The sequence below is a fragment of the Streptomyces sp. NPDC001904 genome, from assembly GCF_040297005.1.
In the GTDB taxonomy this organism is placed as follows: Bacteria; Actinomycetota; Actinomycetes; order Streptomycetales; family Streptomycetaceae; genus Streptomyces.
Genome location: NZ_JBEOYI010000023.1, coordinates 53,793 through 108,627, shown reverse-complemented (window position 1 = coordinate 108,627; position 54,835 = coordinate 53,793). Strand labels below are relative to the sequence as shown.

Here is a 54,835-nt window from a genome sequence, read left to right as displayed (position 1 = left end):
TGGGCGTGGTCGGGGCGGTTCAGCCGGGTCATGGCGACGGTGTCGAAGGCGGTGTGGCCGAACTGGGGGCGGTTGTCGATGTGCGGGGTGCGGCGCATCACGGTGGTGCGCAGCACGTCCCAGGCGTAGCGGCGGATGTCGGCGCTGGCCAGGGCCTGGTTCCAGGACAGCCACAGCTGGTCGTAGGTGTCGCGGACCGCGGCGCGGTGCTGCGGGTCGGGCAGGAAGACGCCGGCGTAGAAGTGGTAGTTGTCGTCGGTCAGTTCGCGGAACGCTGTGTGGTCCACCGGGGGCTGGAGCTGTGTGGTGGGGGTTCTCTCCTGATTCCAGGTGGTGGGGGTTTTCAGGCGGATCGCGGGGGCGGCCTGCATCCAGAGCCGGTAGAGCGGGACGGTCGGGATCGACAGTGCGGCGGCCAGTGACGCCAGTTGGTCCCAGCGCGGGTAGAGGCGGCCACTGAGTAACTCGCTGATCTTGGACTTGGCCATGTGCAGCTGGCTGCTGAGCACGCTCATCGTCAGCGTCGAGCGGAGGTAGGCCTCGCGGGTGGGCTTGAGCCAGGCGCGGTGGTCGCTGCTGCAGTCGTCGACGATGTCGCGCAGCGGGCGGCCGGGCCGGGCGGGCACGGTACTGGGGGGATCGTCCGCGCCACGGGGAGGGTGAGCGATCACGAGGTGACGTCCTCCCCCTGCTCGGCGGAGGCCTGTTCGGCCGCGGATGCCTGGCGCGCCGGGGTGCGCAGGCACTGCAGAAGCTGCTGCACGGTCACGGCGAGCGCCGGTGCCAACAGCACGGCGAGCGCGGCGGCCTGGCCCGCGATCACCAGCACGATGCTGGCGAGGCAGGCGGTCGCGGAGACGGCGGCGGTGACGATCCATATGCGGTGGTTCACGTGCTACTCCAGGGACATGGGAGTCGGCTGCCATAAGAGGCGGGTTGCTCTCTTGCGGGACTGCCGGCCCATCCGGACGCCGGCAGACTCCCGGCCGGGGCGAGGTGCCGGCCTCGTCCGTCCGGGAAGGTGAACCAGCATTACGCGTCGGGGAGTTGCTACGCCACGTGATCATGGATTCACGGAACAATGTTGCCGAAGCAACAGCCGCGCGCGTCCCAGGCCGTCACTAGGGCTGTCGGAGTCCGTCGCCCGTTGCCCGGAGCTGACTGCTCCACCCACGGCCCGTGATCACTCGCTTATCGAGCGGGTCAATAGTTCCCGGAATTCCTTGCAATCGAGCTCCGCACACCCGCCAATGGGAGGCGGACACCTTGGTGTCGGCCTTCCATCCGGAAGGGCCCGCTCCTCCCGTGCCGGGAACAACCAAGGGAGCGGGCGCACCGCTCCCGCCTGACTCACCACAGGAGCCAGGCGGGAGCACGCGATCTCCAACGAGACATCGCTGACCGTAGCGGACACCACTGACAGTTCACCCGCACTACGCCTTCACCGCCCCCGTGCGCCCCTCGCGCTCCCCCTATATCCGGGGTGGAAGCGGCCGCGCCGCAGTATTTTGTGGCCCGCAGCGGTCAGGCAGGCTGCATTAGGGTGACGTGATGTTCTCTGGCATAGGGCCCATCGAGTTCCTCCTCAGCGCCGTTGTGCTCGCCGCCGCGCTTGCCATTCTCTTCGTGCCGTCGATGATCGCCTACCGTCGCAGGATCGAGCGCCTGTGGCTGGTCATCGTGGTCAACGTGCTCGCCGGTTGGACGGGCGTGCTCTGGTTCGTGGCCCTGTGGATGGCATTGAGGATGCGGACCCGCACCGTGAGCGCGCCACCTGCCGCAGTGCCGACGCTCTGAGTGATCTCCGCAGCGGGTGAGACCGCCTCTACGACCTCCGGCGGTCCCCCGTCGCTGTCCACGTCGTGCACCGGCTGGGTCTGAGGGCGGTGCTTGAGCTTGCTGCGCTGCGTGACTCGGTCGGGACCGCTGAAGGATGTGCAGTGCTGGTGGCAGACGATGAGCGTGGCGAGCTCCCGCTCCCGGCCGCGCAACTCGTCGATCCTGGCGGTGTCCTGCTCGCTCCAGCCGCCGGGCATGTCGGCCGAGACTGTCCCGGCCTTGTCCTCCCAGCGCTGGGAGCACGAGGCCGGGACAGGTGGGGCGTCAGCGTACGTGGACGGCCCCGGTGTGGCCGTTGAGCGTGTAGTGGTGGCCGTGGGTGGCGGCTGTGCTGTGGCCGGCGTCCAGGGCGGCGATGCGCACTCCGTGCCGGGTGATCCAGGCCTGGTAGGTGCCGTTGGGCAGCTTGGTGACGTGGGCGATGGCGCCGCCACCGAGCTGCACGTCGCGGGTCTTGCCGGTCTGATTCGTGTGGTGCTTGCTCTGGTGCTGCGGCACGTTCTGCTCGCTGTGCCAGCCGCCGGGGTGCACCACGCCGACGAAGCCGTTGGCCTGGTTGAGCTCATAGGTGTAGCCGTGTACGCGCTGCGACTTGTGCGCGGAATCGAGCGCCGCGATCCGCACACCCTTGTGCGTGACCCAGGCCTGGTAGGTGCCGTTGGCCAGCTGGGTGACGTGCGCGGAACTGCCGTCGCTGAGCGGCAGGGTTTCGGTGTGGCCTGCCGGGGTGCCGTGCTGGGCGACGGCCGCGGGCGCGGTGGTCGTTGGAGCGGCTTCGGCGGTGGCGGCGACGGCGGTCACGGCGCCGAGGCCGAGAACGGCGGATGCCAGAGACGTGCGGAGCATACGAGAGGTCTGCATGCGCCGGCCCCTTTCCATGAGTCGAACGAGTCGAGCGGGGTGGCTGGGTCGAACGCGTCGTGTGGACCGCGTACTCATGAAGCTAGGAGCCGCACATCAAGACATTCCGTATGAAATATCACAGATCTGTGACAGCATTCCGGTAAATGCTGTTTCCATACGAAAGGCCTTATCGCTGCAGGTCTTCAGCCACGGTCACAGGTCCCGCGACGCACTCCGGTCAAGCACGCCAAGAGCGTGCATGAAGAGATCGGGGGCCGTTCGGCACCGTCACATCGAGATCGGCGCGCGACCGGAGATCTGATGGCCTCGGGCACCGGGGCCGATCGGTCTTGACCGAGCGCTTCGGCCTTTTGCCGTTAGTCAGCCGCCCAAGCCGCCAGCGCGCACAGCAGGCCCCACCCACCTGCGACCGCCGCGGCCTTCTTCCGCGCCGCAACGTCTGGCAGGAAGGCGCCGAACAGCGCAGCATCCGACAGGTCGGATGCAATACGGCAGGCGGCCGCCGTGCGGGATGCGCTGGGAGTTTTGGCCAGCAGCATGGCGGTGCCGATCGCGGTATCCCGCGCGCCCATCGCACGCACCAGCAGACCGGTAGGCGCGGATACCGAGCCGTCCGGCTCACTCAGGCCGCAGGGCTTGGCCAGCACAGCCGGCCGGACCACAGTGCTCAGCCCGTAGATGGCCGTAGCCGCTCCCATCAACCGAACCCATCCGACCGCCACAACGCCTCCCGCGACTCGACTCCGCAGAGCCTCCAGGTTCCCAACCTTGCTCGCACCACGCCCTCACGCACCTCGAGGCTCAACTGCCCGTCGGCGTGCGGCGCCCTCGGCCTACAGCAGCAGTTGAACCATGACGGCCAGGCGCCGGTCGGCCTCCTGCAAGGCGACCGGGCCCGGCTCGACCTGGGTGTGGGCGGGCGGGAGGCCGCTCACACCCAGGGAGTGGCGACCGGCACCAGAGTTGTCGGCGTGGCGCGGCGGTCACGGCTGTAATGCCCGCGTCAAAGATGGCACACCCGCCTAACCGGTCCGGCTAGGGATACAAGGGCGCTCGCGTCGAGGCCGGGGCTGGCCGGAGTGGCCGTGTACCTAGTCGCCCCTAGCGGCGGCGGTATCAAGTCACCAGGCCCTGGACAGGCGCACCACGCGGCCCTCATCGCCATCGAGCGGTGAGGGACGCTCCGCTACGCCACGAGCCGCGCTCGAGCGCGTGAGCGGTCACGCGGCCTCGGTGATCTCGCCCGGCCCGGCTGCCTCGACGTGGTGCACGGGCTGGACCTGCGGCAGATGCTTGAGCACCCTGCGCTGCTTGACCTGGGCCGCAGCCTCGAAAGCCATCCAGTGGGCGTGGCAGACGATGAACGTAGCGAGATCGCGCTCCTTGACGCGCAGCTCGTCGACGGTGACAGCGTGCTGCTCGCTCCAGCCGTCGGTGGCTGGCCGCTCGAAGGGCCGCCATCCGTCGATCCTCATGGCATCGTTGGGCTCGCGTGACCAGGCCAGCTTCTGCTGCAGCGCGTGAAGGTCGGTCTGGATCTTCAGGATTTCTCGCTGTGCGTCGATGAGGTCCGCGGGGAAGTCGAGTGCCTCGGTCATGGATGTGGTGTTAGTTCTGGGGTGCGACAGGACACTGTCAGTGGTGGCTGCCCTGCAGCTGGGGCCGCGTGGGAAAGTCAGCGGCCGCTCGTATTCATGGATGAGTGAGGGATCGCGTGCACGAGATGGTGCAGCACCGGCGGGTGGAGACGGTGGGCAAGGCGGGAGCTGTCGGGCCGAAGCCGCAGTGGCAGAACCTGTTCGTGGCCCCCGCTTATGATGACGGCTTCTTCGACGACCTCCCCGAGGAGGTGACCGTTGCCGTCCCGACGCCGGCTCGCCGTCGGCGCGCAGGCGCCGCGCCGCGTAGCGGCTTCCGGGGAGCCGTGTCCGGGACGGGCAGCGATCGTTTTACTGGGAAACCGCGTCCCTCGTGGTGATCACCGTCAGACCCGCTGCCACCCCCGCGCGGGTCTGACGTGCGTCACACCCCATTTCCTGGCCACAGGCCGGGGAGCACGGCCGACGGCCTAGCCTGAAGAACATGGCCCGCCGCGTCTGGGCACCACCCGCCCCCTACGACCTCTCCCGCACCTTGCGGGTGCTGCGCCGCGGCCGCGGCGATCCGACCTGCCGACAGGAACCGGACGGCACCTGGTGGCGCACCACCCGCACCCCGGCAGGCCTCGCCACCCTCAAGATCACCGCTGTTGGCACGGGACCGACAGCCCCGGACCACGTCGTAGGGGAGGCCTGGGGGCCGGGCTCCGAGTGGGTGCTCGACGCGCTTCCCCAGCTGCTCGGCACCGACGACGACCCAACGGCCTTCATCCCCCACCACGAGGTCGTGGCCGCAGCTCACCGGAAGTACGCGGGACTGCGGCTGGCGCGGACCGCGCTGGTGATGGAGTCGCTGATCCCCAGCGTGCTGGAGCAGCGGATCACGACCGGCAGTGCGCACGCTGCGTGGCGGCGTCTGCTGGCCCGCTACGGCGAGCCCGCGCCCGGTCCGGTGCCGGCGGGGATGCGGGTCGTTCCGGATGCGCGGGTGTGGCGGATGATCCCGTCCTGGGAGTGGCATCGCGCGCACGTCGACCGCTCGCGTGCGGCGGCGATCCTGCGGGCGTGCCAGCGCGCCGAGCGCCTGGAGGAGGCGGCCCGTATGGAGCTGCCGGAGGCAATGGCCCGGCTGCAGGCCATCGACGGGATCGGGCCGTGGACCGCGGCCGAGACCTTGCAGCGCACGCTCGGCGCCCCCGACGCCCTCACCATCGGTGACCTGCACCTGCCCGTGCAGATCACCTACGCGCTCACCGGCCGCAGGGACGGCACCGACGCGTCGATGCTGGAGCTGCTCGCCCCCTATGCCGGACAGCGCCACCGCGCCGCCCGGCTGATCCTGCTGGGCGGCCGGCTGCCCGACCGGCGGGCGCACCGCGCCCCGCACAGCCGGATCGCTCACCTGTAGAGCCCGGGGTGCGGCCGCTGCGGGCATCCGGTGGTCGCCTGCGTCGGGATGCCCGCTGTGCCGTCTGTCCCTACGCTGGAGAGGTCTCGGGGCTGACTGCGGAGGTTCGTCATGCCCCGTCCCGTATGGTCCGGCGCCATCTCGTTCGGGCTGGTCAACGTGCCCGTGAAGGTGGTGACGGCGACCGAGGACCACAGCATCCGCTTCCACCAGTACCACCTGGAAGACATGGGCCGGGTCCGCACCCGCAAGATCTGCGAGATCGAGGACAGGGAAGTCGCCGCCGACGAGATCGGCAAGGGCTACGAGATCTCCACGGACCAGATCGTGCCCGTCACGGACGAGGACCTCGCAGAGATGCCACTGCCCACCGCGAAGGCGATCGAGATCGTCGCGTTCGTGCCCCGCGAGACGATCGACCCGCTGCAGATCTCGGCCGGCTACTTCCTCGAAGTCGACGGCCAGGTCGCCACGAAACCGTATGTGCTGCTGCGCAAGGCCCTGGAGCGCAACCAGAAGGTCGCCATCGCCAAATTCGCCTGGCACGGCCGCGAGCGGCTCGGGCTGCTGCGCGCTCTCGAGGGCGTCATCGCCCTGCACGCACTGCGCTGGCCCGACGAGATCCGCTCCCCCGACGAACTCGCGCCGAAGACGGTTGAGATCACCGACAAGGAGATCGACGAGGCGGTCCTGCTCATCGACTCCATGACCCGCGACGACGCCATCGAGGACGCCGAGTGGGCCACCGACCGCTACACCAAAGCCCTGGAAGACGTCATCGCCGCCAAGGCCCACGGCGAGCAGCCCCCGCAGGCCCAAGAGCCAGCAGAACCGTCGGGCCAGGTCGTCGATCTGATGGCCGCCCTGGAGCAGTCGGTGGCCCAGGCGAAGAAGTCCCGCACGGACGGGAAACCGGCCGAAGTCCACGACCTGGCGAGCGCCAAGAAGAAGACCACCGCGGCCAGCAAGACGGGCAGCGCCAAGAAGACCACGAGCAAGAAGAGCACGGCGGCGAAGACGACTGCCAAGAAGACTGCGGCGAAGAAGACGGCCAAGACGAAGTCCGCCTAACGAGCTCGTGCACGATAAGCGTTGTCGCAAAATCCGCGCGGGTCAGCGATCTGGGCTGAGCGATGGAACGATCTGCTGACCCGGGACGATGCTTATCGTGCACGAGGTCGTTAGCCTCCGCCTCCAACGCAGCCGACTGCCGTAGGGCTGAGCTGTCCCATCAGTCAACGGCACACCCGGTCCCACGACCGACTGATCCAAACGAAACTGCCTAGGGGTTGAGGCGCTTGCGGACCTGCTCCATCGCTGCCCGTCCTTCAGGGCTCTAGTATGCCCGCATGAGCGCCTCATAGCTCGGATTGACGAGGGCCGCGATGCTGTCCCGCACCTCAAGGATCCAATTGGGCTGGGCCGACGCGGCCCAGGAACCACGCTCCTCGAGGCGACCACTGGCGGACACCTCGTACAGGCGGACCTGGACGACGGGGTCCGATTCGCCGATGACCGAAAGAACCCAATCGCCGGGCGAAAGGTCCACGCGGGCACCGAAGTTGGCGTACAAGCCGTCGAAGGCTCGCCTGTCACTCTCCGAGGGGTCGACTGACGACAGCAGCATGAGCCAGCTGTCCCGCGCTGGCCCGCCGAGCCCGGAGGGCATGTTGACCATCATGGATCGAACGGTAGCAGCGACGCTTTCGCGGAGCCATCTGCCAGCCTGAACTGCCTTGCACAGCCTGCCACTTCAGGCCGCTGAGGTCGCAATGCCGGCCACCGGTCCCGCTCAGCCACGCCGGCCGACACCGACCCCCGACGGCGCCCGCACCGTGTCCCAGCCTCGCACCGACCTGGCACTCTGCAGTTTCGTTTGGATCACCGGGCAGACCAGAGGAAGGTGCGGGCACACCCGGTCCAACGACCGGCCGATCCAAGCGGCAGGCCCTAGGGACCGATCGCCGGAGCACCTGCCCTGAGCGCTCGTCAGGTGCTCTGCGGCGGGTGGACGACGTCGTAGGTGCGGCCGAAGCGGTTCGCGGCCGCGGCGGACGCTCCTCCGTGCCGCTCCAGAAAGAAGGCCCGGGCGATGGACTTCATCTGCTCGCCATCGATGTACATGATCCACTTACTGGAGGGCGGGTCGAACCGGGCTGTCTCGACCGCTCGGGCCAGGCCAGGTGCGGGCTGTTCCCGCAGCTTCGCGCCGAGGGCTACGACCCGCTCCAGAACGTCCAGGTCCACTCTGCTCAGGGCGACCTTCTGCAGACCGGGCTCCGGCGGCTCGGAGATCACCGGCGCAGCCCGCTGGCGCGCGTACAGCAGGACGTCGGCGCCGTCGGCGGTGACCTGCACCGCCCAGCGGACCGGCCGGCCCGCTCGCGCGGACAGCTCCGCACGGTCCTCGCCGGACGCTTCGCGCAGCAGGCCCAGCCGGATCAACGGGCCCGCCGTGCGCTCGTCGAGGCCCTCAACCGTGCTCACCCAGCCGATCGGTAGGTGCTGCGCGTCCGCGATCCGCTGGAGCAGCGCCATGTTCACAACCGCACGACCCACCGTGACCTCCCCGCTCTGGTGCCGTGAGCGACGCTAACGCGCACACCCCAGCGTCCGGGCCCGATTGGCTGAACCCCGCTCGAATACGGCGGACGGAGGGGTGAGGTCCGTGTCGACTGCGCTCTGACCTGAGTCCAAGGTGGGCCGTCGGTGGCGCGAGCACGATGCGTCCTGGCCTGACCGCTACTGCGTGGCCGTGTCGTCCCGCTTGTAAAGCGTGGTGTCAGCGGACGGCGAAGCGGTGAAGGGGCGTGCCAGCGAGGGGATTTTCCCTTGTTGCTGGAGGTCTGTGATGCAGGCGTCGGCTACGGAGTGGCCGGTGGGGGGTGGTGCGATACCGAGGTCTGCGAGGCGTTGGAGGGTGTGGTGGTTGGAGCTGGGGACGGGGGTGTAGTGGTCTTCGGTGTGGAAGGGGCCTTGGGCGGTTCGCCTGCTGAGCAGGGGCAGGAGCGGGGCCAGTGCGTTGTCGTGATGTTGTGCGATGTCGTCGTGGAGAGCGGCGACCCACTTTTCGTAGGGCAGGACGTCGAGCGGGTAGCCGCGGTGGGCGAGGCGTTCGACGAGCTGTGACCAGCGGTAGGCGCCGGGGAGGGTGATGTTGTACGCCTCGCCCGAGCGGCGGGCGTTGAGGGCCAGTGCGCGTACGGCTGTGGTGGCGAAGTCGACGGGGGTGAGCATGAGGTTGTAGTCGAGGGCTGCGGTGCGGCCCATCTGGATGCAGCCGATGACGTCGCGGTAGAGGAAGGTGTCGGTGTCGCCGCCTGCGTGAACGGTGTGGCCGGTGACGGAGCCGAGGCGGTGGATGGTGACGGGCACCCCGGCTGCGGCGGCGCTCGTGGCGAGGTGCTCGGCGTGGAGCTTGGTGTGGGCGTAGCCGTTGAGGAGACGGTCGAGCGGGCCGGTGTCGGTCTGTTCGGTGATCCCCTGAGGGGTGTCGTGTCCGCGGGGCCAGTAGACGCTCATGGTCGAGATGTGGTGCAGCCAGGACAACTGCCCGGTCGCGGCCAGTTCGATGAGGGTGCGGGTGCCGTCGATGTTGGCGCCGCGCAGCACGGTTGCCGGGGCGACCTGGTCCACGAGGGCCGCAGTGTGGAAGATGTGGTCCACGTCGTGGGCGAGGGCCCGGAAGTCCTGCTCGTCGAGGCCCAGTCGGGGTGCGGCGAGGTCTCCCGGCAGGAATGCGACCCGGTCGGGTGTGAGGTCGTCGGGCAGGTGCCGGCGGGCCAGGTTGTCGCGGACGCGGGCTTCGGCGCTGTGCCGGTCGCCGGCGCGGACCAGGCAGGTGATGTGGGCGGTGGTGGAGCGCTGGAGTTCGGCGAGCAGGTGGACGCCGACGTATCCGGTCGCCCCGGTCAGGAGAATGCGGCGTGCGGGGCCGGCCGGTGGCGGGGTGTCACTGACCTGCAGTCCGGTCAGGTCGTACTGTTCGGCGGCCGGTTCCTCGGCAGTGAAGGAGCCGACGTCACCGCCCGCCCTGATCCACTGCTCCAGTTCGTGCAGGCGCCGTGGTGTGGAGGCCACGTACAGGGTGTGGCTGGGCAGGGGAAGGTCCAGCTGTTCGGCAAGGCGGGCTGCGGCGGTCACCGCGGTCAGGGAGTGTCCGCCGGCCAGGAAGAAGTCGTCGTCGGCTCCCAGGCCGGGCAGTCCGAGCACGTCGGCCAGGCAGGCGGCCACCGGGTCGTCTGCTGACGCCTCGTCGCAGGACGCGGGGTCCTGCCAGTGGTCGGGGGTGGCCAGGGCGTCGCGGTCGACCTTTCCGTTCGCCGTGCGTGGCAGCCGGTCGAGGAAGGTGATGTGGGAGGGGACCATGGCCGGGGGCAGCTTGGACGCGAGGTGCTCACGCAGGCCGGCGGTGTCCACTGCGCTGTCGGCACGTGCCACCACGTGCGCGACCAGGCGGCGGTCGTCCGCAGTGCGCTCCCATACGGTGACGGCGGCATCGACGACGTCGGGGTGTGTGAGCAGGGCTTTGCGGACTTCTTCGGGCTCGACCCGGTGTCCGCGGATCTTGACCTGGTCGTCCGCCCGCCCGACGAACATCAGGTCCCGGCCCGGGAGTTCGCGGACCAGGTCGCCGGTGCGGTAGCGGCGGGAACGTTCCTGCCCTTGCGGTGCTGCGCGGTACCAGAAGCGGTCGGCCGTCAGGTCCGGATCCAGGTAGCCGGGGACCACGTTGGCACCGCCGAGGTGCAGCTCGCCCACTTCGCCCGGGCGGACCGGGTCGCCGTCTTCGTCCAGGACGTCGGCCACGATCCCCCGGACCGGCCGGCCGATGGGGGCGACCGCGTGCTGCGGGGTGTTCTGCGCGTCGACGAGATGCAGGGTGGCGCAGATCGACGCCTCGGTGGGGCCGTAGCCGTTGAGGATGCGCAGCGCAGGAAGGGCGGTGGTGAGATTGGTCAGGACGTCCGCGGCGATCGGTTCGACGCCGACGAGCAGCCGGGTGAGCGCAAGCTGGGGACCGGTGCCGTGGGACTGTGCTCGTTGCAGCAGCGCGGGCAGCATGAAGCCCGGAACGTAGGCGCCGCAGACGGATTGGGCCGCCAGCCACCTGGTGTAGGCGTCGGCGTCGGCGCGCAGGGCGGGGTCGGGGATGAGAAGTTCGCAGCCCTGCAGCAGCGCCGAGAAGCACTCGTAGATCGACACGTCGAAGGACGGGTTGCACCACCAGGCGCAGCGGTCGGCGGGGCGGAGTTCCGCCTTTTCCTGGATGTCGTCCAGGACGTTGAGAACGCCGCGGTTGATACCGCGCACGCCTTTGGGGTGTCCGGTCGATCCGGAGGTGAACAGAACGTAGGCGACGTCGTCCGGCGCGGTGCGTGGTGTGGGGGTCGTGGTGCTGCGACATCGCTCTCGGCAGGCGGACACCAGATCGGCTTCGGGCAGCCCGGTCTTCCGGGCGTTCCAGCCCTGGGGGCCGGTGAGCAGCAGGGCTGCATCTGCATCGGCCACCATGGCCTCGCGTCGGGCCGGGGGCAGTTGGGGATCGAGAGGCAGCCAGACGCACCCGGCCTGCAGGATACCGAGGAGCCCGGCCAGGAAATCGGAGGAGGGCGGGGCGCACAGCCCCACGACACCGCCGGGTGCCACGTCGTGGGCCAGGACGATGTCGCACACCGCCTGGGCACGCTGGGCGAGGTCGCCGTAGGACACGGCGTCGCTGGTTCCCGGGCCTCGTACGGCGATCAGGGACGGGTCGTTGGCCGCGCGGCGAAGGAAGCGGCCGGAGAGGGTTGTGGGGGGATGCATGGATCTCCTACGGACGTGCAGGTGAGCTTGTCGTTGTGAGACCGCTGGCGCGAACAGCGCCTGGAAGGCGCATCGTCGAAACGCAGGCCGCGGTGTGGGGCGCGGCAGCCGCTCGGCGGTCGAGGCTCCGCCGGGCGCCGAGGCACAGACCAGGACGCATGCGACAGCGGAACGCAATGACGCTACAACGGCATGCAATGAGACGAAAGGGGCGTATGGGGCCGTGGAGAGCGCAGACTCAATGCCGACCAGGCGCTGGCGTGCGCCCGATCACACCGTCCACGTGCGCACTCCCCGCCCCTGCGCATACTCCTGAGGACCGCCTACAGATGACCGGGAGCTCTGAGACTGCCCGGCCTTCGCTGAGACAGGACAGCTGCGATCGGCGGTCGGCTTCGGCTTCGCTCATCTCCGCTTGCCGTCCCCGCCACCACGGCCCAATTGGTAACCCATGACCAGCAACTCACGCCTCGTGCCCGTCCAGACCTTGCTCGTCCTGGAGGTCTGCCGGCTCCTGGAGTACGGGCTCACGAAAGAGTGCACCACCTCACGTGAACTGCAAGCCCTGCTGCGCGAGGCCCACGACGCCTACGGCGGCCGCGCGGCCGTTCCCCTGCCTGTAGACGTGCTGCCGCGCCTGCACCGCACCCTGCTGCTGCTGTGCATCCGCGCCGGTGAGCAATTCCCGCCCGGGGAACAGGTCGTCCGCTTCACCCGCGCCGCCCACCAAATTCACGCACTCCTGCCGACGCGGCACGACCGCTCTGCACACCGGCGCCCCGGACCCGTCATTCCCGTGGCGTAACAGAGGGCGGCCTGTTCACCGGGCTGTCTCCAGAGGTGAACAGTCCCCCGGTTTGTCAGCGGGTGCGGATGAGCGTCACCACGGCGTCGCGGGTGGTGCCCGCGGCGACCTCCACAATGAGGTCCGTCGGCACCGGCCTGTACGGCTCGCCCGCCGCGGTCACCTTCCTGTCGGATTCCTCGTCGTGGGCGCCTTGTCGAAGGTGCGGGGCAATCTGTGCGGTCAGTCGGGTGTCGAGGGTCTGGGTGAGGGCGATGCGTCCGGCGGGCAGGCGCACGGCCAGATGCTGCGGGCGGGCCGGGGTGCCGGTGAATCCGACGACGTGAGCGTCGACGACCTCGCTGTGCCGGATCTTGCGCCACCGTCTCTCCGGCCCGTATGTGCTGGCAGCGCGCTTGGCCACGATGCCTTCACAGCCCTCCTCGCGGCCGCTCATCGTCAGCCGGCCGGGCAACGCCAAGGGAGAAGGGCAAGGGGAACTGGCGCCGCCCGGCCCACCACAGACGGCGCGTGCTGACCCGGACTTCGCCCCCGTACCGGGCAGCGCGCGCTCTCAGGTTGGGCCAGAGACGAGAGGGGCGCGGTGGCCTGACTCAGGGAAAGGCCGAACGAGCCAGCAGCTTTTTCGCCTCAGCCGGCTTCCCCGATCTGCGGCACCTCTCCTGCGCCGCTGTGCCTGCGCCGTCCAGCAGGAACAGTTGTCCGCAGGCTGCCGATCACGCCGCGGGCACGCAGCTCATCGATATCCGGCAGAACAACACCGGGCATCTGGGGCAGGAGGTCCGCCTGCGCGGCCAGTATGAAGGCCTTGGGGCCGGTGCCGAGGGGGCGGCGATGACCATTCACGCGCGCATCGTATGGCCGCCGACACCTCTTCTGATCCAGCTGGCCGTCGGCGGGGTACATGATCCGGATGCAGACTCACAGCCATACCGCTGTCCTCGCCGCTTCCACCGGGCCCGCCCTCCTTCGTCGGCGTCCTCATCATCCTCGGCCTGATCGCCATGTTCTTCACCGGCAGGCGCCGCGACGCCCACCGCCAGCTCCCCACCCCCAACGCCCAGAGCACCACCGGCCCCGTGCGCGACGAGGCGCAGCACGGGACAGGCTGGCAGACCCCGGACGACGACCCGGAACAGGGCCACCCCCACCGCTGAGCCCGGCCAGAGCGGGACGGCAGCTGACGATGGGGCGTTGCAACTGGCCGGTGGGCGGCGGGGGTAGGTCTGGTGGCGGCGCTTGGGCTGACGTGGCTGCAGTTCCGCGCCATGGGTGTCGCCTGGGCTATTCACGCTGCTCTCGTGATGCCGCTGGGGCTCGGCGCCGTCACTGCCGGGACCCGTCTTCGTTGGGCGTTAATCCACTGAGCGGTCGAACGTGACACCAACGCCACATGGTCGTTGCAGTGGTCAAGACGGTGGGTGCCGTCCACCACCGGCCGGTTGCAGTCCTCGAACCCCGCATCCGGCCGCGTGCCAGCGGGCCTCGGTGATCCCCTCTTCCGCGTGGAGGGGATCACCGGGGCCTCGCTCCCCAAGCCGCCGCGCTCGGCCGGATCCCGGCCGCCGGTCGTCCCGACGGCACCCTTCGCCGCACGCCCGCGAGATGCGGGGGCCGTATCCTCGCCGAACAGGGAGCCGCCGCAGTGACGCCGGCCGCGGTCACCGCGCGCGCAGGACTGGCTCGCCCCAGCATCTAGCAGTACTTCTCCTCCAGCGCCGCCATCGTGGAAGGCGGCTTCACCACCTAATCGTGGGGGTACAGCGCCACCTGGTCTGCTTCGACACTGATCTCTACCCAGGCGTTGTCGGGCGGCAGCGGTGAACCTACGTCGAGCAGCACCTGCGAGTCGCCTAGGGCCTGTTGCGAAAGTCGATCTTGGTCGTGAATGATCACATCCGTGGGGCGTGGAGATCTGACGAACGGCCAGTGGGCCCGGCTTGAGCCGCTGTTGCCGCGAGGCATCAAGTCGGGTCGTCCGCCGGTGTGGACGCGGCGGCAGCTGATAAACGGCATACGGTGGCGGACCCGAACCGGCGCTCCCTGGCGTGATGTGCCAGAACGCTACGGCCCATGGGACCGGGCCTACGACCTGTTCCGGCGCTGGCAGCGAGACGGTACCTGGGCAGGGCTGGTCACCCAACTCCAGGCCGAGGCGGATGCGAAGGGCCTGATCACCTGGGACGTGAGCGTCGACTCGACGGTTTGCCGGGCCCATCAGCATGCCGCCGGGGCGGCCAAAAGGGGGATCTCCAGAAGGAGTCGCCCGGCGGGGTCTTTGTCGAGCCGACCAACCACGGGCTCGGTCGGTCCCGAGGTGGGCTGACCAGCAAGATCCACCTGGCGATCGAGCAAGGGCAGAAGCCGCTGTCGGTGGTGATCACGCCCGGTCAGTGGGGTGACTCCCCGCAGTTCGAAAGAGTTCTGGAAGCGATCCGGGTGCCGAGGCTGGGGCAGGGGCGGCCGCGTATTCGACCGGACCGTGTGCGAGCGGACAAGGCGTACGACTCTCGCCGGAACCGCTCCTTCCTGCGCCGAAGCGGCATCAAGGCGACGGTCCCAGTCCCTGCGGACCGTGTTCGCAACCGACAGAAGCTCGGCGCCCGCGGGGGTCGGCCGCCGAAGTTCGACAAGTCCGACTACCGCGAGCGCCACGCGGTTGAGTGCGGTATCAACCGACTCAAACGCCACCGGGCCGTGGCCACGCGGTACGACAAGCTCGCCGTCCGCTACGAGGCGACCGTGCTGGTCGCGGTCCTCAACGAATGGCTCTGATCAGCACTTTCTCGCCGGACGCTAGCCATTTTCTCGGCCGGGCAAGGGTGAGCCGGCCAGGAAGGCGCGATAGGCATCCGCGGCGTCTGGCTCGATCTCGGGACCGGAGGGGCCATAGCGGTTGTCAGTGCGGTCCCGCTTCGGGCCGGAGACCCAGAACTCCTCGTCAGTCTCAACGTCGTAGAAGTTGGCGTCGAACATCCTCTCTCCCCGGCGCAGGGTGCGTCCATGGAAGTACGCGGTGCTCCAGGTCTTGGAGAAGTCCACCCAACCGATCCACGAGGGGCCCCGATCGGTGTCGTAACCCGTCTTGAGCTGCACAAACATGATGCGTCGAGGCATACATCCAGAGTCGCAGAGACCTCGTGGAACCGCATCTACGTGCAGCACTTTCACAACAGGCCCTAGTCCACGGGTGCCGTCGGGCCCACCGAGACGACCATGAGCGCGATGTCGTCGCGGCCGTCCGGAGGCAGGTTCCTGAGGAGATGCTCACACATGTCCTCGGGGGCACGGGGGCCCTTCGCCGCGATCGCCGAGAGACGGGACAGCGAGGTGTCGATGTCCTCGTCGCGCCGTTCGACGAGACCGTCCGTGATCATCATCAGGACGTCTCCCTCGGTGACGGTGACGCGGGTGGTCGGCGGCTGCGGCAGGCCGAGCCCCAGCAGCGGGCCGTGATCACGGAGGTAGGTCTCGTCGGCGTCCCCTCGCAGCAGCAGCGGCGGCAGATGCCCGGCGTTGGCAATGTGGAGCACGCAGGCCCGCTCTTCGAGGAGCATGATGCACAGGGTGAGCGTCGCGCCGCGGGCCACGGTCCGCAGGAGCAGATCTAGGCGCTCCAGAATCACGTGCGGAGGATGGCCCTCCAGCGCGTACGCGCGCAGGCCGTGCCGGATCTGGCCCATGACCATCGCTGCTTCCAGCGAGTGCCCCGCGACGTCACCGACGGCGACCATGACGCCGGCCGGCGTGGTCAGGGCCTCGTAGAAGTCCCCGCCGATCTCGGCGTGTTCGCTCGCAGGCAGGTAGCGGACCGCGAGCCGGGCGCGGGGCGTGTCGGGCAGCTTCTCGGGGAGGAAGGAGCGCTGGAGGGTCAGAGCGAGGTTGTGCTCCTCGCTGTAGGTGCGCAGGGTCTCCAGCGCGAGGGCCGTGGTGTGGGTGACCTGTGCGAGGAGTTCCGCGTCCTGCTCCTCGCCGTCCGTTGTGGTGTGCGGCTGCGCGACGGGCACGGCGATGCAGGTGGGAGGACGCCCGTTCTTGGTGCGGGCGGCCGCCAGTAGGTGTCGGCCGCCGTCCCCGGGCGACGTGTGGGGCATCACGTGGACACCGCTGCCCTTGAGCGCGGCCGCCACGGTGTCGAGGGCCGTCGCGTCGGACCCGGGGACGTCCGGGTGGCGACGGGTGTACACGGTGCCGTCGGGTGCGGTGAGCCGGACGACGGCCGGCCGGTCGAGGACCGCGGCCGCGCCGACGGCCGCCGCGTCGGCCAGGTGCTGGGCGTCGGGCGCGCTGTAGAGGGAGAGAGTGGTCCGGTGCAGCTGGTGCAGGCGCTCGGCGAGCGTCTCGGCGCGGCGGCGGGCCCGGGTGTAGCGCAGGGTCGCCGAGAGGGTGGCGATCAGCTCGTCGGGGGCGACGGGCTCGGTGAGGTAGGCGTCGGCACCCCGGTTCAGGCCCTGGGTGCGGTCGTGGACGGAGACCGCGGTCGCGGAGATGTGCACGACCGGCACCCAGGCCGTGCGCGGTGAGGCCTTGACACGCTCGCACACCTCGAAGCCGGTCATGTCCGGGAGCTGTACGTCGATGATGGCGGCGTCCGGGATCCGCGGCGAGTGCCGGAGCACCTCCAGGGCCTGCGTGCCGTCCTCCGCCTCCAGGGTCTCGTGACCGGCCCGGCGCAGGGTGGTGCTCAGGACGTAGCGGGTGATGGGGTTGTCGTCGACGACCAGGACGAGGGCAGGGCCTCCGTCGGATGCGGAGTGCGTCATGGCCGGGAGGTGTCCTTCCCGGGTTCGGCCTCCGGGCCGGGACCGGAACCGGGGTCGCCCTCGCCGGCGGCGGTGCCGGGGAACAGTGCGGCGGCCAGCGCGGCGGCGGTGGCCCGGGACTTGGGCAGGACGGTGCGGCCGCGCAGTCGTGCCCGGTCGACCTCCGCGAGATCGGCCGAGGAGAGCACCGCGACGGGCAGGCTCCGGGTGCCGGGGTCGGCGTCCAGTGCCGACAGCAGCGCGTAGCCGTCCGGGGACGGCATCATCAGGTCGAGGAGCACGGCGTCGGGGCGTATCCGCCGGATCGTCTCCAGGGCCTGCCCGCTGTCGGTCACCTCCGTGTGGTCCCGGGCCAGTTCACGCAGAGCGGGACGCAGTGAGGCCAGGGACGCCGGGTCGTCGTCCACGATCACCAGCGAGGCGATCGGGAGCGGCGGCGAGGGGACGGCAGGGGTCTGCGCGGGTGGCAGAACGGGCAGTTCCACCGTCGCCCGGGTGCCGTGGCCGGGCCGGCTCGTCAGGGTGAGGCGGCCGCCGAGGATGCCGGTCAGCCGGCGGGCGTAGGGCAGGCCGAGCCCTGTGCCCCCTCTGCCGCGCTGGTGCACACCCCGTACCTGATAGAACTCCTCGAAGACCTTCTCCAGTTGGTCCTCGGGGATGCCCACGCCGGTGTCGTGGACGGTCCAGACGCACCAGTCCCGGTCCTCGCGGCGTTCCCGGGAGAACGTGAGGCCGACCTCGCCGTGCTCGGTGAACTTCAGTGCGTTGGACAGGACGTTGCGCAGGACGCGGGTGAGGATCACCTCGTCGGTGACCAGGGCCCACTCCCCCGGGGGGTCGTCGATGCGCAGCAGCACGCCCTCGCGTGCCATGCCCTGCATCGTGCCCCTCAGCAGGTGGTGGAGTGTACGCAGGTCGACCGGCGCGTAGTGCGGGTCGAGTCGGCCCGACTCCGCCTTGGCCACGTCCAGCAGCTCCTCCACGAGGGCGAGCATGGTGGTGCCCGACGCCGAGATCATCGTGATCTGCTGACGCTGCTCGGGGGTCAGTTCCTGCGAGTCGGGGGCGAGCAGCAGCCGGGCCAGGGCGATCACCGAGTTGATGGGCGAGCGCAGCTCGTGGCTGACGTTGGCCCAGAACCGGGTCTTGCTCTGCGACGCGAGCCTCAGCTGACGGGACTTGTCCTCCAGTTCCGCGTACAGGGCGACGACGCCGGTGTTGGTCTCCTCCAGTTCGCGGGCCAGCTCGGAGTACATGGCCACGACGCCGCTGTTGGTCTCCTCCAGCTCGGCGTTGAGCCGGGTCAGCTCCTCCTGCTGGCCGCGGGATTCGTCCAGGGACGCCAGAAGGTTCCGGTTCTGCAGCCGCAGCACCTCCTCCAGGTCGACGCCGTCGACGGTGTGCAGGGCGGTCCGGCAGGCGGCCGCCGCCTCGTCCGGGCGGTCGGCCGCGAGGGGCGTCCGCTGGGCGAAGAGCACGCCCCGGCCGTCCGGGTCGGGCGTCACCACGTCCAGCAGCCGGCCGGCGGCTGCCGTGATCCGCGGGGAGAGCGACCGCGGTTCGGTCCAGGCCAGCCGTGCCTCGACGCGTATCCCGTGGCCCACGACCGCCAGGCCCAGACGGCCACTCAGTCCGGGCGTCCGCAGCAGATCCTGGCCGGCCTCGCTGAGCACGGTCACCATCCGCACCAGATCCTGCCCGCGGACCCCGGCGGCCCGGCACATGGCTTGGAGGCACCGGCGCAGCATCAGCACGGACCTCTGGTCCTCCAGGGCGGTGGCGTACAGCTCGTACGCCACCGGTGCCCCGTTCATCGGTGCGCCGCTGGGACCACGACGATCCCCGCGTCGTCGCGACGCAGGCCCGCCTGGTTGAGGATCTGTCCGGCGATCACCGACGGGTGGCGGGTGAGGAGTCCCGGCAGGTCGGTCGGTGACCAGCGCTGGTTCAGCCCGTCGGAGTGCATGACCAGGGCGGACCCCGGTGTCAGGTCGGCCGAGTAGGTGCGTGCCGAGGGCATCTGCACCCCTACGATGCCGGGATGCGACAGCAGCGCCGAGCGCCGGTCGTGCTCCACGACGAAGGCGCTGATGTTGCCGATCCCGCACAGGGTCACCTGTCCGGCGCGCAGGTCGACCTGGGCCACGGCCAGGGCGGCGCCCCGGGTGCCGCGCAGTCCCTCGTGCAGTTGGGAGACGATGTCGCGGGGGTGTTCGGCCGTCGTCTCGCGGAAGATCTGGCGTGCGCGGTCGCTGACGCGGGCGGCGAGCGGTCCGTGGCCGAGTCCGTCGCACATGAGGACCGTGAGGGGGCCGGGCTCCTGCTCGTCGGCCGGAGCGGCGGCGCGTACCGCCCAGGTGTCGCCGCAGACGGTCTCGCCGCTGATCGGGCGGGTCAGTCCGGCGGTCGCGGGGCGCGAGCCCCACTCGTCGGCGCTGGCGGCGCGGGGCCGTTCCGCGCGGAACCGCGCGAGCAGGGCCGTGCCGCGTCCGGGCAGGGAGTGCAGGTCGAAGGTGTCGGCGAGGCGCTCTATGGCGCCCAGGCCGATTCCGAGGGTGCCGGTGCTGGAGTGCCCGTCGCGGACGGCGCCGGCCACGTCGGCCATGCCGGGGCCCGTGTCAAGGCACAAGCACTCCAACTCGACGCGGCCGTCGCTCCGGCTGGGTCGCAGGACGATCGCACCGTCCTCGGCGTGCCGTACGAGATTCGTCGCGATCTCGGTCACGGCCAGCGACACGTCGGCGATCCGGCGGTCGGTGAATCCGATGCGGCGGGCGAGTGCCGCTGCCTCGCGGCGCGCCGAAGCGGCCAGTGCGTCGCCGGCGCGCAGCCAGACCACGTCCTCGGGTTCGGTCACCGAGGCGCTGCTCACCGGTTCCACTTGACCACGCTCACGGTGGTGCCCCGGGGGCCGGTCTCCAGGTCGAACTCGTCGACGAGGCGCCGGGCACCGCTCAGTCCCAGGCCCATGCCGCCGCCGGAGGTCCAACCGTCGGTGAGGGCCAGTTCCACGTTCTCGATGCCGGGGCCCTCGTCGCGGAACTCCACCCAGACACCGGTTCGACTGTCCTTCGCGGTGACGCGGACACGGATGACGCCGCCGTGCCCGTAGAGGAGCATGTTGCGCCCGAGCTCGCTCGCGGCGGTAACCAGCTTCGTCTGGTGCACCAGGGACAGGCCCGCCTGCTGTGCCATGGTGCGCACGAGCTGACGGGCCGCGACCACGTCGGCGTTGCGGACGACGGTGACCGTCTCGGTCGGGGCGGAGTCGGCCCCGCGGTCGTTCACGGCCGTACGCCGGGCTCGGGTCGCGAGCCGCGCAGCAGCGCGAGGCCCTGTTCGAGGTTGAGCGCGGTGCGGACGCCGTTGAGCGAGAGTCCCAGCTCCACGAGGGTGATGGCGACGGCCGGACGCATCCCGCAGACGATCGTCGTGGCGCCCAGTATCCGGGAGATCGAGGCGATGGTTGCCAGCATGCGGCCGACGAACGAGTCGACGATCTCCACGGCGGAGATGTCGATGATCACGCCGCGGGCGCCGGCGGCGACGATCCGCTCGGACAGGTCCTCCTGGAGGTCGAGGACCGTCTGGTCTTCCAGATCCGTCTGGATCGACACCAGCAGGACATCGCCGATCTTCATGATCGGAACGCGGTCGCTCACAGCGTGCCCTCCGCCAGCAGACGGCGCTGACGGTCGGCGTCGGTCAGTGCGAGGCGCAGCGCGTCGGCCAGCGTGGCCTTGGTGGGGATGTCCCCGAATTCCACGCCGAGCGCCACCAGCGTCTGCGCGATCTGCGGGCGAACTCCGGAGATGGTGCAGGTGGCACCCATCATGCGGGCGGCGACCACGGTCTTCAGCAGATGCTGAGCGACCTGGGTGTCCACCGTGGGGACACCGGTGATGTCGATGATGGCCTGTGTGGAGTTCGAGTCCACCAGGGCCTGGAGCAACTTCTCCATGACGACCTGGGTGCGCGCGGAGTCGAGCGTGCCGACCAACGGCACGCCGACGACGCCCTCCCACAGCTTCACCACGGGCGTCGACAGCTCCAGAAGCTGTTCGGCCTGCGAGGAGATGATCTCCTCGCGCGTGCGGGCGTGCTCCTCCACGGTGAAGAGACCGAGATCGTCCAGGAGCCGGGTCAACGCCAGATAGGAGCCGACGGCCGTATCGTCACCGGTGAGGCTGGGCTCGAGGACGGCCTTGAGTGCGAACACGCTGACAGCCGTTTCGGTGGGCGTGAATCCCTGGCGCGCCCGGTTGCGCGAGAGTTCCACGAGCAGGCTGCGCACCTCGCCGAAGGCATCCCCCCGGCCGGCCAGACCGCCCGCCTCGATCGCGCCGGTCAGCGCGTCGTAGAGGTCTCCGAGCTCGCGGTGGAGCTCGGCCTCGCTCAGTCGTCCGCGCAACGTCGTGGCCACCGAGCGAACCCACTTCGCCTGGAACTCGTCACGCTGCCCCGTCAGGAGTTCGTGGAGGCGCTGCGCCCCTATCTCACTGGTCACGTCGGCCCTTCAGACTGGTCGATCAAACGGTCAATGCCGGGTGAGGATACGCCATAGGAACAGACGTCCGGCCAGCACTCTCGATATCGGGACATCTCCTGCCCAGGGCCGATCCTGGGAAGTGCTTTTCGCGCGCGTTCGGCTCAGCCGGACCGCCGCCCCCGTGCCGCCGTCTCGGCCAGCTTCTGGAACTCACCGAGGTCGTAGTTGGCCAGGGTGGAATCGAGGTTGGTCAGCGCCCCGAGGCGCTCAAGGAACCCCTTGGGGTCGTACTCGATCTGGAGCGTGACCCCGCTCGTGGTCGCGCTGAGCCGGTGGAAGGTGACGACCCTGGCGTGCTCCACGCCCTCGACGGTGCGCCACGCGTTCCGGTCCTCCGCGACGACCTCGGTCAGTTCCGCGACGAAGTTCTTGTCGGCGCCCGGCAGTTCGAGCTGCCAGGCGAACCGGCGCTCGTCCAGCCGTTCCACGAGCCGGACATGGCTCAGGAAGGCGGGCCAACGGGAGACGTCGCTCCACAGCTCCCAGGCGACGGGGACCGGCGCGTTGAGATCAACGGTCTCCAACAGCGACGCGGACATACGAGCCCTTCTTTCCGGTCCCCCAGGAAGACCACAAGCTCTCCGGGCTGCAGCACAATGCTTCGGTACCCCTTCGCGGCGAGGACACGCATGCCGGATTCTCCGGTCGGACGGTTCACGGACCCGTGGAGCCGGGCAGGGCTCAGCCGGCCATGCGGGAGGCGTCGAGGGTGACGCGAACGGTCTTGCCGCGTGCGTCGGGTTCGACCGAGAGGTCGGTGCTGAGCCGCCGGACGACAAGCCAGCCGTGTCCGCCCGGCACCGCGGGCACGGGTGTTCGCGGCGTCGGCGGCGTGGGGCTGTGGTCTCCGACACGGATGATCAGCACCTGCCCCTCGACGCGGGCCTCGAAGTCCCTGACGCCCCCCGCGTGAAGCATCGCGTTCGTGACCAGTTCGCTGGTGATCAGACAGGCGTCCTGTTGCAGCAGGGCGGCCTGCTGCTCGGGGAGCGTGTCGCACAGCGGCTGAAGCACCGCTCTGACGTAACTGCGTGCTTCGGGGCAGGTCAGGCTCATGGTCCCGTGTTCGGGCGGGCTCGCCATCCCGGCCCCTTTCTGCACTGTCGGTCTCGTTCGTTCCGTTCCGTCCGAACGGTGTGTCCGTCCAGCGTGCCCGCCCCGGGCCGCGGCACACGGGCGGAGCCCGGGGTGCCGGGCGGGCCGGGCCGTCACCGGGACTCGGCGCCGAATTCGCGCAGGGCGGTCGCGAGATCCGCCGCGACGCCGAGGATCTCGTCGGCCCCCGTGATCTGGAGCAGCCGTTCGACGCCGGGGTGCAGAGGTCCGGCGATCCGCAGCGGCCTGCTCTCGGCTCGATGATCGGTCTGCGCCCTGAGGAGCTGGTTGAGGAGCACGCTGTCAGCGAAGGTGAGGGCCGACAGGTCGATCACGGTGGCCTTGGTGTGCGGGTCGTGCAGAGCCTGGGCGAACGCCTCGACGACCTCTGCGAGGTTGTGCAGGTCCGCCTCGCCGGAGAGCATCACCGCGGTGACGCTTCCGTGCTGCTCAACGCGGGTGTCGCTTCTGCCTGAAGTCATGGCCCGTACCTTCGCACACCAGCGTCGGCCCCCGTGCGCCCGCCCGGAAATCCTCGTGCCGCCGTGATGCCGAACGTCATGCCTGGGCCCCGGGGGCCGCGCCCGCTTCCGCTTCCTGCTGGAACCCGGCGGCCGCCTGCCCGCTCTCGTGCATGATGCCGCACCACATGCAGTCGCTGCCGTGCAGCGGCGACGGGAGCCAGTAGGTCTCCGGAGGCGTCGACGGCACTTATCGCGGGGCGGGGGACGCGTTCATGCCTCTGCCCGTGCCGCGCTCGCGCTCCTGACACGGGCGCGAGCGCTCGAACCCGCGGCGCTCGCCGGCTCAGGCCGCCGACGTGGTCTCCGGCCGGGTCAGCGCGTCTGGTTCCGCGGCGGTCGCGACGGAGGCGGGAACGATGTCGGCCTCGGCGTCCTTGACGCTGTCGCCCGGGACCCGCTGCGCGGTGTCGCCCAGGACGGAGTCGTCCTCGGGACGGGCGCCGGGGAGCTGATGGCGCGCGGCGACGAGAGCGCTGTCGATGTCCCGGGTGCCGGTGGTCACGCACAGTGTGTAGGCGATGTCCTCCATGCGGCGCTGAGCCTCGGGGGAGCCTTCCTGCGCGTTCAGCGCGAGCAGCGTCGCGTACTGCTCCAGGAGCCGGGTCAGGACCGCGGGATGCGCGAGAAGCATGCGCTTCTGCCAATCTGTTCGTGGGCTGGGCGCCCGGACGACGGTTCGCGACCCCAGTGCCCGGCCCGATCGCATGCATGCGTCTCTCCGGCATCACGGGCATTCCGGCACGGCGCCCCGGAGCCGTCGGACCCGGGCGGGGGCGTGTGTGGCCGGTGATGTGGGGCAACCGGGGAGGAGCACACGACCTTCGGTCGCCATCGAGCCCGTACGAGGAAGAGAGCGAGGCCGTCATGAGATTTGCGGATGCGACGGAGCAGCCCGGGATCAGCAGCGCCGATGCCAGGTCCCAGGTCCGCTCGGTGCTGATGGAGGTCTGCTGCGGCCTTCCCCTGCCCGAGGCCCGGCGCCTGCGCGACGACGCCTTGCTCGTGGTCAGCGAACTGATAGCGAACGCGCTTCAGCACGCGGGCGGGGTGACCCGCTTCAGCATCCGGCTGAACAGCGACGAGCTGCAGTTCCGGGTCAGCGACAGAAGTGGTGACCGTCCCCGCTCGCTGGACAACGAGGCGGGTCAGCCGGGGTGTTACGGCTGGGCGATGGCGCGGCGGCTGTGCTCGCGTCTCCAGATCACCACGGATGCGTGGGGCAAGACCGTTACGGCCGCACTGTCGCTCCCCCTCGCGGCGCAGGTCTGAAGCGCGGTCAGCTCGCGGCCCGGTATTCGCCACGCCGGTGTCTCCTGTGGGCCGCCTCCGGATCGAAGGATCCGCCCCCGCCCACTCTGTTCTCCTGAAGGGCCCGGGCCACCGTGGAGTCGCCGGCTACGAGGTCCACCATGACGGACCCGGCCGGGGCCTGCCTGGATAGCTCGGTCATCTGCGCCACCAGACGTCGCGCCTCGTCGATCGTCCGCGCACCCGTCCGGTCCAGCCCGGGGGGGCGCGCCGTGGATCAGCACATCGAACGGCAACCCGTGCCCCTTGCCGGTGGTGACCGACGCCTCGACCCGCATATTGCCTCCCTGAATGACGCGTTGCCGCGTTCGCCGCGTGACCGGAATCCCGTACCCCGAGAACGGCCGCGTACCGCATCGGATCCGGAAGGAGACCCGGTGGTCGGCCGCGGGTGAAGCGCGCACGTATACGTGCCCGAGCCAGGGGTACCTGGCCCGGGCGGGGAGATTTTGTGTCTATTCGGTGAAGGAATTGAGGCCACATCTATGTCCGGCACGACGGTGCAGCAGGCGGAGCGGCGAACAGTCGACGCAGGGCTGGTGGAACGGGCCTACGCGGACCCGATGTCCATAGCGCCCCGTGACGCCCGGGAGCTGGGCGCTCATTTCTTCGAGCGTCTCTCCGTGCTCGAAGAAGGCACGCGCGCACATCAGTACGCCAGGAACACCCTGATCGAGATGAACCTTTCGTTGGTGCAGTACGCGGCCTCGCGGTTCAAGTACCGGGGGGACGAACAGCGTGAGGACATCGTGCAGGTCGGGACCATTGGGCTGATCAAGGCGATCGACCGGTTCGACCTGTCCCGCGAGGTCGAGTTCACCTCTTTCGCCGTCCCTTACATCGTCGGCGAGATCAAGCGCTTCTTCCGTGATACCTCCTGGGCCGTGCACGTGCCGCGTCGGCTCCAGGAGGCCCGTGTCGAGCTGTCCCAGGCCACCGAGGAGTTGCAGAGCCGGCTGGGCCGCCTGCCGACCACCCGGGAACTGGCCGAGCTCATGCAACTCGACCCGGCCGAGGTCGCCGAGGCGCAGCAGGCGGCCAACGGCTACAACTCCGTGTCCCTGGACGCGACCGTCAGCGCGGGCGCGGATGAGTCCGACACCCTTCTGGCCGCCTTCGTCGGGCGGGAGGACGAGCGCTTCGAGCTCGTCGAGAATTTCCATGCGCTGGCCCCGCTGATCGCCGGTCTCGACGACCGGGAAAGGCTTCTGGTACACCTCCGGTTCGTGGAGGAGCGCACGCAGCAGCAGATCGCGGAAGAGATCGGCTGTTCACAGATGCATGTCTCGCGCCTGCTTAGCCGCCTCGTGGCCAAGCTGCGCAGGGGTCTGCTGGCGGAGAACGACTTGACGGTCTGAACCGCGCCGGGCGAGCCGGGAAACAGGAAGAGGGCGGGCAGCCGAAGGGTTCCCGTCCTTCCTTGTTCGTTCTTTCGTGCTGTTAGGCGGAGTTCGCGCTCCGCAGCCTCGCGATCGCCTCGTTCCGGTCGGACGCGAGCGGGAGAGCGAGGTCCGTGCCGGTGATCTCCATGACGCGCCGCACCACGGGCAGCACCGGACCGGACATCATCAGCGGACGCCGTTTCATCTCGTGGCCGAGCAGGTGGCGAGTACAAGGGGCCCAAGTGGCTGCGCGGCATCGAGCACATGCCGCAGGACCGCCCCGGATTCTGGGAGGAGCGCGGCTATCACAACATCGCCGACCCCTGAGCGGGCCGGCGTTACTCCTACCAGGACGACGGCCCGCACGAGAACCCAACGACGGTCCTGCGCGGCGCCTTTGACCACCCGTTGATCCGGCCACCGTCCGACCGGCCCGCGCACCGCGCAGAAGGGTGCGCCCCCAGTGGACCCGCTCGCACGCCGCAAGATGATCGCGCACGTCCAGGTCGAACGGCGCCGAAGCCCAGCAGCGAGGGGACCACGACGTGGAAGTCCTCAAGCAGCGGCAGGATGGGCAGCATCTGCAGGAACGAGCTGGGCCAGCCGTGCAGGAGCACCAGGGCGGTGGCGTCGGGGTTCGCCGAGCGCTGGTGCAGGAAGTGGATGCCGATGCCGTCGATCTCGGTGCGGAAGTGGTCGAGCTGGTTCAGGCGGGCTTCCTGCTTGCGCCAGTCGAAGCTGTCGGCCCAGTAGTCGCGCAGCTCCTTGAGGTAGGTGATGTCGCTGCCGTACTGCCATCCCTCGGCGACCGTGTCCGTCCACCGGGTGCGCCGCAGGCGCTCCTGCAGGTCGGCGATCACCTCGTCGGGGACCGCAACGGTGAACGGGGCTGCGTCCTGCCGGGCCATGGCACTCCTCGCCTTCCACACCTGTCGTGCCGCCGTGACCTGGGACAACGCGGATCATCACGATGCTAGAGCGCACGACGGAAGACGGCTTGTCGAGCGGGCCGGCAAGCCCGGCGCAGATCGCACCCGGCCGACGTGCCGGGTTAGAGGCGTCCGGCGCGGTAGACGAGGAGGGCGATCTGGACGCGGTTGTTGAGTTCGAGACGGGCCAGGATGTGGGAGATGTGGGATTTGACGGTGGGCACGCTCATGTAGAGCTCTGCGGCGATTTCGGCGTTGGTCCTGCCCTGGCTGACGGCGAGGGCGACTTCTCGTTCCCGGGCGCCGAGCTGGTCGAGTTGCTGCTGGGCGTCGGCGTGTGTGAGGGCGGCCGGTGCGGGCTGGCGCGGGGTGCTTGCGGTGGCGGCGGTGATGAGCTGGCCGAGGGCGTCGGGCGACATGACCGGTTCGCCCGTCGCGGCCCGGCGTACGGCGTCGATGATCTGGTGGGGCGGGGTGTGCTTGAGGAGGAATCCGGCCGCTCCGGCCTGCAGGGCCTTCAGGACGTATCCGTCGGTGGTGAACGTGGTGAGCATGACGATCTCGGGGGCGCCCGGTCGGGCGCGCAGGAGCCGGGTGGCTTCCAGGCCGTCCATGCCGGGCATGCGGATGTCCATGAGCACCAGGTCGGGCTGATGGTGTGCGACCAGGTCGGTGACCTCGGTGCCGTCTTGGGCTTCCGCGACGACGGTGATGTCGTTGGCTGAGGCGAGCATCAGGCGCAGTCCGGCGCGGACCAGGGCGTCGTCGTCGACGAGCAGGACGCGGATCATGCGGGCCACGGCAGGTCGGCGCGGACGTGATGGCTCTGACCGCGTCGGCCGGCGGTGAGGGTGCCGCCGACCAGGGCGGTGCGCTCGGTGAGGCCGGACAGGCCGCTCCCGCTGCCGGGCATGAGGGGCCTGCCCGTGGCGGGCATGGGGTTGGTGATCTCCACGGTCAGTCCTGTTCCGGGTGTGCCGCGCAGGTCGATGCGGACGGGTTGCGCGGGGGCGTGCTTGTGGGCGTTGGTGAGGGCTTCCTGCACGATCCGGTAGGCGGTGCGGGCGGTGGTGTCCGGGACCGCCGACCCGTCGTCGAGGCGCTGGGCGAGGTCGATGTGCATCCCGGTACGACGGGACTCGGCCAGGAGACGGGGCAGGTCGGCGAGGGTGGGCTGCGGCGGTTCGGGGCTGTGTTCCTGGGGCTGGAGCGGGGTGCGCAGTACGCCGAGGACCTGCTGGAGGTCCTCCATCGCCTGGTGGGCGCTGGTGCGGATGACGCCCATGGCCTCGGAGACCTGCTGGGGGGTGGCCTGCTGGTTCACTTCGAGGGCGCCGGCGTGCACGCTCAGCAGGGACAGGCGGTGGGCGAGGACGTCGTGCATCTCCCGGGCCAGGGCTTCGCGTTCGCGCTGGCGGATCTGCTCGGCCCGCCACAAAGCCTGGGCGCGGCTGTGTTCGCTGCGTTCGTGCAGGCCGCGCAGGAACAGGCCCCAGATGACCGCGGCGGCCACCAGAACACCGCCGGTGACCGTGGTGGCCAGGGCGAGCGCGGACGGCGGCACCGCGACGGCGAGGTAGAGCGGCAGCGGCAGTAGAGCCAGCGCACTCACCGCTGCGGTGGTGCGGGCCGAGCACTGGGTGGCGACGGTGAACAGCGCGACGAGTGCGGCGGGGATCAGCGAGACGAGCGTCGAGGCGACGATCAGGATGACGGCGATGGCGATCGGCCACCGGCGCCGCCAGCACAGCAGTGCGCTGCCGGCCACGGCGAGTGTGCCGTAGTGGACGAAGGCCGCAACCGGCCAGGGGGCGATGCCGTCCACGCTGAGTGTGGGCAGCTGGGGTGAGGCCAAGCGCGGGTAGACGCCCAGGCCGTGGCTCTGCGCGAAGCTGACGGTCACGCACAGCGCCGCGCTGCCGACCGCGATCGCCAGGTCGGCTATCCGCCCTGGCCGCAGTGTCTTTCCCCATTCCATAACGTCCTAGCGTACGGGGCCCAAAAGGCTGCCCGTCACCACCGGCTCCGATACCGCGTATCTCTATACCAAAGTATGAGAGCGGCCAGGGAGTCCATCTTTCGCCACCCTCGCTTCGCCTACTTTGTGCCGAAGAAAAGCATGCCGCGTGATTCGTAGCGTGTTCCCTGTTGAAGTTATTCACTCCTTCAAAGGGAAACGACAATGAATCGCAAGCCGAATTCTCTGAATGCCCTGCTGGCCGGTGCTGCTGCCGTCATCGGCGTCCTGGCCGTGGCGGGAGGCCTCCCTCTGGCCTCCCGGATGACCGGCCTGATCTCCCACACGGTGTTCCGTGACGCCTTCTTCGGACCCGCGCTCGCTCAGCTGATTCTGCTGGTGGTGGGATGTGCGGCCTTCGCCCTCGCCCTCCATCGCGGCCTGCAGTCCCTGTATGCCGCGGCCGACGAGACGGGCCGGTGAGCCGGCCGATGAAGCGCTCCACTGTCGCCGCCGGTGCGGCTGCCGCTCTGGCTCTCACCCTGTCCGCATGCAGCACCCTCACCGGTGTCATCTCCCCGGCCGATGCCCGGAACAAGGCCACCGACGCCGCGCACCACGGTCGTCCCGTCGACTGCTCCAAGGCCAAGTGTGTGGCCCTCACCTTCGACGGCGGCCCCAGCGCCCCCACACCGAAACTCCTCGACGTCCTGAAAAAGGAGAAAGTCCACGCGACTTTCTTCCTGCAGGGAAAGGGGCACACCGAGAAATATCCACAGACAATACGCCGCATGGCAGCTGAAGGGCACGAGATAGGCAACCACACCTGGTCGCACAAAGACCTGACGAAACTTGATGAGAAACAGATCCGGGCAGAGATCGAGCCGGTACAGGACGACATCGAGAAGGCGACCGGGAAGGCGCCGCGGCTGATGCGGCCGCCGCACGGGACCACCAACGACGACGTGTCGAAGATCCTCAAGAAGTTCGGGCTGTCCCAGATCCTGTGGAGCGTGACCGCGAAGGACTTCGCGACCACCGACACTGACCTGATCACCAAGCGGGTTCTCGACCAGACCCACCGCGACGGGATCATCCTCCTGCACGAACGCTACGCCGGAACCATCCCCGCCGTGCCCGGCATCATCAAGGAACTGCGCAAACAGGGATACACCTTCGTCACCGTGCCCCAGCTGATGTCGCCGGCCACCCCGCAGCCCGGCAAGGTCTACCGCCCCTGACCCACCACCGCCGGCCGAGCCCGGGCACGAGGCTATGCGTTCAGGCGGTCCATGAGCGGGGTGCGCACGTGAGGGCGGACACGGACGTCACCGAGGAACTCGGAGAGCCGGTCCGCCTCGGCCACGAGGGCTGCGCGCACCCGGCGCTCTGCCGGGGCTGTGAGGAGTTCCGTGACGATCTGTCCGTCATCGCACTGTCTCCAGCCGCCGATGATGCGCCCGCCGGCCCAGACGGTCGGGCAGATGTTGCCGTTGCGGTCGAAGAGTTCGGATGCGTGCGCCGGATCGAGATACCAGCCCCGGTCCCGCCAGCCCATCGCCGTGGGGTCCAGTGTGGGCAGCAGATTGACCGCCAGGGCGGCGTCGTCGTCCTCGGTCATGTCGAGTACCGGATCGCCGGGCAGGACGTAGCCAGGGCCGGTGGTGCCCTCCAGGTCCATCTCGATGGCCGCGGTGCCGGCCAGGGCGGTGCGGGCCTGGGTGAGGTTCCAGCCGGTCCACCACTTCAGGTCGTCGAGGGTGACCGGCCCGAAGGCCGACAGGTAGCGGGTGGCGAGTTCGACTCGGGCCTGATCGGCCGGCAGCTGCGGGTGGGGCTCGGCCAGGGTCCACCGGAACTTCGCCGAGGTCCAGGATCCCTGCGGGCGACCACGACGCAGGCGGCCCTCGGCCGCCATCACAGTGAGCACCTTGTTGCTGATCCGGGGCCGGGTCTCGTAGGTCTTGCCCGGCGAGATGGTGTTCTGCTCCTTGAGCCGGGGCACGGCATCGGCGATCTGGGTGGCATCAGCCTCACCGAGCCCCGCCAGGGCCGCCTCGACCTCGCTCTCGACATCGGCCAGCCATCGCGCGTCGTGCCCGAGCTGCCCGTCCAGCACCTTGACCAGGGCGGCGCGTTCACGAGCCGCGACCGTACGGGCGGCAGCCGCCTCCACGACCGGCGCCAGCTCCCGGGGCACCACGAACACGGTGCGGCGCATGCACAGCATGCGCACCAGGCTCCGCTCCTCGTACAAGGCCCGCTCCACCGTCTGCGGCGTCGCACCGTTCATTCGCGCGGCCACGGACAGGAACACGGTGGCCGGTTCGGTGGCATGCAGCCCCACCAACGCCTCGGCGACCTGCTCCACCGATGCCGCACGCGTGGACGGGGCGAGCAGGTGCCGACGCACCAGCATCGCGCGGCGCTGCCGGTCACTGATCTTCGGACGGGTCTTGTTACTCATGGCGAACGCAGCCTAGGGGCCCGCTGCCTGCGGCGGCAGTGCAGCGGGGCGAGGAACCGTGCAGCACGGCGGACTAGTCGCGGAGCGTTCTGAAGAAGGCCCGGATGTCGTCGACGAACAGGTCGGGCACCTCGAAGGCGGGAAAGTGCCCGCCTTCGAGGTGCTCGCGGAAGAACACCTCGCTGTCCTCGGCGGGGCCGAGGACCTTGCGGACCAGTGGGTCGCTGTAGAACAGCGAGGAGGCCATGGGGACGCCGGCAGGGTCGCCCCAGCCGGGGTTGTCGGCGTGGGCGAGCTCCCAGTAGAAGTCGCCTGCCGCGGGCCCTGTGCGGGTGAACCAGTACAGGCTCGCTGTGATCAGCACATTCTCTCGGCTGATCGGTGTGGCGGGGTTGGCCCACTGCACGAACTTCTCCGCGATCCACGCCAGCTGCAGCACCGGTGAGTCGGTCAGCCCCGCCGCCAGGGCGTTGGGCGCAGTCATGTGCAGGACCTTGTAGCCCTTCATCTGCGACCACCGGCGCTGCGCCGCTTCGAGCCCGGCCTGTTCCTCCGGGCTCAGCCCGTCCGGCACCGGGAGATCCTCGCCGGCCATGCCGAGCTGGAGCCGGTCGCCGTGAGTGTGCGCGCCGATCACCCGCTCCGGCATCAGCATCACCACCCGGCCCGTCACACCGGCACCGAGATCGCCGCCCTCCACCCCGAACCGCTCATAGCCCAACCGGGTCATCAGCTCACCGAAGGCCAGGGCGGTGCGCTCCAGGTTCCAGCCGCGCGCGGAGAGCGGGCTGGAGAAGGCGAAGCCGGGCAGCGAGGGGATCACGACATGGAACGCGTCTGCCGGATCCCCGCCGTGCGCGCGTGGATCGGTGAGCGGGCCGCTGGCCTCCAGGAACTCCACGAACGAGGTCGGGTAGCTGTGGTTCAGCAGGAGCGGGGTGGCGTCCGGCTCCGGCGAGCGGATGTGCAGGAAGTGGATTGTCTGCCCGTCGATCTCCGTCACGAAGTGCGGGTACTCGTTCAGCCTGGCCTCGTGGGCCCGCCAGTCGAACCCGTCCATCCAGTGGGCAGCCAGTTCGCGCAGGTAGTGCGGGGGGATGCCGTGGTCCCAGCCCGAATCGGCGCCGGGCACCGGGTACGGCGACCGAGTACGAGCCAGACGATCGTGCAGGTCGTCCACGTCAGCCTGCGGGACCTCGATCCGGAAGGGAGTGATGTCAGCGCACATGATTCTGAATATAGGAAAATTCTATTCAAATCGCCCCGTGGGATCTTGATACCGGGATCTGGCTAATCCAGAGGTCATCTGACTCAAGAGCCTCACAGCGGACCACGGACAGCTTCAAGCCCTGTCCATAACTTGGGTTCGTACCACCAGCCCTCACCCTCGGGCAGGACCGCGACCTGCCCGGCCAGTGCGACCTCGACCGGATGCTCCACTGCCCCACGCCCCCCCCTGCCGGTCCGCGGCCGCACGCGCACTACTCCGCCCGGCCGATCACGCGCCGCGCCGCCGCGATGCCCTGTGGTCTGCGTAAACGCGTGGTGACTCCTGGTGTGACCGTGCGCGTTAGTTGGCTCCGACGGACAACTGTGATGCACAGAACGCGGGCAGGTGCGCGGGCGGCGTGGTCGAGAGCCGGCCGCTCGTCGCTGCGGGCAGTCAGGCCCAGGGGTCGTCGGACGGTTCGGGCTCGTCGGGGTGGAGCATGCGGCGGACGCAGCGCAGGAGCCCCGGCTCACCGCAACCGGCGGCGGCCATCCAGGGCAGGACGTCCATGGCGCGGGCGCGTTCTTCGGTGGCCAAGGCGTCGACAGTGGTGTGCAGGGCGTCGAGAGCGGGTTCGTCGGTGAGGCAGAGCCAGCTGATCGCGGCGGCAAGGCGGACTTCGGGGGCCTGTGTCCGGTCTTGCCACAGCTCGCGGATCCACGCGGTGGCTGGCTGGTGCGGGTGAGAACGTGTGGTCTCTGCGGTGGCGAGAACCAAGGCGGCCCGGACCAGGGGGTCCTGCTCCTTTGTGAACCGGGTGGCGAAGGCGCTTCGGACCGTATGCCCGGAGTCGGCCGCGGTGGCGAGCGCGTAGGAGGCGTCGATGCGCATGGCCGGGTCGGAGTCGTCGAGGAGAGGCAGGAGCGTGGGGGCTCCGGCAGTGATCGCGGCTCGGGCGGCGGCCACCGACCAGCCCGCCGGGTAGCCGGTCACCTCGACGCCGTAGTCGTCGTAGTCGTCGTGCTGGGGGCCGGAGCGGTGAAGGAGGAGTTCGTCGCGGGAGGCGGCACCGAAGTGACGGGCTCGGGCCGGGGCCGCGAGACCGCGGAGGGCATCGGTGCGGTGTCGATGGTGGGGGTCGGTAGCGATCCGGATCAGGAACGGGACGGCGAGAGCGGCGGCGGCCCGGCTGTCGTCGGCGCACCTGCCGATCAGGACACCCATCGAGTTACGGGCCGGTTCGTCCTTGGCGTGCAGCAGGCGAACGGCCTCCCGGGCCTTCTCCCCGTGAGGGAAGTTTCCCCAGGGAAGGTCGTCGAGAGCGGCTCCCTCGAAGGTCCCGGGCCGGATGGTCTCCACGACAGCCCGGACGTCGAACGGGCCTCCCGCGAACGAGGCCAGATCCGCCCCGTCCACCAGCGCCCGACACATCGCGAACGTCGGATCGGTCCGCCAGTCCCCCACACCACACCATCCCACGATCAATCCGAAGAGATTCGATCATGCGCGATTCGGACGACGTGAAACCACCCAGCCAGTCAGACCGCTGCATGCCGCAGACCATCGCAAGCCCAGAGAACCCCAGCTCAGTGCTTGATCTCTTTGGCTTCGTACCCTTCGAGCCCCGTCGTGACGAGGGCCGGGCCGATCGACTGCCGGCCACGCGGTGCTCCGACCCGGCGGCCATCGATCAATCCAGCGACGGGGCCCCGGCCTCGTCCTCGATCTCTGGATTGATCACGCACGGGGCGACAAGGTCGCGCAGCCCGGCCGTGTGCGACCACAGAGCCCCGGGCGCCGCAGGTTCGACTCGCAGCCAGCTCTCCATCGCCTCAGCGCACCACGCAAGTGGGAGATGAAGCCGAGAACTGGCGAAGCGGCCCAGCTCAGCCCGGGGGGGCGCTACCTTGCCCGCCAACTCAAATGCTCAGCACGACAAGTCCAGTGCTCATTGGACAGTTCTAGTGCTCAGTCACAATTCAATTGTGACTGAGCGCACAGTTGGCGTCATCGGCCAGTAGCGTGCTCAGAATTCGCCCCGCGGACGGGTGAAATGGGTACAGCCGTTAGCGCGCTGCATGAAACAGCTCCGGATGGTCTGGGTCCGATTCAGGGTGCGGGCTCTACCCTGAGATCAGTCCTCCGCGCCTTCTGGCGTATCGGAGAGGGCCTATCCCGCAGCAGAGCGACCCTGCGGCGCCAATGACGCCGGGCTTGCCTTCCACTCCCGCGGAAGTCGCCGACAGCCCGGCCAGTCCCTCGGGGCAACGCTGAGGCCGGGCTGGACCACGCCCCCGGCTGCCTGGAGGGAGTGCTCCAGTGCCCTGTCCGGGGAGGACAGGAGCACCTGTAAGGGGCATGCAGCCGCCGTCCCGAACGGCGGCCGCCGCCCGTCCGCCTTCGTCCATGAACCCGCAGGCCGTGACAGGGCATAACGACTCCACAGGAAGTGGGCCAGAGCCCGCTCTCATGCACGAGAAGCGGACCTGGGCTGAGATCGGTGGAAGTTGGGCTGCACCGATGCACGCCTCACGCCTGCTCACACGGGTGGTGCGCGGCTGCGAGATGACCCGATGGCCACCGGCGGAACGCGCTTGCAGCGCACCCGAGGGTCTGCTCTGCCGTACCAGAGCGGTGCAGAGCTCGTCAGTTGTGGTCGCTGATGTCCGAAGCCGAGCGGCCTTCGGACGTCGGGGACAGCTGCTCACCACCGTGGGTACGGGGGGCTTCCCGGGTTCTGGCACCCGGGGAGGCGCTCTGGGCGCTGTCCTGGGTGAGGTAGGTCAGAGTTCCGGTGACGTCAAGGATCCGGTTTAGCTGGCGGGGGCGTCTTTCGAGATGCAGTGTGGCGCCCGCGGTGTCGGCACGGCGCCGCAGGGCCAGAAGCGCGGACAGCCCCATGGAGTCCACCTCGGTCAGCTGGAGGCAGTCCACGATGATGTTCTTTACGCCCGGGCGTGCGGTGAGGGCCTGCTCTGCGTGCCGGGTGAACTCGTCGCTGGTCTCGTAGTCGAGCTGCCCGCTGACATACAGGGTCAGCACGCCGCTTTCGCGGGTGGAGGTGACGATGAGGAGGTCATGGATCATGCGCGCTGTCCTGGAACGCTCAGGGCCCCTCGGGCCGTGGCCAGGATGCAGGTGGCGCGGGGGAAGTCGGATAGTTGCCGGTCAAGTGATCCGAGTGCGGGCAGCAGGCTGACGGCGGGGACCCCGCGCGCGACGAGTATGTCCGCAGTCCAGGTGATGAAGCGCGTGAACAGCGCATCGTCGTCCACATACAGGGCGGTGGCGAGGTAGTTGACGATGTGGTCGATGTCCTCGACGGTGCGTTCACGCTGGTATTCGGTGTACTGGCGCATCACGGGGAAGCCCTCTTCCACGTCTACGAGGGTCTGCTTGACGAGTTGACGCCGGCTCTGGCGCACCATCGTGTATTCCTGGTCCTCCAGGTGGGGGAGGTCCGCGTTGACCAGCCGGGCCGCCTGGACGGTGGGGCTCTCGATCCCCTTGGTCAGGAGCGCGTCGGCCCCGCCTGCGTTCGCAGCCCAGCCAGCCTGCATGAGGCGGGCGTACGCCCCGTCGGGCCCGAAGGCGGCACCGCCAGCGATGACCGGGATGCCGGCGGTCTGGCAGGAGCTGATCGCGGTGTGGGCGACCGGCAGGTGGGTGGGGATGGAGGAGGAGAGCAGGACGGCGTCGGAGTGGCGCTGGTGGAGGTGGGCGATCAGGTGCTGGGTGGGTACCTGTGCGCCGAGGTAGTCCACGTGCCAGCCGCGCAGCCGCAGCACTTCGGCGACCAGCCGGGCGGGCAGGGCATGCCACTCGCCGTCCACGCACGCCACGGTCAACCGGCCCTTGGCCGGTTCAGGGGTGGCAGGGGCGGTGTCGGCGACGGCGGAAACGCAGCGTTCGTTGATCGCGGTCGCGGCGTGTTCCTGCGCGATGGTGATGGTGTTCGCGGCCCATTCCACGCCCACGCGTTCCTGGGTGGGTGCGATGAGTTCCAGCAGGACGCGCTCCGCGGCCGTCTGCGGTGACGTTCCCTCTGCCTGGGCCAGGGCGTGAGCCGCGTGGCGCACGAGGGCTACAGCGTGGGTGTCGTCGACGTTGCTCACCGCTTGCCACAGTTGGTCGCGCAGCACGCTGAACGAGGGCATGCCGGTGCCTTCGGTCACGCTGGTGGATGTCATGCCGTGAACCTGCCTCGGGTGTGTCCGTCAACTGCCGTGAGGTGGGCGGAGCGGGGGGCGGTGATGGCCAGCAGGGCCATGTCGTCCTTGGGGCCGCCGTCGATCCACTGAGTAGCGACCATGTGGACGCGTTCGGTGACTGCCTCGGCGGGCAGCCCCGCGCAGCCGGCGAGGACGTCGTGCAGACGCTGCTCGCCGAACATGCTGTCGCCCAGCGGACCGCCGTGCGCCTCTGTGATGCCGTCCGAGTACAGCAGGCACGTCTCGCCCGGCTGCAGCTCGACCTCGGCCGTCGACGCACTGATGGTGGGTACGACGCCGATGAGGGTGCCGCGGGTGGCGACTTCCTCGACCTGGCCGTCCCTTCGCACGACGAGTGGGGCGGGGTGCCCGCCGCTGGTCACCCGTAGCCGCACCCGGTTGCCCACCCGGGAGGCGGACACGAGTGCCATCGTGGCGAAGCGCGTGTGGTGCGAGTTCAGCAGCGCGCTGTTGAGCAGCTTCAGGACGCGCAGGTGATCGTCGGCGAACGGGAGCAGCGCCTGCAGCGTGTTGCGGATCTTTCCGGTCAGCACGGCGGCCTCAAGTCCCTTGCCGCACACGTCGCCCAGCACCGCGAAGGTCTCGCCGTCCTCGGTGTCGGAGGCATGGACGTCGTAGAAGTCGCCTCCCACATGCTCCGCCGCGGCAGCAGCCGCATAGCGGCCGGAGAAGTCGATGCCGGACGTCTGCTGCACAGAGGGCGGCAGCAGCTCGCGCATCAGCACATTGGTGATGTGGGTCTGGTCGGCGTACATGCGTGCGGCCGACAGCGCGGCTCCGGCGCGCGCGGCGAAGAGCCGCGCGAACGTCTCCTCAGCCGCGGTGAACGCGGCCTCTTCGCTGCGCCGCAGCAGCACGATCGCACCCGCGGGCAGCCCGTGCCCGGGCAGCGGGACCACGACGACCGACCCGATACAGGCCGGCCCGTCGCCGAATTCCTCCGGCACCACCCAGCCGGGCACCAGTTGTGGGTCTATCCAGCGGGAGGGGACGGGCGGGAAGCCCGCCAACGCCTCGGCGAGGCCGGGCAGTTCCCGTGCGTCGACGGCGATTCTCTGCTGTCGCACGGGGCCGCCGGTGGTGGCCCAGGTCACGGGGAGAGTACGTCCGGCGCCGGCACCGATGATGACGGCGGCATCGGCCAGATGCTGCGCCGCCATCTGCGCGGTCACCTCCATGCACCGCTCGATGTTCAACGACGACAGCAGCTCACTGGAGATGTCCTGCAGCAGGCGGCTGCGGGTGCGCTCGCCGTCGAGCTCGGATCGCACGAAACGCAGGTCGCTGTCGTCGACCAGCCACCATGTCACCGACCCGTCGCCTGTGCGGCCAGGGAATGCCGTGACATCAAGGTCACGGATGAGGCCGCGTGCAGGCTCGGCAACTTCGCCCTCACGCGTGGTGGAGAGCTGGGACACGGTGGTCGCGTGGGCGTCGGTCAGCCAGGCAGGAGCCGCGCCCGCGAGCGGCATGCCCGGCTCCAGGCCAGCCATCAGGGCGAGGGCGCTGTCATTGTGGGACACGACGTTTCCGAACGCGTCGACAATCACCTGCGGATATGGGTCACGCGCGGGCGGGCCTGCCAGTCCTACGCCACGGGAGCTCAAAGGCTCCGGGGAGGAAACCATCACGTGGGGCCGCTGAAGCGAACCCCCACCACCTTCCACTCGACTGCTGAGAACCGGCAGATCCTACGGTCTGCCCACGGGCGCCTGCACTACCCACTCACCGATGCTAACCACGCCCACTACAAGTCCTGCAACAAGCTCAGATTCACTACCCGGAAGATTCACGAACACTCTTAAGAAGGTGTGGGGAAGTAGTGAGATCTGTCTCCTCCGAAAGGAGCGGCGGGACCCCCTCCGGGAGCAGCGAGTGACGGACGTGTGGGAGAGTGAAAGCTCACGCGACTGCGCGTCCTGTAGTCCCCACATGCAGGAAACGCACGGAGAATCCACGCACCGCCCTGAACCCGCAGTGCGGATTTTCGCCATCGACGCTCGGCTCCCCCAGCCCGCCGGACGCCCCTGGGTCTTCACCCCGCACCAGGAGCACCCGTGACCCGGAATCGCGCACCGCATGACATCCCGCCCTCGCGCCGGCGGCACCCATGCGCTGCCATGGCGTTCCAGTGACTCGGGCTGGCCCGTGGCATCAATTCGAGGTGATCCAGACCAGCCTCGGCGATCCCCCCGTGCCGATCATCCACCTCACCGGCAGGTGCTCCCGCTGGCACGGTGCCACCGACCAAGTCGACCAGATTCTGCGTGCCCTCCCCCGCGGCGGCGCTCTCATCATCGACGTCGGCGCACTCACCTACTCCGACATGGACTTCCTGCGCCTCCTCCTCGACGCGAGGGCACACCACACCCTGGTCCTGGTGGGCCCTCTATGCCCTCCCCTGCACCACCGGCTGCACACCACCGGCACCAGTGAACTGTTCGAGTTCAAAGCCACACTCAGCGAGGCCCTCACCCACTTGCGTCGATAGGCCGACGCCTGGTGCAGCCCAAAGTCAGCAGGAACTTGACGAGTTCCGGCGCGTCGCCCCTCCGCACCTCTGCCCCATCCCAGAGGTGATCTCAACCTCGCCCCCGGACCGGGCCGCTGAGGGCTTGCAGTCCGTGGGCGAGCGCTGTGCTATCAGGCCATTTCGCACGCTTGTATCTGCAGCTTCCGGTGCCTGCGAACTCGTTTGCTGTCGCGGCGTAAGCGCGAGGCACACTCGCTACCTCGGCTGCGCTCCTGCCTTAGAACGCTGGCCTTCGGCGATGGCGATCTCGACCACGCGACGAAGAGCCATCTGGTAGGCCGCGGCGTTGCCGGGCTGCTTCTGCCCGTTCCGGACAGTGACGGTTGCGCTCTGGAACGCACCGGGAGCAATGCCGAGGTAGCGGCCGGCGGCGGCACGCGTGTGGCCGGTGGCCATCTGCACGAGGCGGATGGCGGCGTCGCGCCGTAGTTGGCGTACAGGTGCACGGAGCGCGCTGAGGGGTGCGGCCCAGTGTTCAGGCAGGACAGCGGGGATGGTGCGGGGGTCGAGACGCCCTCGGTGGGTAGCAGGCTGCGGAAACAGCGCGGGATGCCCGACGTTCCTGTGCTTCACGCGGACGCTGGCACGAATGGCCGCGCTCATCCTCGGTGAGCAGTGCGGGGCGAGTTCTCGTAGCCGAATGTGGGTGGTGCTGGTCGAGGGAAGGCCGGACACCAGCCGTATGAGGGTGGTCGGGCCGTCCGGATCGTCGAGGATCCCGACTGCCAGGGTCAGCAGGGCCGCGGCGTACAGCGGTTCGGCGGGCAACTGCCCGAAGGCGCGAGCCGTCCGGCTGCCTCCCCTGCCAGCCGTGCGCCGGTCTGGAAGGGCACGGAGACACTCGCCGAACTGGGTGAGGATCTTGATCTCGGCTGCGTCTGCCAGCATCTCGGGCGCCGTCGGCCAGCCGCCGCGGAGCGCGAGAACGCCAGCCCGGACGTCGTTGAAATACCACCTGCTCAGTTCCGTGGTGCAGGCCACGGCGGCGCAGGTGAGCTTGGAGACGTGGGGGAAGGTCAGTGCTTGGTCGCCTGCGGCGGGGTGCTGCGCTCTGGGTACTCAGGGTCTCCTTCGAGGAGTGCCGATCCTGTTGGCGGGTGTGACTGCTGGCGTTGGTGGGCGACGGCGAGTGCGTCGTTCTCGGGAGCGTTGGAGCGGTTGTAGGGGCGTGCGATGAGCATGTAGAGGAGCCCTGTGGCAAGGATGGTGGCCAGGCCGACTAGGACGATCCACTTGTCGACGAAGGAGAGGCCGGTCGCCTCTTTGGCGGGAAGGGCGAGTACGGCCATCGCGGCGATCCCGTAGAGGAGGGCGGCGATGTTGATGGGGAGGCCGGCGCGGCCCAGGCTCCAGTTCCCCGCGGGCTTCCATCCCTTGACGCGCTGGCGGAGTGCGGCGAGGACGACCATCTGGAAGCACAGGTAGATGCCGATGACGGCGAAGGCGGTGACCCGCGGGAGGCTGCCCGGGTAGGCGTATACCCACAGGCAGACGGCCATGGGGAGCAGGTGCAGGATCAGCGGGAAGCTCCCAGCCAGAGTGCGCCGGGGCAAATGCGACACGCCTGCCAAAAGCACGTGCGTACGCAATATGCACGGACGCCAGCACCGCTCCCCCTCGCCAGGACAGTCCGCCGCCTCCAGCCAGATTCGCCGCTTGGATTGATCCGGCCATCGCACGCCTGAGGAGAGCGAGCGACGGGTGTCCAAACAAGATCGAGACGCCACCTCCTTTGCCCAGACTTCCGCGAGGCGAGCGCCCCGTCACCCAGAGACCTTTGAGACTGCCCGGACATCACTGAGACAGGACACCAGCCCCCACCCTCGGGCAGGACAGCGACACCTTCGGCCAGGGCGTCCTCGACCGGATACTCCGCCGCTCCCTGCCAGCTCCCCCCTCCGCGCGCACTACTCCGCCCGGCCGATCACGAACCACGACGCCGCGATCCTGCGGATGTGCCCTGTGGTCTGCGTAAACGCGTGGTGCCTCCTGTTCTACCGCGTGACCCGTGAGGTAGAACAGACGTGCGTGTTCGATTTCTGTTCGAGTACCTTGGTGGCAGACGTACGAATGAGCCATTTGGCGCGAATCGTGCCCTAAGCGACGGAGGTGACCGGTGATGCCCGCAACAGCGGCGGTCCACCTCCACGCCGCCTCCGGCTACTCCGCCCGCTACGGCGCAGCCCTCCCCCACCTTCTGGTCCAGCGCGCCGCCGAGCGTGGCGTCACTGCGCTGGCGCTGACCGACCGCGACACGGTCGCCGGGGCGGTCCGCTTCGCCAAGGCCTGCGCCACGCTCGGGGTCCGGCCGCTGTTCGGCGTCGACCTCGCCGTCTCCCCCATCGCCACGGCGGCCGCTACGCGCTCGCGGGCGCGGATGCCGGTGCGTGGCGGTGCGCACGTCGCACAGGCCCGGCACCGGATCACGCTGCTGGCGCAGACCGCGGCCGGCTGGGCGCACCTGTGCCGGATCGTGTCCGCCGCCCACGCCCGCCCGGTCGAGGGCGTGCCGGTCGCCGGCTGGGACGTGCTGCAGGAGCACTTGGGCGACGGCCTGGTGGTGCTGCTCGGCCCGGACGCGGAGCCGGTGCAGGCGCTGTCCGCGGGCCGCCCCGACGTCGCCGAACAGCTGCTCGGGCCCTGGCAGAAGGCGGCCGGGCCGGGCCTGCGCCTGGAGGCTGTGTTCCACGGCCGGACCGGCACCGGGCCGGGCTCGGCGCGGCTGGCCGGGCGGACCGTGCAGCTCGGTGACCACATGGGTGTGCCGGTCGTGGTGTCCAACGCGGTGCGCTATGCCGACCCGGGTCAGCATCGGCTCGCCGACGTCCTCGATGCCGCCCGCCTGCTGCGCCCGATCGACCCGCGCTCGACGGACAGCGGTGAGCGGTGGCTGAAGGGCCCGAGCGAGATGCGGGCGGTCGCCGAGCGGATCGCGGCCGCCGCCGACTGCGGCCCCGAGCGCGCGGCCGCGCTCCTCGCCGAGACCGATGCGACAGCAGCCTCTTGCGTCCTCGACCCGGTCCGGGATCTGGGGATCGGCTCGGCTCACTTCCCCGAGCCGCACGTGGTTGGGGCCGACCGGGAGCAGGGCGGGGCGATGCGTCTGCTGCGCCAGCGCTGCGAGGCCGGCATGCACGCCCGCGGCCTCGAAGCCGATCCGGCCGCCGTGCGACAGCTCGACTACGAACTCGACGTCATCGGCCGCCTGCACTACGAGGCATACTTCCTCGCCGTCGCCCAGGTCGTCGCCGACGTGCGCGCCATGGGGGTACGGGTCGCCGCCCGCGGCTCCGGCGCCGGATCGATGGTCAACCACAGCCTGTTCGTAGCGACGGCCAATCCGCTGGAGCACCGGCTGCTGTTCGAACGGTTCCTGTCCGAGCGGCGCACCTCGCTGCCGGACATCGACCTCGATGTCGAGTCCGCCCGCCGCCTGGAGGTCTACGACAAGATCTTCGAACGGTTCGGGAGCGCGCGGGTCGCGGTGACCGGCATGCCGGAGACCTACCGGGCGCGGCACGCGCTGCGGGACACCGGGCTCGCGCTCGGGATCGCACCGCAGGACGTCGACCGGATCGCCAAGAGCTTTCCGCACATCCGGGCCTGCGACATCCGCTCCGCGCTCGCCGAGCTCCCCGAGCTGCGCCAACTCGCCGCCACCCAAGGCCAGTACGGGGACCTGTTCGAGCTCGCCGAGGGCCTGGATGCGCTGGTACGCGGCTACGCGATGCACCCCTGCGGCGTGATCCTCTCCAACGCGACTCTGCTGGACCGGCTTCCGGTGCAGCCCACACCCGGCGGCGACTACCCGATGGTCCAGGCCGACAAGGAGGACGTCGAAGATCTCGGCCTGCTCAAGCTCGACGTGCTCGGGGTGCGGATGCAGTCCGCGATGGCCCACGCCGTCGGTGAAGTCCGGCGCGTCACGGGCCGTCAGCTCGACCTCGACAACCCCGACCACGTCGACCTCGGTGATGAGGCGACGTTCGAGATGATCCGGCGCTCCGACACGATCGGCTGCTTCCAGATCGAGTCACCGGGTCAGATGGATCTCGTGGGCCGGCTGCAGCCGCGCCACATGCAGGACGTCATCGCGGACATCAGCCTTTTCCGTCCCGGCCCGGTGAAAGGCGGCATGCCCGCGCGGTTCATCGCCGCCCGCCACGGCGCCGAACCCCACTACCCCCACCCCGACCTGGTGCCGATCCTCGACGACACGAAAGGCGTCGTGATCTGGCACGAGCAGATCATCGCGATCCTCGTCCGGATGACCGGCTGCGACCGCGCCGCCGGCGACGTCGCCCGCCGTGCCCTCGCCGATCCCGAGCGCCTGCCCGGCGTCGAAACCTGGTTCAAGGCGGCGGCCGCGAGCCGCGGCTACGCACCGGCCGTGGCGGAGGAAGTCTGGGCGGTCATCCGCGAGTTCGGCGCCTATGGATTCTGCCGCGCGCACGCGGTCGCGTTCGCGGTCCCGGCGGTGCAGTCGGCCTGGCTCAAAGCCCACCATCCGGCCGCCCTGTATGCGGGGCTGCTGGAGCACGATCCGGGAATGTGGCCGAAGCGCGTCATCGTCGCCGACGCGCGCCGCCACCAAGTGCCCGTCCTGCCCGTCGACATCAGCGAGTCGTCCATCGCCTACCGCGTGGAGGCCACGGCCAGCGGCTGGGGTGTCCGGCTGGCCCTGTCCGAGGTGAAGGGGATGAGCAAGGTCGAGGCGGAGCGGATCGCCGCCCACCAGCCCTACACCTCACTGCCCGACTTCTGGCAGAGAGCCCTCCCATCGTTGCCGATCGCCGAGCGGCTCATCGAGATCGGCGCCCTCGACCGGATCAAGGGCCCGGTAACCCGGCGGGATCTGCTGCTGCAGGCCGCCGAGCTCCACCGCCACGCCCGCAACCGCACGACCGCCGAAGGCCAGCTCGCGCTCGGCGGGGAACTCATCAGCAGCGAGCCGGCCGGCCTTGCCGAACTGACCGCACGCGAGCGCCTGTCGGCCGAACTCGACGTGCTCTCCATCGACGTCTCCACTCATCTGATGAAGCACCACCACCGGCTGCTGCGCGAGCTCGGCGCCACCGGCGCCGCCCACCTGCGCGAACTGCACCCCGGACAGAAGGTCCTGGTCGCAGGGGTTCGGGCCTCCACGCAGACCCCGCCCATCCCGTCCGGCAAGCGCGTCATCTTCGTCACCCTCGAGGACGGCTCCGGCCTGGTCGACCTGGCGTTCTTCGACGACTCCCACGCCGCCTGCGCCCACACGATCTTCCACTCCGGACTCCTCCTGGTCCGCGGCACCGTCGAAAAACGCGGCACCGACCGGCCCAGCGAAGGACACCGCGCGCGCCGCACCGTGGTGGGCGAGATGGTGTGGGACCTCGAGGAGGTCGCAGCCACACGCCGCGACCACGGCGTCCAGGCCGCCGTCGAACTCATCGGCCGCACCGCCCCGGCCTCCACTCCCCCGCAGCCCGCCACCGAACCGGCCACCACCACAGGGCACGGGCCCGGTGGCCGCACCCTGATCGACGGCACCGCGGGCGCGCAGCTGAATGCCTGGAGCGACCTCCAGCCAGCCGGCAGCCGCGCGGCCGACCTCCGGCGTCTCGGACACCGCTCCCCCGGGAGCGCAGGATGACCCGCACCACCGCCTCCGCAGCCGACAGGCTCGGTACCGGTGCGCGCGATCGCGCCGTCCTGCGGGTGCGCTTCGACCTGACCGGCAGCGACGCCCAAGAGGTCCTCTACGAGCAGATGCTCGGCCTGGTCGAGGACATCACCCCCGTCTACCAGCCACACCCCGCTGACCACAGCGCCGACCTCGACGTCACCGGCGCCCTGACCTTCTTCGACCACAGCCTGTCCGAGATCGCGGCGATGCTGCAGCTGCGCGCCATCGCCCTGCACGGCGTCCGCGTCACGATCGGCGGCGGCCGCTCCCCGATGCTCGCCGCCATGGCCGCGGCCGCCGCACCCCACGGGGGCACCCTCGTGATCGCGGCGGACGACGAAGCGGTCACCAGGTTTCTGCGCCCGCGGCCGCTGACCGACCTGCCCGGGATCGGGCCCTCCACCGCCAAGATGCTCGCCCGATACGGAATCACCACCATCGGCCACCTCACCACCACCCCCGCCGGCACCCTCGCCCGGATCCTCACCCCGCACGCCGCACGCGAACTCGCCGCCCGCGCCGCCGGTATCGACCACCGCCCCGTCCTGCGAACTGCGCTCGTACGCTCCACCAGTGCCCACCAGCGCTTCGACCGGGACGAGCTCGAGCCCGACGCCCACCGCGCGGTCCTGCTCGGCCTCGCCGACGAACTCGGCACCCGTCTGCGCGGTCAGCGCGAAGTGTGCCGCGGCCTGTCGATCACCGTTCGCTACGCCGACCGCACCCACACCACCCGCAGCCGCCTCCTGTCTGAACCGACCCAGCACACCCCCGCCCTCACCACCCTCGCGCACACGCTCTACGAGCAGCTCGGCCTGCAACGCGCACGCGTCCGCGAACTCACCCTGCGCGCCGAACAACTCGCCCCCGTCGAGGGTGCGCACCACCAGCTGCTGTTCGATCCCGTGGACGAGCGGGACCACCGGGTGGAAGGGGTCATCGACGCCGCCCGCGCCAAATTCGGTGATCACGTCATCAAAGCCGCTGCGGCCGGACGTCGGAACCACTCCTGATGTTGCGCAGGTCGCGCCTCCTGCTCCGAGAGCGCCGGGGAGCGGGTCGGTTCGGCTTGGGGCAGGCCCGGGGCGCTGGCCTGGCCGCGATGCTGGCGCCTGCGGCAGTCAGTCCGGCCCTGACTGCAGCGGCGGGTGGGCCCCGGGTGAAGGCGGTGAGGCCTCCGATGATGTGCCCGTGGAATGTCCGAGCTGAGTCGTACGCTCGAGCACATGACCGATGCCCCCGACGCCGCTCCCTTCCCCTCCGACCTGCTCGCCGCGCAGAAGCTGCTGGCCGAGCTGGGCGCCCAGCTCGCCGCCTTCGCCAAGGAACGGCCCTGGTCCCTCGAACCGGTGGAAGCCATCAGCGACACCCAGGGCTGGCGCGCAATGGAACGCCCAGCCTCACCGGGATGGAGCGACGACGACAGGGCGGCGTACGCCACGCTGTGGGAAGAGCTGCGGAAGACCGCCGCACTCGTCGGCGGGCACAGGTACTGGGCGGCCTTCGAGGGCCCGGACCTGGTGAAGCGGCGGATGCTGCTCAAGCACGATCCGGCGGCGCTCCCCACGCCCGTGAAGCCCGCCCAGGTCGACGCCGACGCCCCGGCCGTGGAGGACCTGGCGCAGGCCGTCTGAACATTTTTCCGGCGCGGATCCTGTCCTTTCGGGTCCGAGCCCGCCGCGGCCTCGGACCCGGGCCCGCCGTGCCCGTATCGAACCCTGCGCCTGAGGTGGCCATCCGACAGCGGCCGGCCAGGCCCCGCGCGCCTCCAGCCGGCACTGTCCGCTACGAGGCGAACCGAAGGTGAGTACCGCTACTCAGGCATCGGGGCGTCCAGTCCTGCAGACTCCCCGCATGGAGTGGAGTCGGACCGAACTGCTCGTGGATGCGGGTGCGGCCATCGTCATGACTGTCGCCGTCGCGAGTCTGTGGTCGCTCACCCTGATGCTTTTTATGCGGGCGTTTTCGCGGGCGCTCGGTGAAGCTCTGCAGGTGCAGGGTGTGCAGCCCGCAAAGCCGGGCGAGATGGCTCTTCTCTGCGTACTGCTGTTGACCGCGCTGGCCGGACCGGTGCTGCTGATCTGGCTGGCTTGGACGCACCACTTGTGGCTCACCACAGCCGCACAGCTGGCCCTGCCCTTGTGCACGCTCACCTGGCTGCGGGCGCGGTAGATACGGGCACCTCGGCGAATACGGGCGGCCGCGCTTTCAGACGGTGAGGGCGGCGGGGCCGGCAGGGTGGTCAGAGACGAAGTCCAGGAGATGGTCGGCGTTGCGGGCGAAGCGGACGACCTTCTCTCCCGGCGCGAAGTCGGAGCCGGCCGCGATGCACAGCACGAGCAGCGTGCGGTGCAGCTGCTGAAGCAGGTCGACGGAGAGCGGCACCGCGGGCAGGTCCTGATAGCCCTCGCTCTGCTTCTGCAGGTTGGCCAGCGCGGCGGCGGCCTGGTCGCAGTTCTTGGTGAGGCCGTACTGCAGCAGCTCGGTGACCTCGGTGAGGATGCGGGACGGCACGGCGATCAGAGATGTCATGGCTCATCACTACGGCCAGAGCCCACCGGCAGCAATTCGACAGTGGCCGCCCGGTCGTGCGCCCTGGGTCCTCAGCCACTCGTGGTCCGCGGCCGGCTGACGGGGCGCCAAGGTCTGTGCACATCTGCGGGATCAGCGGCACCGCCTGCATGAACGCACCGATCTGATCAGCGAGCGGTGTGGCGGCAGGCCGCGGTGAGCGCCGGATCCACCCCGGCCTGCTTCGACCACCCGCACACCACCCCCAAGTCGGCGTACGTCGACCTAGGTTGTGGGGCGACCGTGCGGTGACGAGGCACCGTCGCCCGCCGGTGCGGCGCGGCCGACCGGACCTCCACACGGCGCCCGGCGGGGGCCCGCACGACCGGAGCGGGCTGGTGCACCTGCCCGACGGAACGGCGCGGCCGGTGCGGCCGTAGCGTCGTCTGCGACGGCGCCGAGCGCGGCGCGTGCCGCTTCTTCGACGCGCGCGGCTTCTTCGGCGCTGTGTTCACCAACGCCTCGCGCGCTGCGGGCTGCACCGGGGCCCGGTCTGTGGTGATGGCTGCGGGCATCGGTTCGCGACTGCCGTCCGGCACCAGCTGGCGGTGCACGGCAGGAGAGCGGAGGTCGGGTCCCCGCCCGTCTACGGTGGCGCACCCTGTGGCTCCCACAGCGAGCATGAGGGACAGGACGAGAAGGAGACGGCGGCCGCGCATACGCCCAGCCTCCCGGTCTCCGGGAGGGCAAAGGACCGTGCCACGCCCGCATCCACCACGACGAGTGAGGCAGAGCGGTTCGGCTGACGCGTTCTGGCGTGAAGTGCCAGGCAGCGCCGCCAGCAGGAGTGACGTTCCGGCGGTGGAGCGGCCGCGCTCGGCGCAGCCGCCCTGTTCGCGCCGCGCGGCGTCAGGCGGTGCTCGTGCGCGGTGTCTTGGACCATTCGTGGTCGAGGATGGCGTGGACGACTGAGTCTCGCCATGTGTCGCCCTTGCGGACGTGCTCGCGGATGACGCCTTCCTCGACCAGGCCCGCCGCGGTGAGGGTGCGGGCGCTCGCCGTGTTGAGGGGCGAGCGGGCACCCCAGATGCGGTGGAGGCCGAGGTCGTCGAACCCGAAGGCGAGGAGCTGGTGGACGGTTTCGAGGCCGTGCCCGACTCCCCAGGTGTCGGGGCGCAGTGCGAACCCGATGGTGGCGCCCTGGGGCTGGTGGGGGTCGAGGGCGAGCCGTGCGAAGCCGATCACGTCGCCGTCGTCCTGTGTGGCGACGGCGAGTGCGTATTCGGAGCGGGGGTCGGCCGTGGCGGACTGGACGGCCCGGTCGATGATCTGGCTGACCTGTTCGCGCGAGCGTGGTTCGAACGACATGTGTTCCGTGGCTTGTGCGTTGCCGTAGACGGCGAACACCGCGTCCACGTCGTCGGGGTGGAGTTCGCGCAGGCGCAGGCGCGGGCCAGCTCGGTCGACCGGGTACATGCGTGAACCCTATCCCCGGGCCCCGCTGGGCAGAGCAGGCCGTCGGGGCGGGTAGGCCGCAAGCTCCTCGGTAAGGCCGCGGGTGGTGACGGCGGTGCGGGCCGGTCCGGCCAGGAGGGCCTGTCGGACGCGTAGTGCGGAGACGATGACGCCGTTGTTGCGGAAGGCCGGGGGCAGGTCGAGGACGGGGCGGATCGCGGCCGCGGCGCCGTCGAGTTCGTCGCTGTTGAGGAGGATCAGCGCCTGGTTGCACTGGGCGCCCGCGAGGTCGCCGAACGCCCAGTCGGGGGCCGCCGGGTCGGAGAAAGCGCGCACGGCGCTCTCGGCCTGGTGGGCCAGGTCGGGAGTGCCCTGCCCCAGGAGGGCGCCGGTCTCGACGGTGTAGTAACCCTGCTTGGCCGGGGAGTAGGTGAGCAGGCCGCCGAGTTCGTCGAGTTCGTCGGGGACGACGTGCTCGCGGCGCTCGGTGGCCTGCAGGTTCGCAGCTTGGGCGGTGGCGGCGTCGCCGAGGACCGCGGCCGCGCGGGCCTGCAGGCCGAGGAGCCACAGCCCGACCGTGCCGTGGAGGTCGGCGGTGAGCGCGCTGCCCTTCTGCGCGTAGAACAGGGCGTCGCCCGGCCGGTCGGCCCAGTACTCGATGAGGGACTGCAGGCCGTGGACGAGTCCAAGGAGCCCAGTGTGTTCGGCGTCGCGGGCGAAGCTCACCGCGAGCAGGCTCATGGTGCGGGCCTGTTCTCGGTCCTCCATGTCGTTGAGGCCCTTGGCGACGAGGAAGCCGAGGATCGCGGCGGCGAAGTTCAGGTCGCGTAGCTGCGAGGGCTTATGGCGGCCGGTCTCCAGGGTGCTGATGACCTGGTCCTGGGCGTCGAGGAGTTCGTCCCAGATCTCGGAGAGGGGCACGCGCGGGTAGGCGGTGACGAGCCTGGCCACCTCGGCGTGCAGCAGGGGGATCGTGTTCTCGCCCACGCGGTCGCGGTCGGTGTCGAGAACGAACTGTCGGGCGCGTCGGACGGCCATGGTGCCGCTCCTCCTCATGTCGCGGAGCTCCGCGCCGGTCTCGGCGCGGGGTGCGATGTGCGGTGTGCCGACGAGGGGAACGAAGTCCGGCGCGGTGCCGGCCGGGACGTCCGTCCAAAGGTCGTCGATGGAGTAGCCGAGCATTTCGACGAGCACGGGCCGGTAGGCGCGCTGGGGGCGGCGCCCGTCGTAGAGCCAGCCCTCGAAGGTTCTCGGGGCGGGATCCACGCCGGTCAGGTGCAGGCGGGCTGCAGCCTCCCGGAAGGAAGGCATGAACTCGTCGTGGCTCTTGATGCCGCGCCTTTCCAGCGCCAGCCGGAAGAACAGCACAGGTGCCTCCCTCTCGCCGCCCGCCAGCACATCGCAGTCCCGACGGTAGATCCCACACCTACCAACTTGCCCTAATGGCCGCCCACTTGACCATTCTGGCGTGGTTCCGGCGTCCGTCCGGCGGGGGACGTCAACCCGGACAGCTTGTTCCGGCGTCGGGTGGTGGGTAGCTCCGTCGGGCTCCAGTTGCCAGCCTGAAGTGCTCAAGGAACCCCGTCAGTCAGAAGGGTGTGCCCCGTGGGCGTGGACTCACCACACACCAGAGCAGCGCATCAGTCCGCGGTCGAGACGGCAGGGCCGTCGACCGCCCCCGCTCCCGTCGTTCGGGAGTGGTCCATAGAGAGCACAATGGTCTACGAGTTTCTGCCCGCCATACGGGGCCACGTCCGGCGACGTCTGACGCTGTGGGGCTGGGCGGGTGAGCACGACGAGGCGACGCTCATCGCGAACGAACTGACCACCAACGCGCTCAACCACGGCCGTGTCGTCAACGGCCTGATGGTCGTGCGTATGGCGCTCCTCGGCGACGGAACGCTCCTCATCGACGTGTCCGACCCGCTGGCGGCCTTCCCCGGATTCAGCGTGGAGCGTGCACCGGTGGGCGACGACGAAGAGCGTGGGCGGGGCCTGCTCCTGATCCAGTGCCTGGGCGGGACACCGTCATGGTGGCTACGCGCCGGCGGCGGCAAGACCGTACGCGTCGCACTGCGGAGCACGCGATGACGACGGCCGGCCTGTTCGGCGCCCCCGGCTACCGGCTGCTCGGCGGCTGGTGCGGGGTGGGTGCCCGCGCCGGATCCTGCACCATCAGTGACAGGAGGACGAAGATGACGACCGTCCCGCAAGCACCGGCTGTCCAGGGCGTTCCGGCGTTCCTGGAGTTGGAGATCACCGGCCAGTGCCAGCTGACCTGCCCGAAGCTGTGTTACGCGACGGCCGGCCCCAAGAAGGGCCACGGGTCCATGGCGACCGCGGACTGGAAGACGCTGATCAGTGAGGCTGCCGAGATCGGAGTGCGGAAGGTCCAGTTCATAGGCGGTGAGCCGACACTCCACCCGGACTTCGAGGAGCTCGTGCATCACGCTCTCCACGTCGGCCTGGACGTGCAGGTGTACACCAACCTCTACGCCGTCTCGAACATGCACTGGCGCTGGTTCACGCACCCGCGCGTCTCGCTGGGCACGTCGTACTACAGCGACGTCGCCGAGGAACACGACCGGGTGACCGGCAGGCCGGGCTCCCACACGGCGACCCGGGCGAACATCGTGCTCGCGCTGGCGAAGAACATCCGGGTGCAGGTCGGCGTCGTCGGAGTCTTCGACGGGCAGCGGATCACGCAGGCGCACGACGAACTGGTGGCGCTCGGGGTGCCGAGGGTGAACCTGGACCACGTGCGCAGCGTCGGCCGCGCCGAGGTCCATGAGCCGAGCCGGGCCGATCTGTGCGGCCGGTGCGCAGACGCCCGGGCCGCGGTCATGGGCGACGGCACCGTGGTGCCGTGCGTGCTCGGCCGGTTCCTGCCCGCGGGCAATGCGCGCGACGATGGTCTCGCCGGCGTGTTCGGCGGGGCTATGTGGAAGGAGATCGCGGCGAGCATCCCGCGCGCTGCGACCGGGTGCCCGCCCGCGGACTCCAACGACTGCAGCCCGGCGAACACACCGGCCTGCGATCCGGCCTACGACTAGGAGCAACAACATGTTGTGGGAACCCAATGCGCGGTCCCTGGCCAACACGGTCGCCCGGCACGATCCGGCGTGGCGGTTCGCCGTCAGCCGGACGCCCCGTCACCTCTTCGTACCGCAGTGGTGGGAACAGGCCGGCGACGGATGGCGCCTGCGCACCGACGAGGGAAGTCCGCGGGCGCATCTGGCGGCCGTATACCGCGACAGCACGCTGGTGACACAGGTCGACGACCATCACGCCGACGACGCAACCGAGGGCGACATCCTCACAACGGGCACGCCGACCTCGTCGTCGACGCTGCCGAGCCTGATCCTGAGCATGTACCGGCACGCCGCCATCGACGACGACAGCCGGATCCTGCTGACCACGGGCACCGGCTACGGAACCGCGCTCGCCTGCTCACGGCTCGGCAGCGCCCAGGTCACGTCCATCGACATCGACGCCCGCCTCGTCGACGTCGCCACCACACGTCTCGCAACGCTCGGTATGAAGCCGCGGGTCCTCCAGTGCGACATCACCGGCCCCGAACTGCCGGACCAAGTCGACCGGATCGTGTCCACGGTGTCCGTCCCGTCCATCCCGGCCTCATGGCTGCAGGCGCTGAGCCCGCAGGGCCGCCTGGTGACGACGATCGCGGGCACGGGCCTGATCCTCACAGCCGACAAGACGCCCGACGGCGGAGCCCACGGCTGCATCGAGTGGGACCGCGCCGGCTTCATGCGAGCCCGGCACGGCACCGGCTACGACCAGCTCCCAGACGGCCTCTGGAAGGACGCCGAGAACGGCGACGGAGACCGCCAGCTCGTAAGCCGGTACCCGCTGCTGTACCCGCCCGACGCATGGGACGTCATGTCGATGATGGAACTCCAGAGCCCCGGAATCGAGTACCGCAGAACCGAAACCGACGGCGTGCGCACAGTGTGGCTGCTGCACCCCGACGGGTCATGGGCACGGGCCAGCACGGACGGGTTCCTCAACTCCCCGACCGTGCAAGAGGCCGGCCCGCAGCAGCTGTGGTCGCGGCTGGAGCGAATCCGGGACCGGCTGAACCGGGAGGGAGCGCTGCCACTGTACGGCGCCACGGTACAGATCACCCCGGACGGAGCGACGACCTTGTCCCGCGGAAACTGGAAGCACACTCTGTGAGCTTGTCCTTTATCGTCCGGCCTCGAACGTGTTTCACACGTGAGTGGGGTTTGCCCAGTTCAGGACACGTGGGAACGGCCTTCCGCTGATGCTGTGCTCCGTCACAGATACACCGCTCAGCAGGAAGGCCGTGGGGGATGAGTCTGCCGTGTGCGAGTGCCTCGCAGGACATGATCGGGCAACTGTCATGCTTCCGGACGGAGTTGTACGCGTGCCTGACCACGCGGGGTGACGCGCTTTTCGAGCTGGCGGACTCCGTGCTGTGCACGGATGGGCCGGTCAGGACTCTGGTCGACCTCGCACTGGCGCCGGAACACCGACGTGGCCACGGGGGTCTATACGGCGGATTGAACCAAGGCCGGATCAACGTTGCACGACTGCGCCGGGCTCTGGCCTCGCTGTCCCTTCCGAAGGCTGCTGGCGGTCGGCTCGTCCTGGCGGTGGATGTCTCGCCGTGGCTGCGGCCCGATGCCGCGACCGGCCCGGACCGCTCGTTCTGCCACATCGTTCTGCCACACCTACGGTCGCGGCGAGGCCAAGCACCAGATGATGCCGGGCTGGCCGTACTCGTTCGTGGCCGCGCTGGAGACGGGCAGTACTTCCTGGACCGCGATCCTCGACGCAGTCCGTCTTGCGCCGGGCGCCGACGTCGCCGCACTCACCATCGCCCAGCTTCGTGACGTCGTCGAACGTCTCATCGTCGCAGGCCAGTGGCACGAAGGGGATCCGGAGATCCTGGTCGTTCTCGACTCCGGAGATGACGCACCTCGCATCGCCCACTTCCTGGCCGACCTGCCCGTCCAGATCCTGGGCCGGCTCCGCTCGGACCGGGTGATGCGCCGGCCGACCCCGAAGCGCGTCGACGATCCGAAGGGGGGCCGACCGCCCAAGCACGGCGGCGAATTCGTCTTCGGCGATGCCGTCACCTGGGGCCCGGAGCAAGCCGTGACGGTCACCGGCACCCGCCACTACGGCACCGCGACCGCACAAGCCTGGGACCGGCTCCACCCCTGGCTCACCAGGCAGGCCGCCTGGCTCGACCACGACGGCCCGCTGCCCATCATTGAGGGCACCGTCATCCGCCTCGTCGTCGAGAAGCTGCCCAGCGGTGACGTGAACCACATGCCGCTGATCAAGGCGCGCGGCCCGCTGAAGCATGCATGGCCGACGGAAGCACCCAGCCGTCCCGTCGGCATGCCCCATTCAAGAGCGGCTTCTGACGGGCTTTGCCGCATGTCTGCCGCAACCGGCCCGCAACCGCGGCGGTCGAACGCCGGACCTGGAGACATCCGGTGTCCGAGGCTGTCGGCCGCGCCTGTTGCGTACTCGTCCGCTCTTCATCCTGGGGGAGCCCGTCAAGGGCGGCTTCTTCGGTGCGCAGCCCAGCCTGACCGACCTCACCGACGACGACCTGCGGACGACGACGGACCTCCGAGACGTGTACGCGACCTTGCTGGGCGGCGTCCTCGGCACGGACCCGGCCAAGGTCCTCGACGGCCACGACACCACCCTCGACTTCCTGTGACCACACCCGACCCGTGGATGCACCCACGCGGATTCGCGCGTACGCGCCGGAACTCGATGTGCCCACGTGCGAACGGCCGAGCGCTCTGGGACCCCACTCGCCGAGCGGGGTCCGAGAGCGCTTGCCGTGACCGGGATCAAACGGTGGGCGGGGTGTCGCTCCACGCCGTCAGCGAGAGACGGCCGTGGTCGACGTCCTGCTTGAACGG

At 69.8% G+C, this 54,835-nt stretch carries 57 protein-coding genes and 5 pseudogenes (2 of these 62 only partly in view); 23 read left to right on the top strand and 39 right to left on the bottom strand.

Annotated features, from left to right (window positions below):
* A protein-coding gene (locus ABT127_RS30020; protein ID WP_351456641.1) for a sigma-70 family RNA polymerase sigma factor crosses the window boundary here: on the bottom strand, nt 1-626 show its 5' portion. Its footprint begins 238 nt before the window's first position; 626 of the gene's 864 nt are visible here — the first part of the coding sequence; the start codon lies at nt 624-626; its stop codon lies off the left edge, out of view.
* Between the two features lie 41 nt (nt 627-667).
* On the bottom strand, nt 668-892 hold the full coding sequence (locus tag ABT127_RS30015; protein ID WP_351456638.1) for a hypothetical protein: 225 nt from the start codon (nt 890-892) through the stop codon (nt 668-670).
* 659 nt (nt 893-1,551) lie between these two features.
* On the opposite strand from ABT127_RS30015, the gene ABT127_RS30010 reads away from it, so the two are divergent.
* On the top strand, nt 1,552-1,797 hold the full coding sequence (locus ABT127_RS30010) for a superinfection immunity protein (RefSeq protein WP_351456635.1): 246 nt from the start codon (nt 1,552-1,554) through the stop codon (nt 1,795-1,797).
* 101 nt (nt 1,798-1,898) lie between these two features.
* Here ABT127_RS30010 and ABT127_RS39385 read toward each other — a convergent pair.
* From ABT127_RS39385 to ABT127_RS29995, 4 genes and pseudogenes are all read right to left on the bottom strand, one after another.
* Nucleotides 1,899-2,060, bottom strand: a pseudogene (locus tag ABT127_RS39385) (DUF8825 domain-containing protein); the annotation flags it as partial.
* A 43-nt stretch (nt 2,061-2,103) separates the two neighbouring features.
* The gene (locus ABT127_RS30005) at nt 2,104-2,700 is read right to left on the bottom strand and encodes a hypothetical protein (RefSeq protein ID WP_351456633.1); all 597 of its coding nucleotides are present in this window, start codon (nt 2,698-2,700) and stop codon (nt 2,104-2,106) included.
* Between the two features lie 359 nt (nt 2,701-3,059).
* Nucleotides 3,060-3,350, bottom strand: coding sequence for a hypothetical protein (locus tag ABT127_RS30000; protein ID WP_351456630.1), 291 nt, complete (start codon nt 3,348-3,350; stop codon nt 3,060-3,062).
* 573 nt (nt 3,351-3,923) lie between these two features.
* Nucleotides 3,924-4,301: a DUF8825 domain-containing protein gene (locus tag ABT127_RS29995; protein ID WP_351456627.1), complete on the bottom strand. Its 378-nt coding sequence runs from the start codon at nt 4,299-4,301 to the stop codon at nt 3,924-3,926.
* A 116-nt stretch (nt 4,302-4,417) separates the two neighbouring features.
* Between ABT127_RS29995 and ABT127_RS29990 the strand changes: the two genes are divergently transcribed.
* The 3 genes from ABT127_RS29990 (at nt 4,418) to ku (ending at nt 6,780) form a co-directional block, all read left to right on the top strand.
* Nucleotides 4,418-4,681, top strand: coding sequence for a hypothetical protein (locus ABT127_RS29990; protein WP_351456625.1), 264 nt, complete (start codon nt 4,418-4,420; stop codon nt 4,679-4,681).
* A 104-nt stretch (nt 4,682-4,785) separates the two neighbouring features.
* Nucleotides 4,786-5,709 (top strand): DNA-3-methyladenine glycosylase family protein, encoded by a 924-nt coding sequence (locus tag ABT127_RS29985; protein WP_351456623.1) that lies wholly within the window; start codon nt 4,786-4,788, stop codon nt 5,707-5,709.
* Nucleotides 5,710-5,820: 111 nt separating this feature from the next.
* Complete coding sequence (gene ku / locus ABT127_RS29980) at nt 5,821-6,780, top strand: non-homologous end joining protein Ku (RefSeq protein WP_351456620.1); 960 nt, start codon at nt 5,821-5,823, stop codon at nt 6,778-6,780.
* 265 nt (nt 6,781-7,045) lie between these two features.
* Here ku and ABT127_RS29975 read toward each other — a convergent pair whose 3' ends face one another.
* From ABT127_RS29975 to ABT127_RS29965, 3 genes are all read right to left on the bottom strand, one after another.
* A complete protein-coding gene (locus ABT127_RS29975) occupies nt 7,046-7,390 on the bottom strand; it encodes a hypothetical protein (RefSeq protein ID WP_351456617.1) in 345 nt (114 codons plus the stop codon).
* Between the two features lie 308 nt (nt 7,391-7,698).
* Entirely contained in the window at nt 7,699-8,268 is a 570-nt protein-coding gene (locus tag ABT127_RS29970; RefSeq protein WP_351456614.1) for a DUF6417 family protein, read from the bottom strand.
* A gap of 183 nt (nt 8,269-8,451) precedes the next feature.
* Nucleotides 8,452-11,517 (bottom strand): non-ribosomal peptide synthetase, encoded by a 3,066-nt coding sequence (locus tag ABT127_RS29965; protein ID WP_351456612.1) that lies wholly within the window; start codon nt 11,515-11,517, stop codon nt 8,452-8,454.
* Nucleotides 11,518-11,968: 451 nt separating this feature from the next.
* Between ABT127_RS29965 and ABT127_RS29960 the strand changes: the two genes are divergently transcribed.
* Complete coding sequence (locus tag ABT127_RS29960) at nt 11,969-12,322, top strand: hypothetical protein (protein ID WP_351456610.1); 354 nt, start codon at nt 11,969-11,971, stop codon at nt 12,320-12,322.
* A gap of 55 nt (nt 12,323-12,377) precedes the next feature.
* Here ABT127_RS29960 and ABT127_RS29955 read toward each other — a convergent pair whose 3' ends face one another.
* On the bottom strand, nt 12,378-12,782 hold the full coding sequence (locus ABT127_RS29955) for a hypothetical protein (protein ID WP_351456607.1): 405 nt from the start codon (nt 12,780-12,782) through the stop codon (nt 12,378-12,380).
* Nucleotides 12,783-12,952: 170 nt separating this feature from the next.
* Nucleotides 12,953-13,168 (bottom strand): hypothetical protein, encoded by a 216-nt coding sequence (locus ABT127_RS29950; RefSeq protein ID WP_351456605.1) that lies wholly within the window; start codon nt 13,166-13,168, stop codon nt 12,953-12,955.
* 158 nt (nt 13,169-13,326) lie between these two features.
* Between ABT127_RS29950 and ABT127_RS29945 the strand changes: the two genes are divergently transcribed.
* The 3 genes and pseudogenes from ABT127_RS29945 to ABT127_RS29935 all read left to right on the top strand — a co-directional run bounded on the left by ABT127_RS29945 (nt 13,327) and on the right by ABT127_RS29935 (nt 15,097).
* Nucleotides 13,327-13,479, top strand: a complete 153-nt coding sequence (locus tag ABT127_RS29945) for a hypothetical protein (protein WP_351456603.1) — start codon at nt 13,327-13,329, stop codon at nt 13,477-13,479.
* A gap of 461 nt (nt 13,480-13,940) precedes the next feature.
* Nucleotides 13,941-14,018, top strand: a pseudogene (locus ABT127_RS29940) (TetR/AcrR family transcriptional regulator); the annotation flags it as partial.
* A gap of 204 nt (nt 14,019-14,222) precedes the next feature.
* A protein-coding gene (locus tag ABT127_RS29935) for an IS5 family transposase (protein ID WP_351456736.1) occupies nt 14,223-15,097 on the top strand; the annotation gives its coding sequence in 2 pieces (ribosomal slippage) (nt 14,223-14,616 and nt 14,616-15,097; 876 coding nt in all).
* Nucleotides 15,098-15,118: 21 nt separating this feature from the next.
* On the opposite strand, the gene ABT127_RS29930 is transcribed toward ABT127_RS29935, so the two are convergent.
* The 12 genes and pseudogenes from ABT127_RS29930 to ABT127_RS29875 form a co-directional block, all read right to left on the bottom strand.
* Nucleotides 15,119-15,439: a hypothetical protein gene (locus tag ABT127_RS29930; RefSeq protein WP_351456600.1), complete on the bottom strand. Its 321-nt coding sequence runs from the start codon at nt 15,437-15,439 to the stop codon at nt 15,119-15,121.
* Nucleotides 15,440-15,501: 62 nt separating this feature from the next.
* Entirely contained in the window at nt 15,502-17,085 is a 1,584-nt protein-coding gene (locus ABT127_RS29925) for a SpoIIE family protein phosphatase (RefSeq protein WP_351456599.1), read from the bottom strand.
* Nucleotides 17,082-18,899 (bottom strand): ATP-binding response regulator, encoded by a 1,818-nt coding sequence (locus tag ABT127_RS29920; RefSeq protein WP_351456596.1) that lies wholly within the window; start codon nt 18,897-18,899, stop codon nt 17,082-17,084. The genes ABT127_RS29925 and ABT127_RS29920 overlap by 4 nt, the downstream gene beginning before the upstream one ends.
* Nucleotides 18,896-19,966, bottom strand: coding sequence for an ATP-binding SpoIIE family protein phosphatase (locus ABT127_RS29915; RefSeq protein WP_351456593.1), 1,071 nt, complete (start codon nt 19,964-19,966; stop codon nt 18,896-18,898). Before ABT127_RS29915 ends, ABT127_RS29920 begins: the two co-directional genes overlap by 4 nt.
* Nucleotides 19,954-20,373: an ATP-binding protein gene (locus ABT127_RS29910; protein ID WP_502971804.1), complete on the bottom strand. Its 420-nt coding sequence runs from the start codon at nt 20,371-20,373 to the stop codon at nt 19,954-19,956. Before ABT127_RS29910 ends, ABT127_RS29915 begins: the two co-directional genes overlap by 13 nt.
* Nucleotides 20,370-20,747: an STAS domain-containing protein gene (locus tag ABT127_RS29905; RefSeq protein WP_351456590.1), complete on the bottom strand. Its 378-nt coding sequence runs from the start codon at nt 20,745-20,747 to the stop codon at nt 20,370-20,372. Before ABT127_RS29905 ends, ABT127_RS29910 begins: the two co-directional genes overlap by 4 nt.
* Nucleotides 20,744-21,592: an STAS domain-containing protein gene (locus tag ABT127_RS29900; protein ID WP_351456587.1), complete on the bottom strand. Its 849-nt coding sequence runs from the start codon at nt 21,590-21,592 to the stop codon at nt 20,744-20,746. Before ABT127_RS29900 ends, ABT127_RS29905 begins: the two co-directional genes overlap by 4 nt.
* A 143-nt stretch (nt 21,593-21,735) precedes the next feature.
* A complete protein-coding gene (locus ABT127_RS29895; RefSeq protein WP_351456584.1) occupies nt 21,736-22,173 on the bottom strand; it encodes an SRPBCC family protein in 438 nt (145 codons plus the stop codon).
* A gap of 142 nt (nt 22,174-22,315) precedes the next feature.
* Nucleotides 22,316-22,717 (bottom strand): ATP-binding protein, encoded by a 402-nt coding sequence (locus tag ABT127_RS29890; protein WP_351456581.1) that lies wholly within the window; start codon nt 22,715-22,717, stop codon nt 22,316-22,318.
* A 125-nt stretch (nt 22,718-22,842) separates the two neighbouring features.
* On the bottom strand, nt 22,843-23,211 hold the full coding sequence (locus tag ABT127_RS29885; RefSeq protein ID WP_351456578.1) for an STAS domain-containing protein: 369 nt from the start codon (nt 23,209-23,211) through the stop codon (nt 22,843-22,845).
* A gap of 76 nt (nt 23,212-23,287) precedes the next feature.
* The gene (locus ABT127_RS29880) at nt 23,288-23,440 is read right to left on the bottom strand and encodes a hypothetical protein (protein ID WP_351456575.1); all 153 of its coding nucleotides are present in this window, start codon (nt 23,438-23,440) and stop codon (nt 23,288-23,290) included.
* Nucleotides 23,441-23,665: 225 nt separating this feature from the next.
* A pseudogene (locus ABT127_RS29875) lies at nt 23,666-23,884 on the bottom strand (DUF5133 domain-containing protein); the annotation flags it as partial.
* A 233-nt stretch (nt 23,885-24,117) separates the two neighbouring features.
* Here ABT127_RS29875 and ABT127_RS29870 point away from each other — a divergent pair.
* Both ABT127_RS29870 and ABT127_RS29865 read left to right on the top strand, forming a co-directional pair.
* Complete coding sequence (locus tag ABT127_RS29870; RefSeq protein WP_351456573.1) at nt 24,118-24,522, top strand: ATP-binding protein; 405 nt, start codon at nt 24,118-24,120, stop codon at nt 24,520-24,522.
* 524 nt (nt 24,523-25,046) lie between these two features.
* Complete coding sequence (locus tag ABT127_RS29865) at nt 25,047-25,919, top strand: SigB/SigF/SigG family RNA polymerase sigma factor (RefSeq protein ID WP_502971803.1); 873 nt, start codon at nt 25,047-25,049, stop codon at nt 25,917-25,919.
* 82 nt (nt 25,920-26,001) lie between these two features.
* Here the strand turns inward: ABT127_RS29865 and ABT127_RS29860 are convergent, their stop codons facing one another.
* Nucleotides 26,002-26,130 carry a hypothetical protein gene (locus ABT127_RS29860; protein WP_351456570.1) on the bottom strand — a complete coding sequence of 43 codons (129 nt, stop codon included), beginning with the start codon at nt 26,128-26,130 and terminating at the stop codon, nt 26,002-26,004.
* A 41-nt stretch (nt 26,131-26,171) separates the two neighbouring features.
* On the opposite strand from ABT127_RS29860, the pseudogene ABT127_RS29855 reads away from it, so the two are divergent.
* Nucleotides 26,172-26,270: pseudogene (locus ABT127_RS29855) on the top strand (sulfite oxidase-like oxidoreductase); the annotation flags it as partial.
* A 17-nt stretch (nt 26,271-26,287) separates the two neighbouring features.
* On the opposite strand, the gene ABT127_RS29850 reads toward ABT127_RS29855, so the two are convergent.
* The 3 genes from ABT127_RS29850 to ABT127_RS29840 all read right to left on the bottom strand — a co-directional run bounded on the left by ABT127_RS29850 (nt 26,288) and on the right by ABT127_RS29840 (nt 28,850).
* Entirely contained in the window at nt 26,288-26,851 is a 564-nt protein-coding gene (locus ABT127_RS29850) for an epoxide hydrolase N-terminal domain-containing protein (RefSeq protein WP_351456567.1), read from the bottom strand.
* Nucleotides 26,852-26,994: 143 nt separating this feature from the next.
* The gene (locus ABT127_RS29845; protein WP_351456565.1) at nt 26,995-27,663 is read right to left on the bottom strand and encodes a response regulator; all 669 of its coding nucleotides are present in this window, start codon (nt 27,661-27,663) and stop codon (nt 26,995-26,997) included.
* On the bottom strand, nt 27,660-28,850 hold the full coding sequence (locus tag ABT127_RS29840; protein ID WP_351456562.1) for a sensor histidine kinase: 1,191 nt from the start codon (nt 28,848-28,850) through the stop codon (nt 27,660-27,662). Before ABT127_RS29840 ends, ABT127_RS29845 begins: the two co-directional genes overlap by 4 nt.
* 204 nt (nt 28,851-29,054) lie before the next feature.
* Here ABT127_RS29840 and ABT127_RS29835 point away from each other — a divergent pair, with 204 nt between their 5' ends.
* Together ABT127_RS29835 and ABT127_RS29830 are read left to right on the top strand one after the other, a co-directional pair.
* Nucleotides 29,055-29,312 carry a hypothetical protein gene (locus tag ABT127_RS29835; protein WP_351456559.1) on the top strand — a complete coding sequence of 86 codons (258 nt, stop codon included), beginning with the start codon at nt 29,055-29,057 and terminating at the stop codon, nt 29,310-29,312.
* Between the two features lie 8 nt (nt 29,313-29,320).
* Nucleotides 29,321-30,070 (top strand): polysaccharide deacetylase family protein, encoded by a 750-nt coding sequence (locus ABT127_RS29830; RefSeq protein WP_351456556.1) that lies wholly within the window; start codon nt 29,321-29,323, stop codon nt 30,068-30,070.
* A 32-nt stretch (nt 30,071-30,102) separates the two neighbouring features.
* Here the strand turns inward: ABT127_RS29830 and ABT127_RS29825 are convergent, their stop codons facing one another.
* The 6 genes from ABT127_RS29825 to ABT127_RS29800 form a co-directional block, all read right to left on the bottom strand.
* On the bottom strand, nt 30,103-31,296 hold the full coding sequence (locus ABT127_RS29825; protein ID WP_351456553.1) for a winged helix DNA-binding domain-containing protein: 1,194 nt from the start codon (nt 31,294-31,296) through the stop codon (nt 30,103-30,105).
* A gap of 73 nt (nt 31,297-31,369) precedes the next feature.
* Entirely contained in the window at nt 31,370-32,524 is a 1,155-nt protein-coding gene (locus ABT127_RS29820) for an epoxide hydrolase family protein (protein ID WP_351456551.1), read from the bottom strand.
* A gap of 435 nt (nt 32,525-32,959) precedes the next feature.
* Nucleotides 32,960-33,970 (bottom strand): HEAT repeat domain-containing protein, encoded by a 1,011-nt coding sequence (locus tag ABT127_RS29815; protein WP_351456548.1) that lies wholly within the window; start codon nt 33,968-33,970, stop codon nt 32,960-32,962.
* Between the two features lie 1,182 nt (nt 33,971-35,152).
* Nucleotides 35,153-35,593, bottom strand: coding sequence for an STAS domain-containing protein (locus ABT127_RS29810; protein WP_351456546.1), 441 nt, complete (start codon nt 35,591-35,593; stop codon nt 35,153-35,155).
* Nucleotides 35,590-36,696, bottom strand: coding sequence for a cobalamin B12-binding domain-containing protein (locus ABT127_RS29805; protein WP_351456543.1), 1,107 nt, complete (start codon nt 36,694-36,696; stop codon nt 35,590-35,592). The genes ABT127_RS29810 and ABT127_RS29805 overlap by 4 nt, the downstream gene beginning before the upstream one ends.
* Complete coding sequence (locus ABT127_RS29800) at nt 36,693-38,366, bottom strand: PP2C family protein-serine/threonine phosphatase (RefSeq protein ID WP_502971807.1); 1,674 nt, start codon at nt 38,364-38,366, stop codon at nt 36,693-36,695. The genes ABT127_RS29805 and ABT127_RS29800 overlap by 4 nt, the downstream gene beginning before the upstream one ends.
* A gap of 536 nt (nt 38,367-38,902) precedes the next feature.
* Here ABT127_RS29800 and ABT127_RS29795 point away from each other — a divergent pair.
* The gene (locus ABT127_RS29795; RefSeq protein ID WP_351456538.1) at nt 38,903-39,229 is read left to right on the top strand and encodes an STAS domain-containing protein; all 327 of its coding nucleotides are present in this window, start codon (nt 38,903-38,905) and stop codon (nt 39,227-39,229) included.
* Between the two features lie 237 nt (nt 39,230-39,466).
* Here the strand turns inward: ABT127_RS29795 and ABT127_RS29790 are convergent, their stop codons facing one another.
* Nucleotides 39,467-40,252, bottom strand: a complete 786-nt coding sequence (locus ABT127_RS29790) for a hypothetical protein (protein ID WP_351456536.1) — start codon at nt 40,250-40,252, stop codon at nt 39,467-39,469.
* Nucleotides 40,253-40,287: 35 nt separating this feature from the next.
* Nucleotides 40,288-40,833: a hypothetical protein gene (locus ABT127_RS29785; RefSeq protein WP_351456534.1), complete on the bottom strand. Its 546-nt coding sequence runs from the start codon at nt 40,831-40,833 to the stop codon at nt 40,288-40,290.
* 557 nt (nt 40,834-41,390) lie between these two features.
* Between ABT127_RS29785 and ABT127_RS29780 the strand changes: the two genes are divergently transcribed.
* The 4 genes from ABT127_RS29780 to ABT127_RS29765 all read left to right on the top strand — a co-directional run bounded on the left by ABT127_RS29780 (nt 41,391) and on the right by ABT127_RS29765 (nt 47,111).
* Nucleotides 41,391-44,906: a DNA polymerase III subunit alpha gene (locus ABT127_RS29780; RefSeq protein WP_351456531.1), complete on the top strand. Its 3,516-nt coding sequence runs from the start codon at nt 41,391-41,393 to the stop codon at nt 44,904-44,906.
* Complete coding sequence (locus ABT127_RS29775; protein WP_351456528.1) at nt 44,903-45,952, top strand: DNA polymerase Y family protein; 1,050 nt, start codon at nt 44,903-44,905, stop codon at nt 45,950-45,952. Before ABT127_RS29780 ends, ABT127_RS29775 begins: the two co-directional genes overlap by 4 nt.
* 213 nt (nt 45,953-46,165) lie before the next feature.
* A complete protein-coding gene (locus tag ABT127_RS29770) occupies nt 46,166-46,573 on the top strand; it encodes a DUF8825 domain-containing protein (protein ID WP_351456526.1) in 408 nt (135 codons plus the stop codon).
* 220 nt (nt 46,574-46,793) lie between these two features.
* Entirely contained in the window at nt 46,794-47,111 is a 318-nt protein-coding gene (locus ABT127_RS29765; RefSeq protein WP_351456523.1) for a hypothetical protein, read from the top strand.
* A 36-nt stretch (nt 47,112-47,147) separates the two neighbouring features.
* Here ABT127_RS29765 and ABT127_RS29760 read toward each other — a convergent pair whose 3' ends face one another.
* The 3 genes from ABT127_RS29760 to ABT127_RS29750 form a co-directional block, all read right to left on the bottom strand.
* Nucleotides 47,148-47,471, bottom strand: a complete 324-nt coding sequence (locus ABT127_RS29760; RefSeq protein ID WP_351456521.1) for a hypothetical protein — start codon at nt 47,469-47,471, stop codon at nt 47,148-47,150.
* 888 nt (nt 47,472-48,359) lie between these two features.
* The gene (locus tag ABT127_RS29755) at nt 48,360-48,926 is read right to left on the bottom strand and encodes a GNAT family N-acetyltransferase (RefSeq protein WP_351456518.1); all 567 of its coding nucleotides are present in this window, start codon (nt 48,924-48,926) and stop codon (nt 48,360-48,362) included.
* Nucleotides 48,927-48,935: 9 nt separating this feature from the next.
* The gene (locus tag ABT127_RS29750) at nt 48,936-50,273 is read right to left on the bottom strand and encodes a hypothetical protein (protein WP_351456516.1); all 1,338 of its coding nucleotides are present in this window, start codon (nt 50,271-50,273) and stop codon (nt 48,936-48,938) included.
* Nucleotides 50,274-50,621: 348 nt separating this feature from the next.
* On the opposite strand from ABT127_RS29750, the gene ABT127_RS29745 reads away from it, so the two are divergent.
* From ABT127_RS29745 to ABT127_RS29725, 5 genes and pseudogenes are all read left to right on the top strand, one after another.
* A complete protein-coding gene (locus ABT127_RS29745; protein WP_351456513.1) occupies nt 50,622-50,996 on the top strand; it encodes an ATP-binding protein in 375 nt (124 codons plus the stop codon).
* Nucleotides 50,993-51,958 carry a radical SAM protein gene (locus ABT127_RS29740; RefSeq protein WP_351456511.1) on the top strand — a complete coding sequence of 322 codons (966 nt, stop codon included), beginning with the start codon at nt 50,993-50,995 and terminating at the stop codon, nt 51,956-51,958. The genes ABT127_RS29745 and ABT127_RS29740 overlap by 4 nt, the downstream gene beginning before the upstream one ends.
* A gap of 10 nt (nt 51,959-51,968) precedes the next feature.
* Complete coding sequence (locus ABT127_RS29735; protein WP_351456509.1) at nt 51,969-53,102, top strand: methyltransferase domain-containing protein; 1,134 nt, start codon at nt 51,969-51,971, stop codon at nt 53,100-53,102.
* Between the two features lie 137 nt (nt 53,103-53,239).
* Nucleotides 53,240-54,212 (top strand): annotated as a pseudogene (locus tag ABT127_RS29730) (transposase); the annotation flags it as partial.
* A 208-nt stretch (nt 54,213-54,420) separates the two neighbouring features.
* On the top strand, nt 54,421-54,627 hold the full coding sequence (locus ABT127_RS29725; protein WP_351456744.1) for a hypothetical protein: 207 nt from the start codon (nt 54,421-54,423) through the stop codon (nt 54,625-54,627).
* Between the two features lie 136 nt (nt 54,628-54,763).
* Here the strand turns inward: ABT127_RS29725 and ABT127_RS29720 are convergent, their stop codons facing one another.
* Nucleotides 54,764-54,835 carry the final stretch of a DUF4232 domain-containing protein gene (locus ABT127_RS29720; RefSeq protein WP_351456507.1) on the bottom strand. Its footprint extends 462 nt past the window's final position, so the window shows 72 of its 534 coding nt (coding positions 463-534); the start codon falls outside the window, past its right edge; its stop codon occupies nt 54,764-54,766.

What these genes read in the sequence shown, in the direction of transcription:
- ABT127_RS30010 (WP_351456635.1), top strand. Translation starts at nt 1,552, where the DNA reads ATGTTCTCTGGCATAGGGCCCATCGAGTTCCTCCTCAGCGCCGTTGTG.
- ABT127_RS30005 (WP_351456633.1), bottom strand. Translation starts at nt 2,700, where the DNA reads ATGCAGACCTCTCGTATGCTCCGCACGTCTCTGGCATCCGCCGTTCTC.
- ABT127_RS29995 (WP_351456627.1), bottom strand. Translation starts at nt 4,301, where the DNA reads ATGACCGAGGCACTCGACTTCCCCGCGGACCTCATCGACGCACAGCGA.
- ABT127_RS29985 (WP_351456623.1), top strand. Translation starts at nt 4,786, where the DNA reads ATGGCCCGCCGCGTCTGGGCACCACCCGCCCCCTACGACCTCTCCCGC.
- ku (WP_351456620.1), top strand. Translation starts at nt 5,821, where the DNA reads ATGCCCCGTCCCGTATGGTCCGGCGCCATCTCGTTCGGGCTGGTCAAC.
- ABT127_RS29975 (WP_351456617.1), bottom strand. Translation starts at nt 7,390, where the DNA reads ATGATGGTCAACATGCCCTCCGGGCTCGGCGGGCCAGCGCGGGACAGC.
- ABT127_RS29965 (WP_351456612.1), bottom strand. Translation starts at nt 11,517, where the DNA reads ATGCATCCCCCCACAACCCTCTCCGGCCGCTTCCTTCGCCGCGCGGCC.
- ABT127_RS29960 (WP_351456610.1), top strand. Translation starts at nt 11,969, where the DNA reads ATGACCAGCAACTCACGCCTCGTGCCCGTCCAGACCTTGCTCGTCCTG.
- ABT127_RS29945 (WP_351456603.1), top strand. Translation starts at nt 13,327, where the DNA reads ATGTTCTTCACCGGCAGGCGCCGCGACGCCCACCGCCAGCTCCCCACC.
- ABT127_RS29930 (WP_351456600.1), bottom strand. Translation starts at nt 15,439, where the DNA reads ATGCCTCGACGCATCATGTTTGTGCAGCTCAAGACGGGTTACGACACC.
- ABT127_RS29925 (WP_351456599.1), bottom strand. Translation starts at nt 17,085, where the DNA reads ATGACGCACTCCGCATCCGACGGAGGCCCTGCCCTCGTCCTGGTCGTC.
- ABT127_RS29920 (WP_351456596.1), bottom strand. Translation starts at nt 18,899, where the DNA reads ATGAACGGGGCACCGGTGGCGTACGAGCTGTACGCCACCGCCCTGGAG.
- ABT127_RS29895 (WP_351456584.1), bottom strand. Translation starts at nt 22,173, where the DNA reads ATGTCCGCGTCGCTGTTGGAGACCGTTGATCTCAACGCGCCGGTCCCC.
- ABT127_RS29890 (WP_351456581.1), bottom strand. Translation starts at nt 22,717, where the DNA reads ATGGCGAGCCCGCCCGAACACGGGACCATGAGCCTGACCTGCCCCGAA.
- ABT127_RS29885 (WP_351456578.1), bottom strand. Translation starts at nt 23,211, where the DNA reads ATGACTTCAGGCAGAAGCGACACCCGCGTTGAGCAGCACGGAAGCGTC.
- ABT127_RS29870 (WP_351456573.1), top strand. Translation starts at nt 24,118, where the DNA reads ATGAGATTTGCGGATGCGACGGAGCAGCCCGGGATCAGCAGCGCCGAT.
- ABT127_RS29865 (WP_502971803.1), top strand. Translation starts at nt 25,047, where the DNA reads ATGTCCGGCACGACGGTGCAGCAGGCGGAGCGGCGAACAGTCGACGCA.
- ABT127_RS29860 (WP_351456570.1), bottom strand. Translation starts at nt 26,130, where the DNA reads ATGATGTCCGGTCCGGTGCTGCCCGTGGTGCGGCGCGTCATGGAGATC.
- ABT127_RS29850 (WP_351456567.1), bottom strand. Translation starts at nt 26,851, where the DNA reads ATGGCCCGGCAGGACGCAGCCCCGTTCACCGTTGCGGTCCCCGACGAG.
- ABT127_RS29845 (WP_351456565.1), bottom strand. Translation starts at nt 27,663, where the DNA reads ATGATCCGCGTCCTGCTCGTCGACGACGACGCCCTGGTCCGCGCCGGA.
- ABT127_RS29840 (WP_351456562.1), bottom strand. Translation starts at nt 28,850, where the DNA reads ATGGAATGGGGAAAGACACTGCGGCCAGGGCGGATAGCCGACCTGGCG.
- ABT127_RS29835 (WP_351456559.1), top strand. Translation starts at nt 29,055, where the DNA reads ATGAATCGCAAGCCGAATTCTCTGAATGCCCTGCTGGCCGGTGCTGCT.
- ABT127_RS29830 (WP_351456556.1), top strand. Translation starts at nt 29,321, where the DNA reads ATGAAGCGCTCCACTGTCGCCGCCGGTGCGGCTGCCGCTCTGGCTCTC.
- ABT127_RS29825 (WP_351456553.1), bottom strand. Translation starts at nt 31,296, where the DNA reads ATGAGTAACAAGACCCGTCCGAAGATCAGTGACCGGCAGCGCCGCGCG.
- ABT127_RS29820 (WP_351456551.1), bottom strand. Translation starts at nt 32,524, where the DNA reads ATGTGCGCTGACATCACTCCCTTCCGGATCGAGGTCCCGCAGGCTGAC.
- ABT127_RS29810 (WP_351456546.1), bottom strand. Translation starts at nt 35,593, where the DNA reads ATGATCCATGACCTCCTCATCGTCACCTCCACCCGCGAAAGCGGCGTG.
- ABT127_RS29805 (WP_351456543.1), bottom strand. Translation starts at nt 36,696, where the DNA reads ATGACATCCACCAGCGTGACCGAAGGCACCGGCATGCCCTCGTTCAGC.
- ABT127_RS29800 (WP_502971807.1), bottom strand. Translation starts at nt 38,366, where the DNA reads ATGGTTTCCTCCCCGGAGCCTTTGAGCTCCCGTGGCGTAGGACTGGCA.
- ABT127_RS29780 (WP_351456531.1), top strand. Translation starts at nt 41,391, where the DNA reads ATGCCCGCAACAGCGGCGGTCCACCTCCACGCCGCCTCCGGCTACTCC.
- ABT127_RS29775 (WP_351456528.1), top strand. Translation starts at nt 44,903, where the DNA reads ATGACCCGCACCACCGCCTCCGCAGCCGACAGGCTCGGTACCGGTGCG.
- ABT127_RS29770 (WP_351456526.1), top strand. Translation starts at nt 46,166, where the DNA reads ATGACCGATGCCCCCGACGCCGCTCCCTTCCCCTCCGACCTGCTCGCC.
- ABT127_RS29765 (WP_351456523.1), top strand. Translation starts at nt 46,794, where the DNA reads ATGGAGTGGAGTCGGACCGAACTGCTCGTGGATGCGGGTGCGGCCATC.
- ABT127_RS29760 (WP_351456521.1), bottom strand. Translation starts at nt 47,471, where the DNA reads ATGACATCTCTGATCGCCGTGCCGTCCCGCATCCTCACCGAGGTCACC.
- ABT127_RS29755 (WP_351456518.1), bottom strand. Translation starts at nt 48,926, where the DNA reads ATGTACCCGGTCGACCGAGCTGGCCCGCGCCTGCGCCTGCGCGAACTC.
- ABT127_RS29745 (WP_351456513.1), top strand. Translation starts at nt 50,622, where the DNA reads ATGGTCTACGAGTTTCTGCCCGCCATACGGGGCCACGTCCGGCGACGT.
- ABT127_RS29740 (WP_351456511.1), top strand. Translation starts at nt 50,993, where the DNA reads ATGACGACGGCCGGCCTGTTCGGCGCCCCCGGCTACCGGCTGCTCGGC.
- ABT127_RS29735 (WP_351456509.1), top strand. Translation starts at nt 51,969, where the DNA reads ATGTTGTGGGAACCCAATGCGCGGTCCCTGGCCAACACGGTCGCCCGG.